The 57671-nt window shown below is 36.4% G+C and carries 55 protein-coding genes, 3 pseudogenes and 1 riboswitch (1 of these 59 cut by a window edge); of the genes and pseudogenes, 50 read left to right on the top strand and 8 right to left on the bottom strand.

Going from position 1 to position 57671, the window contains the following annotated elements; all coding sequences use genetic code 11:
• The 15 genes from PQ479_RS08545 to PQ479_RS08475 form a co-directional block, all read left to right on the top strand.
• A protein-coding gene (locus tag PQ479_RS08545) for a YycH family regulatory protein (RefSeq protein WP_047986649.1) crosses the window boundary here: on the top strand, window positions 1-509 show its end. Its footprint begins 862 nt before the window's first position; only the last 509 of its 1371 coding nucleotides appear in the window; its start codon lies beyond the left edge, outside the window; the stop codon is at window positions 507-509.
• Window positions 496-1296 (top strand): two-component system regulatory protein YycI, encoded by an 801-nt coding sequence (locus tag PQ479_RS08540; RefSeq protein ID WP_047986650.1) that lies wholly within the window; start codon window positions 496-498, stop codon window positions 1294-1296. Before PQ479_RS08545 ends, PQ479_RS08540 begins: the two co-directional genes overlap by 14 nt.
• Before the next feature lie 31 nt (window positions 1297-1327).
• Window positions 1328-2122, top strand: coding sequence for an MBL fold metallo-hydrolase (locus PQ479_RS08535; protein WP_047986651.1), 795 nt, complete (start codon window positions 1328-1330; stop codon window positions 2120-2122).
• A 217-nt stretch (window positions 2123-2339) separates the two neighbouring features.
• Complete coding sequence (locus PQ479_RS08530; RefSeq protein WP_047986652.1) at window positions 2340-3551, top strand: S1C family serine protease; 1212 nt, start codon at window positions 2340-2342, stop codon at window positions 3549-3551.
• A 539-nt stretch (window positions 3552-4090) separates the two neighbouring features.
• Complete coding sequence (locus PQ479_RS08525) at window positions 4091-4255, top strand: CxxH/CxxC protein (protein ID WP_069187696.1); 165 nt, start codon at window positions 4091-4093, stop codon at window positions 4253-4255.
• A gap of 65 nt (window positions 4256-4320) precedes the next feature.
• Window positions 4321-4800 (top strand): 23S rRNA (pseudouridine(1915)-N(3))-methyltransferase RlmH, encoded by a 480-nt coding sequence (rlmH, locus tag PQ479_RS08520; protein ID WP_047986653.1) that lies wholly within the window; start codon window positions 4321-4323, stop codon window positions 4798-4800.
• Between the two features lie 42 nt (window positions 4801-4842).
• Entirely contained in the window at window positions 4843-5982 is a 1140-nt protein-coding gene (locus tag PQ479_RS08515) for a hypothetical protein (RefSeq protein ID WP_273716929.1), read from the top strand.
• A gap of 131 nt (window positions 5983-6113) precedes the next feature.
• Entirely contained in the window at window positions 6114-7226 is a 1113-nt protein-coding gene (locus PQ479_RS08510) for an SIR2 family protein (RefSeq protein WP_047986655.1), read from the top strand.
• 115 nt (window positions 7227-7341) lie between these two features.
• Window positions 7342-9468 carry a type I restriction-modification system subunit M gene (locus tag PQ479_RS08505; protein WP_047986656.1) on the top strand — a complete coding sequence of 709 codons (2127 nt, stop codon included), beginning with the start codon at window positions 7342-7344 and terminating at the stop codon, window positions 9466-9468.
• A 5-nt stretch (window positions 9469-9473) separates the two neighbouring features.
• Window positions 9474-10883, top strand: coding sequence for a restriction endonuclease subunit S (locus PQ479_RS08500; RefSeq protein ID WP_047986657.1), 1410 nt, complete (start codon window positions 9474-9476; stop codon window positions 10881-10883).
• The gene (locus PQ479_RS08495; RefSeq protein ID WP_047986658.1) at window positions 10883-13852 is read left to right on the top strand and encodes a type I restriction endonuclease subunit R; all 2970 of its coding nucleotides are present in this window, start codon (window positions 10883-10885) and stop codon (window positions 13850-13852) included. Before PQ479_RS08500 ends, PQ479_RS08495 begins: the two co-directional genes overlap by 1 nt.
• A 118-nt stretch (window positions 13853-13970) precedes the next feature.
• A complete protein-coding gene (gene radC, locus PQ479_RS08490) occupies window positions 13971-14423 on the top strand; it encodes a RadC family protein (RefSeq protein ID WP_047986659.1) in 453 nt (150 codons plus the stop codon).
• A gap of 16 nt (window positions 14424-14439) precedes the next feature.
• Window positions 14440-14955: a DUF1643 domain-containing protein gene (locus PQ479_RS08485; protein WP_053070244.1), complete on the top strand. Its 516-nt coding sequence runs from the start codon at window positions 14440-14442 to the stop codon at window positions 14953-14955.
• Window positions 14956-14982: 27 nt separating this feature from the next.
• Window positions 14983-15297 carry a hypothetical protein gene (locus PQ479_RS08480; protein WP_047986660.1) on the top strand — a complete coding sequence of 105 codons (315 nt, stop codon included), beginning with the start codon at window positions 14983-14985 and terminating at the stop codon, window positions 15295-15297.
• A complete protein-coding gene (locus PQ479_RS08475) occupies window positions 15294-15530 on the top strand; it encodes a hypothetical protein (RefSeq protein WP_047986661.1) in 237 nt (78 codons plus the stop codon). The genes PQ479_RS08480 and PQ479_RS08475 overlap by 4 nt, the downstream gene beginning before the upstream one ends.
• A 55-nt stretch (window positions 15531-15585) precedes the next feature.
• Here PQ479_RS08475 and PQ479_RS08470 read toward each other — a convergent pair whose 3' ends face one another.
• Entirely contained in the window at window positions 15586-16038 is a 453-nt protein-coding gene (locus PQ479_RS08470) for a hypothetical protein (RefSeq protein ID WP_047986662.1), read from the bottom strand.
• 202 nt (window positions 16039-16240) lie between these two features.
• Between PQ479_RS08470 and PQ479_RS08465 the strand changes: the two genes are divergently transcribed.
• The 15 genes from PQ479_RS08465 to PQ479_RS08395 all read left to right on the top strand — a co-directional run bounded on the left by PQ479_RS08465 (window position 16241) and on the right by PQ479_RS08395 (window position 28886).
• Window positions 16241-16768, top strand: coding sequence for a hypothetical protein (locus PQ479_RS08465; RefSeq protein ID WP_047986663.1), 528 nt, complete (start codon window positions 16241-16243; stop codon window positions 16766-16768).
• Window positions 16768-17175, top strand: a complete 408-nt coding sequence (locus PQ479_RS08460; protein WP_047986664.1) for a hypothetical protein — start codon at window positions 16768-16770, stop codon at window positions 17173-17175. Before PQ479_RS08465 ends, PQ479_RS08460 begins: the two co-directional genes overlap by 1 nt.
• Before the next feature lie 79 nt (window positions 17176-17254).
• Window positions 17255-19057, top strand: coding sequence for a DUF927 domain-containing protein (locus PQ479_RS08455; RefSeq protein ID WP_047986665.1), 1803 nt, complete (start codon window positions 17255-17257; stop codon window positions 19055-19057).
• Window positions 19058-19244: 187 nt separating this feature from the next.
• The gene (locus PQ479_RS08450) at window positions 19245-19370 is read left to right on the top strand and encodes a hypothetical protein (protein ID WP_273716928.1); all 126 of its coding nucleotides are present in this window, start codon (window positions 19245-19247) and stop codon (window positions 19368-19370) included.
• Complete coding sequence (locus PQ479_RS08445; RefSeq protein WP_273716927.1) at window positions 19354-19509, top strand: hypothetical protein; 156 nt, start codon at window positions 19354-19356, stop codon at window positions 19507-19509. Before PQ479_RS08450 ends, PQ479_RS08445 begins: the two co-directional genes overlap by 17 nt.
• Window positions 19493-21181, top strand: coding sequence for a recombinase family protein (locus PQ479_RS08440; protein WP_047986666.1), 1689 nt, complete (start codon window positions 19493-19495; stop codon window positions 21179-21181). The genes PQ479_RS08445 and PQ479_RS08440 overlap by 17 nt, the downstream gene beginning before the upstream one ends.
• A gap of 17 nt (window positions 21182-21198) precedes the next feature.
• Window positions 21199-21489: a hypothetical protein gene (locus PQ479_RS08435; RefSeq protein WP_047986667.1), complete on the top strand. Its 291-nt coding sequence runs from the start codon at window positions 21199-21201 to the stop codon at window positions 21487-21489.
• Window positions 21490-21801: 312 nt separating this feature from the next.
• On the top strand, window positions 21802-22128 hold the full coding sequence (locus PQ479_RS08430; protein ID WP_047986668.1) for a hypothetical protein: 327 nt from the start codon (window positions 21802-21804) through the stop codon (window positions 22126-22128).
• A 158-nt stretch (window positions 22129-22286) separates the two neighbouring features.
• Window positions 22287-22694, top strand: coding sequence for a hypothetical protein (locus PQ479_RS08425; RefSeq protein ID WP_047986669.1), 408 nt, complete (start codon window positions 22287-22289; stop codon window positions 22692-22694).
• Between the two features lie 4 nt (window positions 22695-22698).
• The gene (locus PQ479_RS08420; protein ID WP_273716926.1) at window positions 22699-23448 is read left to right on the top strand and encodes an ImmA/IrrE family metallo-endopeptidase; all 750 of its coding nucleotides are present in this window, start codon (window positions 22699-22701) and stop codon (window positions 23446-23448) included.
• Window positions 23445-24035: a hypothetical protein gene (locus PQ479_RS08415; protein ID WP_047986671.1), complete on the top strand. Its 591-nt coding sequence runs from the start codon at window positions 23445-23447 to the stop codon at window positions 24033-24035. The genes PQ479_RS08420 and PQ479_RS08415 overlap by 4 nt, the downstream gene beginning before the upstream one ends.
• Before the next feature lie 387 nt (window positions 24036-24422).
• Entirely contained in the window at window positions 24423-25778 is a 1356-nt protein-coding gene (locus PQ479_RS08410; RefSeq protein WP_273716925.1) for a reverse transcriptase domain-containing protein, read from the top strand.
• Window positions 25779-25877: 99 nt separating this feature from the next.
• Window positions 25878-26738 carry an AbaSI family restriction endonuclease gene (locus PQ479_RS08405; RefSeq protein ID WP_047986672.1) on the top strand — a complete coding sequence of 287 codons (861 nt, stop codon included), beginning with the start codon at window positions 25878-25880 and terminating at the stop codon, window positions 26736-26738.
• A gap of 29 nt (window positions 26739-26767) precedes the next feature.
• Complete coding sequence (locus PQ479_RS08400) at window positions 26768-27979, top strand: HEPN-associated N-terminal domain-containing protein (RefSeq protein WP_053070245.1); 1212 nt, start codon at window positions 26768-26770, stop codon at window positions 27977-27979.
• A 202-nt stretch (window positions 27980-28181) separates the two neighbouring features.
• A complete protein-coding gene (locus tag PQ479_RS08395) occupies window positions 28182-28886 on the top strand; it encodes a formylglycine-generating enzyme family protein (RefSeq protein ID WP_273716924.1) in 705 nt (234 codons plus the stop codon).
• Window positions 28887-29413: 527 nt separating this feature from the next.
• Here PQ479_RS08395 and PQ479_RS08390 read toward each other — a convergent pair.
• Window positions 29414-30340, bottom strand: coding sequence for a DUF5655 domain-containing protein (locus PQ479_RS08390; protein WP_047986674.1), 927 nt, complete (start codon window positions 30338-30340; stop codon window positions 29414-29416).
• Between the two features lie 233 nt (window positions 30341-30573).
• On the opposite strand from PQ479_RS08390, the pseudogene PQ479_RS21895 reads away from it, so the two are divergent.
• The 11 genes and pseudogenes from PQ479_RS21895 to PQ479_RS08340 all read left to right on the top strand — a co-directional run.
• Window positions 30574-30727 (top strand): annotated as a pseudogene (locus PQ479_RS21895) (IS3 family transposase); the annotation flags it as partial.
• A gap of 827 nt (window positions 30728-31554) precedes the next feature.
• On the top strand, window positions 31555-32712 hold the full coding sequence (gene cobA / locus PQ479_RS08385; RefSeq protein ID WP_047986675.1) for a uroporphyrinogen-III C-methyltransferase: 1158 nt from the start codon (window positions 31555-31557) through the stop codon (window positions 32710-32712).
• 55 nt (window positions 32713-32767) lie between these two features.
• Window positions 32768-35206: a nitrite reductase large subunit NirB gene (nirB, locus tag PQ479_RS08380; protein WP_083991110.1), complete on the top strand. Its 2439-nt coding sequence runs from the start codon at window positions 32768-32770 to the stop codon at window positions 35204-35206.
• 13 nt (window positions 35207-35219) lie between these two features.
• Window positions 35220-35552 (top strand): nitrite reductase small subunit NirD, encoded by a 333-nt coding sequence (nirD, locus tag PQ479_RS08375; RefSeq protein ID WP_083991111.1) that lies wholly within the window; start codon window positions 35220-35222, stop codon window positions 35550-35552.
• Window positions 35553-35579: 27 nt separating this feature from the next.
• On the top strand, window positions 35580-37913 hold the full coding sequence (nirB, locus tag PQ479_RS08370; protein WP_053070246.1) for a nitrite reductase large subunit NirB: 2334 nt from the start codon (window positions 35580-35582) through the stop codon (window positions 37911-37913).
• Entirely contained in the window at window positions 37914-40043 is a 2130-nt protein-coding gene (gene nasC, locus PQ479_RS08365; RefSeq protein WP_047986677.1) for an assimilatory nitrate reductase catalytic subunit NasC, read from the top strand. It begins immediately after the preceding gene.
• A 24-nt stretch (window positions 40044-40067) separates the two neighbouring features.
• Entirely contained in the window at window positions 40068-41267 is a 1200-nt protein-coding gene (locus PQ479_RS08360) for an MFS transporter (protein WP_047986678.1), read from the top strand.
• A gap of 916 nt (window positions 41268-42183) precedes the next feature.
• On the top strand, window positions 42184-42324 hold the full coding sequence (locus PQ479_RS08355) for a hypothetical protein (protein ID WP_273716923.1): 141 nt from the start codon (window positions 42184-42186) through the stop codon (window positions 42322-42324).
• A 390-nt stretch (window positions 42325-42714) separates the two neighbouring features.
• A complete protein-coding gene (locus PQ479_RS08350) occupies window positions 42715-43377 on the top strand; it encodes a LytTR family DNA-binding domain-containing protein (protein WP_053070247.1) in 663 nt (220 codons plus the stop codon).
• Window positions 43378-43468: 91 nt separating this feature from the next.
• A complete protein-coding gene (locus PQ479_RS08345; protein WP_047986679.1) occupies window positions 43469-44293 on the top strand; it encodes a retropepsin-like aspartic protease in 825 nt (274 codons plus the stop codon).
• 561 nt (window positions 44294-44854) lie between these two features.
• Window positions 44855-44995 (top strand): hypothetical protein, encoded by a 141-nt coding sequence (locus PQ479_RS08340; protein WP_273716923.1) that lies wholly within the window; start codon window positions 44855-44857, stop codon window positions 44993-44995.
• Between the two features lie 129 nt (window positions 44996-45124).
• Here the strand turns inward: PQ479_RS08340 and PQ479_RS08335 are convergent, their stop codons facing one another.
• Complete coding sequence (locus PQ479_RS08335) at window positions 45125-46024, bottom strand: aminoglycoside phosphotransferase family protein (protein ID WP_047986680.1); 900 nt, start codon at window positions 46022-46024, stop codon at window positions 45125-45127.
• A 427-nt stretch (window positions 46025-46451) separates the two neighbouring features.
• On the opposite strand from PQ479_RS08335, the gene PQ479_RS08330 reads away from it, so the two are divergent.
• On the top strand, window positions 46452-47120 hold the full coding sequence (locus tag PQ479_RS08330) for a DNA alkylation repair protein (protein ID WP_047986681.1): 669 nt from the start codon (window positions 46452-46454) through the stop codon (window positions 47118-47120).
• Window positions 47121-47166: 46 nt separating this feature from the next.
• On the opposite strand, the gene PQ479_RS08325 is transcribed toward PQ479_RS08330, so the two are convergent.
• Window positions 47167-47667, bottom strand: coding sequence for a GrpB family protein (locus tag PQ479_RS08325; protein ID WP_047986682.1), 501 nt, complete (start codon window positions 47665-47667; stop codon window positions 47167-47169).
• 288 nt (window positions 47668-47955) lie between these two features.
• Window positions 47956-49125 carry an MFS transporter gene (locus PQ479_RS08320; protein ID WP_047986683.1) on the bottom strand — a complete coding sequence of 390 codons (1170 nt, stop codon included), beginning with the start codon at window positions 49123-49125 and terminating at the stop codon, window positions 47956-47958.
• A gap of 50 nt (window positions 49126-49175) precedes the next feature.
• Window positions 49176-49274: riboswitch (purine riboswitch) on the bottom strand.
• 180 nt (window positions 49275-49454) lie between these two features.
• On the opposite strand from PQ479_RS08320, the gene PQ479_RS08315 reads away from it, so the two are divergent.
• From PQ479_RS08315 to PQ479_RS08300, 4 genes are all read left to right on the top strand, one after another.
• Window positions 49455-49643, top strand: coding sequence for a hypothetical protein (locus tag PQ479_RS08315; RefSeq protein ID WP_047986684.1), 189 nt, complete (start codon window positions 49455-49457; stop codon window positions 49641-49643).
• A gap of 203 nt (window positions 49644-49846) precedes the next feature.
• Window positions 49847-50845, top strand: coding sequence for a LytTR family transcriptional regulator DNA-binding domain-containing protein (locus tag PQ479_RS08310; protein WP_047986685.1), 999 nt, complete (start codon window positions 49847-49849; stop codon window positions 50843-50845).
• Between the two features lie 206 nt (window positions 50846-51051).
• Window positions 51052-51906: an ABC transporter ATP-binding protein gene (locus PQ479_RS08305; protein WP_047986686.1), complete on the top strand. Its 855-nt coding sequence runs from the start codon at window positions 51052-51054 to the stop codon at window positions 51904-51906.
• The gene (locus tag PQ479_RS08300; protein ID WP_047986687.1) at window positions 51903-52649 is read left to right on the top strand and encodes an ABC transporter permease; all 747 of its coding nucleotides are present in this window, start codon (window positions 51903-51905) and stop codon (window positions 52647-52649) included. Before PQ479_RS08305 ends, PQ479_RS08300 begins: the two co-directional genes overlap by 4 nt.
• On the opposite strand, the gene PQ479_RS08295 is transcribed toward PQ479_RS08300, so the two are convergent.
• Entirely contained in the window at window positions 52599-53540 is a 942-nt protein-coding gene (locus tag PQ479_RS08295) for a TetR/AcrR family transcriptional regulator (RefSeq protein ID WP_273716922.1), read from the bottom strand. The genes PQ479_RS08300 and PQ479_RS08295 overlap by 51 nt on opposite strands.
• Before the next feature lie 175 nt (window positions 53541-53715).
• Here PQ479_RS08295 and PQ479_RS08290 point away from each other — a divergent pair.
• Window positions 53716-54486 (top strand): annotated as a pseudogene (locus PQ479_RS08290) (SDR family NAD(P)-dependent oxidoreductase).
• 78 nt (window positions 54487-54564) lie between these two features.
• Here PQ479_RS08290 and PQ479_RS21890 read toward each other — a convergent pair.
• Window positions 54565-54642, bottom strand: a pseudogene (locus PQ479_RS21890) (hypothetical protein); the annotation flags it as partial.
• A gap of 24 nt (window positions 54643-54666) precedes the next feature.
• Between PQ479_RS21890 and PQ479_RS08285 the strand changes: the two are divergent.
• Both PQ479_RS08285 and PQ479_RS08280 read left to right on the top strand, forming a co-directional pair.
• A complete protein-coding gene (locus PQ479_RS08285) occupies window positions 54667-54783 on the top strand; it encodes a beta-xylosidase family glycoside hydrolase (protein ID WP_273716921.1) in 117 nt (38 codons plus the stop codon).
• 219 nt (window positions 54784-55002) lie between these two features.
• Window positions 55003-55482: an SRPBCC domain-containing protein gene (locus PQ479_RS08280; RefSeq protein ID WP_047986689.1), complete on the top strand. Its 480-nt coding sequence runs from the start codon at window positions 55003-55005 to the stop codon at window positions 55480-55482.
• An 88-nt stretch (window positions 55483-55570) separates the two neighbouring features.
• Here PQ479_RS08280 and PQ479_RS08275 read toward each other — a convergent pair whose 3' ends face one another.
• Entirely contained in the window at window positions 55571-56305 is a 735-nt protein-coding gene (locus PQ479_RS08275; protein ID WP_047986690.1) for a YqcI/YcgG family protein, read from the bottom strand.
• A 369-nt stretch (window positions 56306-56674) separates the two neighbouring features.
• On the opposite strand from PQ479_RS08275, the gene PQ479_RS08270 reads away from it, so the two are divergent.
• Complete coding sequence (locus PQ479_RS08270; RefSeq protein ID WP_047986691.1) at window positions 56675-57178, top strand: SEC-C metal-binding domain-containing protein; 504 nt, start codon at window positions 56675-56677, stop codon at window positions 57176-57178.
• Window positions 57179-57671 lie beyond the last annotated feature (493 nt).

Here is a 57671-nt window from a genome sequence, read left to right as displayed (position 1 = left end):
AAGAACTGATGTCTCGGAATATTGTTGATTCAAGCTATGATTTTATTAACGGACATAATGGTTGGACAAACCCGTATTATTTAGCCGATTGGGACTCTTTAACGGAGGCTGAGGCGGAAGTAGATTTTCAACTGAGGTTAGGAAATTTGCCGGTTATTATGTTTGATGGCCAAGAAGGATTAATGGATATTAAGGTCAATCGTGTTGGTGGGCAAACTTCGCATTATTCCAGGCCGCTTTTTAAAGTCGAGAGCTCGCCAATTGATTCGAAGCAGATCGAGCTGCCGGCAGGGCCTGAGGTTCTTGAATTTTTACAGCAAAATGAGTTTTTTGACGTAGATAAGATTGAAAAAATGTTAATTGGTTATGAAATGAGAAGCCGTTCACCATCCTATATAACGGCAGAACCGAATTGGTTTATTTTATATGATGGGCGTTGGGAGAAGGTTGATATCAATGATCAAACGGGCTCAGATGTAACGGAGGAAATACGAGATGAATTGGAATAGAACGAAAACGATTTTTATTATCACGTTTCTATTATTAAATGTTTTCCTAACGTTTCAGTTAATCCAGAAAAACGATCATTATCAGATGAGCTCGATTCCAGAAATGACGTTACAAGAACGACTTAATACGAATAATATTACGATTGATACTGAATTGCCTGAAGTTGATAGCGACGATCACCATATTATTGGACGTAATCAGCCATTCACGGATCAACATCTTGATTATTTAGGTGATAATCAAGTGACGCAAGTAAGTGAGGATGGCAAAATTTTAACATCGCTTTTACAGGAACCGTTCCCATTAACGGAAGGACAATTTAGTCAGGATTTAACGAACTTCTTAATCAATCATGTGAATGGTGGAGCTGATTATCGCTTCGGTCATTACGACCAAAGCTACGAGCGCATTTATTTGTATCAAGCCTTTAATGGGCATACCGCTTATTCAGATGAGTACGCACCGTTAATTATTCACCTCAATGAGGAACGTGAGATTGTTAAATATGAACAGCGTTATATTGAATTTGAGGAACATGGAAGTGAAAGTGAAATTCTTTCTAGTTTGAAGGCGATTGAAGTCTTACTTAATCTAAGCTTTATCGGGATTGGTGATACGATTACGTCGATTGAGTACGGCTATCATAATCGTTACACCTTTGAAAATGAAGACTTAATGTATGCACCGATGTGGTTAGTCACATTGAGTAATGATGAATCGTATTTAATTCATGCGATCGAGGGTGACGTTCAGAATTTAACGGTTGAGGAAGAAGAAGAAACGTAATGAGCAAGTTGAACATACTGGAGTGAGGGAAATGACGCTACGATTTAGCGTGCTTGCAAGTGGTAGTACGGGGAATGCTATGTTTGTGGAAACGGAAAAGCAACGCCTTTTAGTGGACGCTGGCTTAAGTGGCAAAAAAATGGACGAGCTTTTTCAAAAAATTAATCGAGATCCTAAGGAACTTGACGGAATTCTAGTGACACATGAGCATAGTGATCATATTAAGGGAGTCGGCATTTTTGCGAGAAAGCATAAGCTCCCGATTTATGCCAATGCAAAAACATGGCAGGCGATGGAAGCATCACTTGGCACAATTATGACCGATCAGAAATTTCATTTTGAAATCGGTGAAGTGAAGGATTTTGAGGATATGCAGGTCGAATCCTTCGGTGTGTCTCACGATGCCGCGGAACCGATGTTTTATGTATTCCATCATGAGGGGAGAAAGCTGACACTCGCGACCGATATGGGGTATGTCAGTGACCGGATTAAAGGCACGATTAAAGGCTCCAACATGTTTGTCTTTGAATCAAATCATGATATTAATATGTTACAAATGGGTAGATACCCATGGAGCACGAAGCGACGAATTTTAAGTGATGTCGGTCACGTCTCCAATGAAGATGCAGCCTTTGCCTTAGCCGATGTGATTACCGATGAAACATCACGTATATACTTGGCCCATTTAAGTCTAGATAATAATATGAAGGATTTAGCTAGACTAACGGTAGAACAAGTATTAAAAGAGCAAGAGCTAGGAATCAATGAAACGTTTGATTTATATGATACCGATCCCATTAAACCAACAGCCTTAACGATCGTATAAATGGTTTGAAAAAAATTCGTAGCGGTAATACTAGAAGAGTGTAATGAACCAACACCAGGCGGCTCATGAAAAAATAATTTTCAAAGATGTTGGCTAGGAAGGCGTACATGATTTTGATTACAAGTGGCCATAAATCAAGACAAAAGAGTCGATTTTTCACTTTAAATATAGTATATAAATAAGTAAAAGATGCTGATCATGTAGGAGGCTGTAATAGATGGGATACTATGATGACCATATACGTGAAGAGCGTTCCACGCGCAGAAATAAAAAAGGTTCCATACTCCCTGCTTTTTTCGGTGGGGTAATTGGTGCCATAGTGATGTTAATAGCAATGCCACTGATGTCTAATTTCGGATGGATTTCATTCGGATTAAATGACGGGGAGCCACCAGAAGAGATCGGTGCATCACCTAGTCAACCGAGCGATTTACAGTCGGTTTCTTATTCGATAGAAACCGATATTACGAATATTGTCGATGAAGTATCCGATGCCGTTGTTGGTGTGGTCAATATTCAGCAAGCTGGCTTTCTCGGGATGCCAGGTGAAGGAACGGGCTCTGGTGTTGTTTATAAAATAGCCGATGACCATGCTTTTATCGTGACGAATCAACATGTTATTAATGGTGCAAGTGCGATTGAGGTCAGTCTTGCTGATGGCTCAAGAATTGAAGCGGAGCTAGTCGGCGAAGACGTTCTAACCGATTTAGCCGTGCTGCGTATCGATAGTGATGAGGTGCAAACGGTCGCCGAGTTTGGCGATTCCAATACATTACGTGTGGGCGAACCAGCGATTGCGATTGGAAATCCATTAGGACTAGAATTTGCGAGCTCGGTTACATCAGGTATCATTAGCGGGACAGAAAGAAGTATTCCGATTGATACAAATGGTGACGGTGAAATCGATTGGCATGCCGAGGTGCTGCAAACCGATGCTGCCATAAACCCAGGAAATAGTGGTGGTGCCTTACTCAATATGGAAGGCCAAGTGATTGGGATTAACTCGATGAAAATCGCCCAAAGCTCTGTCGAGGGAATTGGCTTTGCGATTCCAACAGCGATAGCCTTACCAATTATTGATGATCTTGAGCGTTTTTCAGAAGTAAGACGTCCACAGCTCGGTGTCGGAATCATTTCGTTAAATCAAATCCAAAGCTATCATTGGCAAGAGACATTAAACCTCCCTAATGATGTTCGAGGTGGTGTCGTCGTAACAAGTGTCGCCTCGATGTCTGCAGCAGAACAAGCAAACATGCAGGAGTATGACGTCATTGTCGATATAAATGGAACGGAAATGAACGACTCCCATGATTTAAGGAAATTCCTCTATACAGAAGCAGACATCGGCGATGAGGTTGAAGTCACCTTCTACCGTGATGGCAATCGTGAAACCGTGACAATCACTTTGCAGGAGCAGCAGAGTTATTAAGGTGTCGTGTTTCGTGAAGTGAAAGTGTGAGTGGGAGCGGGGAAAAGAAGACAGGATGAACAGCGAGGGATCTTTCGGGATTTCTCGCTGTTTTTTTGAGGTTGGGGGAAGTTTGGTAGGGGAGGAGGCTGAGGTAGTCGCATCGGAGGCAGAGCTGATATATCGAGGGTGTAGATGGATGTTGTGAGAAGAGTCGCCATTTCGGGGTGGAGAATTAGATGGAAGTGGCCATAAAAGAAAAGAAGCGGCCACATCAGGCTTGAAAATGAAGGCGAAGTGGCTGTAAAAAGTAGAAAGGAGCGACAGCCAAAGCTAATCTGAATATGTCAGTCTTGGATACTAATCGCGTGAGTGTACTCGTTTTACTTTTAAACCATTTTGTTGGAGTTGTTCGGTTATTTTTTGCGTCTACTGTAAAATAACTTAGTGAACTTTTTGTCGATTCAATGCCATGAATACGTCGATTTTCATAAGGTATCCACAAGCAAGTAAAGGGTATGCTATAATGGGAAAGCAGAAAGAAGGGACGGATTAAATACATGGATTTAACAGTATGTCAAGAGCATGTAGAGCTTGCTATGGATATGATTATCGATGAAAAGGAAGTCGCACCCAAGATTGAATTACTCACAGATGAAGCTCAGTTATCCACATCATGCGAGTTTTGTCAAAACAAAGCGAAATATAGTATTTCGGAAGAGTGAAAAACGGAGTTGTTGATATGTGGATAACTTCTGTGGATAACTTTTGAAAAGGAGCTATACACACTGTGAATATAACCATTATCACTGTCGGAAAATTAAAAGAAAAATACTTAAAACAAGGTATTGATGAATATAAAAAGCGTCTGGGTGCTTATGCCCAAATTAATCTTATAGAAGTGCCAGATGAAAAAGCACCAGAAAACCTAAGTCTTGCTGAAGAAGAGCAAGTAAAACAAAAAGAAGGTGAGCGTATCCTTGCCAAAATTCCTCAAGATAGTCACGTCATCGCCCTCGCCATTGAAGGTAAACAGCAAACCTCTGAACAGCTTGCCAAAAACCTCGATCAGCTAGCCACGTACGGTAAAAGCAAAGTCACATTTATTATCGGAGGTTCACTTGGATTATCAAATGATGTCCAAAAAAGAGCAAACGAAAAGTTATCCTTTTCAAAAATGACATTCCCGCATCAGTTGATGAAGTTGATTTTACTAGAGCAGGTGTATCGGGCGTTTCGGATTATTAAGGGGGAACCGTACCATAAGTAAATGAGGTTTTTTTATAAGAATTTTCGAAAGCGGGGTATTTATATGTCAAGTTATGAACTAGTAAAACTTTTGAAAGATAAAAAAATATTGGATAGTCTTCAGTTCTTAACGTCATGTCAATACAAGTTAGCATCAGCTGAAATAAGTTTTAAAGCTTTAGGAAATATATGCTTGGAGCAATTTAATAATTTTGATGAGGAAAGAGATAGAATCTTTAAAAGTGTTGTAGAAAAAGGGTCTGTGACATTGCACGCTCCTTCTGAAGATAATTTGGATTATTTCGGTGAACCTGTAGCAAGAAATGTCGTCATAGATAAACTGACCATTGAAATTTTCAGCACTTTACATAGTTTTTTTGATACATTTGGTCAATGGCTTAATTCGGCGCTATTTGCTAACCAAGCATTACCAATAAAACAAGTAACTTTCAATAAGGTAGTCGATAAGTTAGCCGAATTTCCAGAGTATACTGGAAGTTTTATCACTAGCTTAAATCATGTGACGGGGAGTTCGGAGTATAAATTTATTTCAGATTTAAATAATGTTGTTAAGCATAGGTTTCAAATATACACCCAAGCAAGATTCAATTTATTTAATGGCGAAAAAAATTTGACCACTCCAAAATTCAGAAAGGAAAGTAATATTTACTCGGAAAAAGAATTGTTAGATATAACTAAAGGTTGTTTGGATTATTGTTATGTACTATACCAAGAATCAATTAACTTTATTGAGAGTTATTATAAATCAAATGACAATAATTATGTATCTAATAGAATCTATAATCCTAACACTCATTTGGTGTTTGACAACTATGAAGATGTAAAACAATTGAAAAATATAATAAACTCCATCCATTTTGTTGAACTCGATAAAAGTAATTTAGAAAATGAGTATCAGATATTATTGGTTAGTGATGATAAAGAATCTAAAACTATAGAATTCTTTAATTCAGTATATAGTTTTATTGCAGTAAAAGATATCAACACAAAGGAGTATATAGGGCTTCTTAAACCTGATGACAGTGAAGAGTACCTAATGGATGACGGGAGAAATATAGAATATAGAAGATATGTATTAGAGAGTACAGGTTATGAACAAGAATTACATATGAATATAGTAGATAATAACATTAAAGTGTTTCCACGTTTAAGCAACCTGAATATCATGGTCATTAATCCCTAAAGGTATATGTAAGTTGCAGATTTATGCTTTTAAGAAAAGTTCATTATATCCCATTACCTATCTGGTAATCTCTATAGCCTACTTAATATGATAGAATATTAGGACAAGTTTACTATTTGGGAGGCGCAAAAATGAAAAGAGTTGTACTAACGGGTAATGGACTCTCGGTTGCTTTAAATAAAGAGTTTAGTTTGGAAGGAATCACTAAGCGATTTTTTGACAGGCTTACCGAAGAACATAGAACATTCATTGAACATCACATGCAAAACAAGTATAATCAACGAGATTTTGAAGAAGCAATAGCTAGTATTGAACTTGCTTATGAGATGTTGAAACATTATAGCGACTTTCTAAGTCTCGAAAAAGGAAAACGGTTCATGAGTTCTTATAATTTACAGAGCGGAAATTTTGAGGAGCATATTGATGCTATCCAAAATATAATTTATGAATATACTGCAGCTATACTTGATTTGATTGATGGTAATGTAAAGAAAGAAGCAATCGATGAAAAACTAGATGGGTTTGTACAGTGGTTATTAGAAACCATTGATAATTCATCAGAAATCGACCTGTTCACTTTGAATTTCGATTTATTACTAGAAACAATTTTATTAACTTACTATAGTAAGAGAGACTTCGCTGACTTTCACTTTCGCGGAGGTAAATGGCAGCCTATAGATAATGAATATCGATTTTATTTTGGTCCGGATAGAAGTAGACAGATACATCCAGAAAATTATGCCAAAGGGGTGCGTTTACATCATCTCCATGGTTCATTATCTTCTTTTAAAGACTTGTCAGATGGTAGATTATTTAAGATTACAACAGAGAGCTTAAGAAATAGTGATGTATATAAAAAGATATTTGACCTTAAAGTAATTCCTTCCATAGTCACAGGTGGTGGTAAGAGTTTAAAGGTGCAACAAGAACCGTTCAGTTACTACTACAACGAGTTTAAAAAGAAAATGGTTATTGAAAAAAATTTATGTGATGAACTTTATATTGTCGGTTATAGCTTCAGAGATAATCATATAAATAATGCGATAAAAGAAAGATTAAAAATTTCTAGAAGAAGAGAAAATCCGATTCCATTAAAACTAGTTATTGTTGACTACGCTTTAAGCGAAGAAGATAAGCAAAAATTCATTGATATTGTTAATAAAGAATTGGGTATTCCAAAGAAAGAATCTCTTACTATCAATGACGATGTATTTTATTTTGAAGGTGCTAATAGTATTAAATAATATTTTTAAAAGGGAAATTCAAGTCATTTTCTTGAATTTCCCTTTTTTATTCTGCAGATATAGGATACTAGTATGATAAAATTGTACTAATTACTATTTTTTTGGAGGAAACAACGTGAATAATCAAACTTATAATCAAATTGTTAGTTTTATATGGGGCATTGCTGATGATTGCCTTCGTGATGTATATGTACGTGGAAAATATCGAGATGTTATCTTACCAATGACCGTTATTCGTCGTTTGGATGCTGTTTTAGAACCAACAAAAGATGCGGTTTTACAGATGAAAAAAAGTTTGGATGAAGCTGGTGTAATTAATCAAACAGATGCATTATGTAGCATAGCTGGACAAGCATTTTGTAATACATCACCTTTCACTCTTAAAGATTTAAAATCACGTGCTAAGCAGCAACAATTGAAGGCTGACTTTATCGCCTATTTAGATGGCTTTTCGCCAAACGTTCAGGAAATCCTTGAAAAGTTTAAGTTTCGTAATCAGATAGATACGATGATTGAAGCAGATATCTTGGGAGCTGTTATTGAGAAATTTGTCAGTCCGACTATTAATCTAAGTCCGAAACCAGTGTTAGATGATAATGGTGATGTTAAAATTCCAGGACTTGATAACCATACAATGGGTGTCATCTTTGAGGAACTTATTCGCCGCTTTAATGAAGAGAATAACGAGGAAGCTGGGGAACACTTTACGCCTCGTGACGTAGTGGAACTGATGGCCGACATCACGTTCTTACCGATTGCAGATAAAATTAAAAATGCACCATATCTTGTATACGACGGAGCCTGTGGAACGGGTGGAATGTTGACGATTGCAGACGAACGTTTACACCAATTGGCAAAAGAACATGATAAAGAAATCAACACGTATCTTTATGGGCAGGAAATCAATCCAGAAACGTATGCCATCACTAAAGCAGACTTACTGATTAAAGGGGAATCACTACAAGATGACAACGTGGCGTTCGGTTCTACTTTGTCGAATGATGGTTATCCAACGCTCAACTTTGACTTTATGCTATCTAATCCCCCTTACGGAAAAAGTTGGAAAACGGATATGGAGCGATTAGGTGGAAAATCGGACATAACAGACCCACGCTTTATTGTGACACATAATGGAGAGACGGATTTTAAAATGATTCCTCGTTCAAGTGATGGTCAAATGCTATTCCTTGCAAATAAGCTAAGCAAAATGAAGCACGACACAGAACTAGGTAGTCGTATTGTAGAAGTTCACAATGGTTCTTCTCTCTTTACAGGAGATGCGGGTCAAGGGGAAAGCAATCTAAGAAGATATATTATTGAAAACGATTGGTTAGAGGCTATAATTGCTCTACCAGAAAATATGTTTTATAACACAGGAATCGCGACGTTCATTTGGGTCGTTACAAACAGAAAAGCAGCAGACCGTCGTGGAAAATTACAACTCATTGATGCAACGAGTCTAAAAAGCCCACTTCGTAAAAATCTTGGTAACAAAAATTGTGAGTTGACACCTGAATTAAGAAAACAAATTTCAGATATGCTTATCAACTTTGAAGAGACAGAACACTCGAAGATTTTTGATAACCAAGAATTTGGCTATCACAAGATAACAGTAGAACGCCCATTAAGATTAAGTGTGGACTTATCAAACGAGCAATTGGAGAAATTTACAGAAGTTTGTGAGCAACAAAAAGACGAAGCGCTTCCAATAATTATAGGAAAAGTAGCTGAAAAATACAATTATTCAATTGTACGAGACTTTAACGACTTCATCACTAAATTGGGTGAAATTGCAAAAGAACTAGGTGAAAAACTCCCAGCTAAACGAGTGAATTTGATTAAAAATCATCTTGCACGGGTCGATGAAAAAGCAGAGAGAGTCATAAAAAAGGTTCACAAATCTGGAAAAGCTGAAGCAAGTCCTCTAGCAGGGTTATTCAGCGCCATGATTGACGGAAAAGATTGCGTTGTAGAATTTGAGCCGGATAGTAATTTAAGAGACACTGAACAAATTCCATTGTTACATGAAGGTGGAATTGAGCAGTTCTTTAAGGATGAAGTACTAACTTTTGCAACAGATGCATGGATTGATGAGAGTAAAACGCAAATTGGCTATGAAATTAGTTTTACAAAGTATTTTTATAAACCTATGCAATTACGCACTCTTGAAGAAATTTTAGCAGATATCAGAGTACTCGAACAACAGACTGAAGGTTTGCTTCAAGAAATTATAAGGGGGTAAGGAAAATGAATAGCAATCTTAAACCCTATGCAGAATACAAAGAAGCAAAACAATCATGGATAAAAAAGGTACCAATTCATTGGAAAGAAGCTAAATCAAAACGATTGTTTCTTGAGACTTCTATTAAGAATCATCCAACTGAAGAACTATTATCAGCAACTCAAAGTAATGGGGTTATACCCAGGTCTATGTTAAAAACAAGAGTTGTTATGCCGTCTGGAAATCTTGAGACATTCAAACTTGTTAAGGAGGGCAATTTTGTAATTAGTTTGCGTTCTTTCCAAGGGGGATTAGAATATTCAAGGTACAGAGGTATAGTTAGTCCAGCATACAACATTTTAGAAGAACGAACAAATCAGAATAAAGAATATTACAGGTACCTATTTAAAAGTCATGACTTTATAGGGGAACTTCAAAGAAACGTTACTGGTATCAGACAAGGGAAAAATATTGATGTTAACGACTTTAAGGAAATTATTCTTCCTATACCATCTTTAACAGAACAAGATAACATCGTTAAATACCTAGACCATCAGCTTGCTAAAATAAAAAAGTTTATTAAAGCAAAGAAAAAGTTAATAACAGTTTTAAAAGAGCAAAAGCAGTTAGTGATTAATGATGCAGTAACAAAAGGGTTAAATCAAAATGTAAAAATGCAACCTACTAACATCAATTTTATAGAAAGCGTACCAGCACATTGGAGAAAATATAGATTAAAAAACTTAGTAAGTATAAATGGAAGAATAGGTTTTAGGGGCTATACTCAATCGGATATCGTAAATGAAGGAGAGGGAGCAATTACACTTAGCCCAGGTAATATTAAAAATCAGAAATTAAAACTAGATAGTTTAGCTTATATCTCTTGGGATAAATACTATGAATCTCCCGAAATAATGGTAGAAGATAATGATATTCTTTTAGTTAAAACCGGTTCTTCTTTTGGAAAAGCAATATTAATTAAAAACATAACATATCCTATGACAATAAATCCTCAGCTTGTTTTACTAAAAAAATGTAAAGCCCATCCTGAGTATTTTGAAAAGATATTGTTTTCTAGCATGTTTATGAGTCAAATTTCCAGAAGAGTTATTGGTGGTGCAACACCTACTATTGGACAAGGAGTATTAGGGGATATTGTCTTCTATGTTCCAGATTTAAATGAGCAAAAACACATAATTGAGTATATCAATCATGAAACAGATAAAATTGATAAAAGTATAGCAACTATAGAAAAAGAAATTGAGTTAATTACAGAATTTCGCACAAGCCTGATTTCTAATGTAGTTACAGGTAAATTAGATGTCCGGGACATTCTCCTAGAAGAAAATGGAGAAGTGAATGCTTACTATGAAATTTTAGAAGATGAAACGATGGAACTAGAGGAAGTCTTAGAGGGCGAGGAGTGTGAGGTTTAATGACAACCAACACCAAAGAATCAGGACTAGAAGCATTAATTGTTAACTACCTTCTGCAACAAAATGGTTATGAGCAAGGAAAGAATAGTGACTACAATAAGGATTATGCAATAGATGAGAAACGGTTCTTTCAATTTTTAGAGGATACTCAAAAAGAAAAGTTGGAGACGTTAGGTGTCTATAAAAGTGATAGTAACAAAGTAAAGTTGTTGAATCGCTTGCAGGGGGAAATTACAAAAAATGGTGTAATTGAAGTCTTAAGAAACGGCCTGAAAATTTATCCAGTAACACTCGATTTGTTTTACCTTACGCCTTCTGAAGCCAATGATGCAGCAAAAGCACTGTACAATAAAAATATATTTAGCGTAACGAGACAGTTGATGTATTCGAGAGACAACATGAAACTTGCTCTTGATTTCGTCATCTTTCTTAACGGTCTACCTATCATTACATGTGAACTTAAGAATCAATTGACGAAGCAGAATGTTGAGGATGCGGTCTATCAGTATAAGATAGACCGTGACCCTCGTGAATTACTCTTTCAATTTGGACGATGTATGGTTCATTTTGCAGTTGATGACAATGAAGTCCGCATGTGTACGAAACTTGACGGTAAGAAATCCTGGTTCCTACCTTTTAACAAAGGATATAAAAATGGAGCTGGGAATCCTCCTAATCCTGATGGAATCAAGACGGACTATCTTTGGAAACAAATTTTTGTGAAAAGTGAACTTGCAAATATCATTGAGAACTATGCACAAATTGTTGAGGAGAAAGACCAAGAAACTAAAAAGGTAAAGCGTACCCAAATCTTCCCTCGATATCACCAGTTGGCTGGTGTGAAATCTATCCTAGCTGATGTCAGTGAGAAGGGTGTCGGTCAAAAATATCTTATCCAACATAGTGCAGGAAGTGGAAAATCGAATTCGATTGCTTGGCTGGCTCATCAATTAGTTTCTTTGTCAAAAGACGGTAAGAATTTTTTTGATTCAGTTATTGTTGTCACTGACCGAATTAACCTCGATAAGCAGATTAAGAATACCATTAAAGGGTTTATGCAGGTATCGAATACGGTGGGGCATGCAGAAAGCTCAGGAGACTTAAGGAAACTACTTCAAGATGGTAAGAAAATCATCATTACTATTGTTCATAAATTCCCGTACATTCTTGATGACATTGGAAATGAACACCGAAAAAACAAGTTTGCTATCATCATTGACGAAGCTCATTCTAGTCAGAGTGGAAACATGTCGGCCAAAATGAATATGGCACTTTCTGACCAATATGAAGATGCGGAAAATGAAACGACAGAAGATAAGATTTTAAAGATGCTAGAGGGGAGAAAAATGCTTAACAATGCGAGTTACTTTGCATTCACAGCAACCCCGAAGAATAAAACTCTTGAAATGTTTGGTGTTCCTTATCCAAAGGACGGAAAGATTAAACATCGACCGTTCCATGTCTATACGATGAAACAAGCCATTCAGGAAGGCTTCATTTTGGACGTATTGAAAGACTACACGCCAATTAAGAGTTACTACAAGATTGCCAAGATAGTAGAAGATGACCCGAAATTTGACAAAAAGAAGGCACAAAAAAAGCTGAGAAAGTATGTTGAGTCCAATGAAAAGGCAATCGAACTAAAGTCTGAAATTATGGTAGACCATTTTCATGACCAAGTGATTGCAAAAGGAAAAATTGGCGGTCATGCTCGTGCTATGGTTGTAACTAGCAGCATTGAACGAGCAATCCAGTACTACTATTCAATATCTGCATATTTGGAAAAACGTAAAAGTCAGTTTAAACCGATTGTTGCCTTTTCAGGTGAGCACGAGTACGGTGGGAAAAAGGTAACAGAGAGCTCAGTTAATGGGTTCCCGAGTAATGAGATTGAGAAAAAACTCAAAAAGGACCCATACCGTCTCCTTGTTGTGGCAAATAAATTCCAAACAGGTTACGATGAGCCGCTTCTTCATACGATGTATGTTGATAAGGTGTTGACAGACATTAAAGCAGTTCAAACTCTTTCTCGTTTGAATCGAGCTCACCCACAGAAACATGATACGTTCGTACTTGACTTTGCAAATGAAACAATTACGATTCAAGATGCTTTTTCTAAGTATTATAAAACTACGGTTCTTTCAGAAGAGACTGACCCGGATAAGTTGAATGACTTAGAAAGTGACATCAGACGATATCATGTTTTCACAGATACACATATTGAAAACCTAGTTGAACTGTACCTTAATGGAGCGGAACGAGATAAATTAGACCCAATTCTTGATGTCTGTGCAAAGCATTATGAAGATGATTTGGATGAAGATGGTCAAATTGACTTCAAGAGCAAGGCGAAGGCATTTGTTCGCACGTACGGATTTTTGGCATCCATTTTACCTTATGGGAACCCCGAGTGGGAAAGACTTTCAATCTTTCTAAACTTCTTGATACCAAAGCTACCTGCACCAAAAGAAGAAGACCTATCAATTGGTATCCTCGAAGCGATTGACTTAGATAGTTACAGGGCGGAAGCACAAGCTAAAATGTCCATTGTACTAGAGGATAAGGAAGAGTATGAAATTGCACCAGTACCTACATCGGCAATGGGTGGGAAATCAGAAGTAGAGTTAGATTTACTGAGCAATATTCTTGAAAATTTCCATGACCTCTTTGGAAATATTCCTTGGAGAGACGAAGACCAGGTTAAGAAACATATTGCTGCTATTCCTGAGATTGTCGCGAAAGATAAAGATTATCAGAATGCGATGAAAAACTCTGATAAGCAAAATGCAAAAATCGAGAGTCAAAAAGCCTTAAATCGAGCTGTCATTAACCTTATGTCTGACAACATGGAAGTATTTAAACAGTACAATGATAACGACTCTTTTAAGAAATGGTTATCAGATATGGTGTTTACACTAACATACAATACAGATGGCGATGTGTACTCCGGAAGTCCGAAAATTAGCTGATAAGCGTAATAAGAGCTAATTTAAATATATATTATAGTTATGAGTTTAATAGAGGATGTTCTCACGTCAATTAGACGTGAGGCATCCTCTTTTTATTTTGCCTAAGGAGAGATAATAAATGAAAAAATCATCTGCAAAGAGAGTGAGTATTGTATCGGTTAAGTTGGTTAGAGAGTCTAGTATTCTTTATGAAAGAAGAAGTATCCGTTCACCACAGGATGCGTACGATTTGTTTAAGAGTTTCTTGGAAGATAAAGACCGTGAGCACTTTATAGTCGTGTCTTTGGACACTAAGAACCAGCCTGTTTCCATCAACATTTGTCACATTGGTAGTTTGAATGCAAGTATCGTTAGTCCTCGTGAGGTCATGAAATCAGCCATATTGTCCTCAGCAGCAAGTATCATGGTAGCCCATAACCATCCATCTGGTGAAACAACTGAATCAAGGGAAGACGTGGAAGTTACAAAACGACTTGCTGAAGCTGGAAAGTTGATGGGAATTGAGCTATTGGACCATATAATTATTGGTGATGGTAAGTATAATTCTTTAAAAGAGAAAGGCGTTATTTGAAAGGAGTAAAAAGAAAGTGAAAACAATAAAAAACATGCTAAAAACAGAAGTCACTTATGATGATGAAATGAAAAACAAATATCTTATCAGGAAAGAGTGGGACAAGAGCAAGAAAAAAGCACTTGTCATCATGAAAAGCGCTGGTCAAGCAGATGAAATTGTGCAAGACCAAACAACAATGTACGTCATTAATAATCTTTCGAAATTGGAATACGGTGTTGCAGAAATTGTGAATTTATTCCCATCGATGGATGGTGATGAAACGAAAGAGTCCAGTGTTGAAAATCTGAAATGTATTCAAAAAGCTATCGCCAGAGTAGATGATGTCATAATTGCGGTTGGAAAGGGAGTAGAGACGAACAAGAAAGCTGTTGAACGGTTAAAAATGATTTTAGCTCTATTGCTAGACAAGAAAGCAAACATCCTGCAACTAGAAGCAAAATTTGGCCGGAAAGGTTTCCATCCCCTCTATCCTGCATTGAAACACCAGTGGAAATTAGTAGGGTATGAGGATAGCGAGAAGGTATGCTAAAAATATATTGTATGAGAGGTACAAGCCATGTTTAGTATTGAACAGCTGAAGGTTTTCATGGGAGAGAAGTTTGGTGTGGCAGTTGAATCAGATGCAGTAGGAGAGGAAGCGGTACTTCTATATCATGAGGAACTGGACGAGGAACTTATTTCAAATGATGTGAAGCGGATTTTACCAAATCCAGTTTCATTTCTAACGTATATATACAATGAAGAATCAGAGTGGATTATTGGCGTTGCTACAGAAGCAGAAACCAATAGTTCACTTTTTCTAGTTTGTCTAAAAGACGGAGAGAGGATTTATGAAGAGGTCTTACTCCGAAAAAAGGATAATGAGAAATGATATATACAGCATATGTTAATGAATTAGAGGAACGTTCCTATCAGCACGTGACCTTCGATATGGAAGAGTGGTCTTTTGTCTATTTTACAGCGAAGGATAAGGGCGAAGAAATCGAAATAAAGATTTGTCTTGAAAGTGAAAATATCTATCAACGAAAAATGGGATTTGAAGACTGGTGGTATGTGGATTACTTAGAAGGGGATATTGTCTCAAGTAAAGTTGATAAAATGTAAAGAAAAAAATCGGAAACGAGATTCCGACTTTTTGTATCTACCTTAATAAAAGTTTTCAGATGCCGTCTTCGTGGATTTTATCCTTAATCTTCCTCACAAGTTTATAAAAGTAGTCGATAGAGAAGTCTGTGATAAGATTTGGCTTCTCTATTTTTTGCTTCTGAAAATCCTCAAATAATTTTTTTGTATTTTTTGCTTCTTCTGAACCCATCCTAGCAAGTTTTTCATTATTTAATACCATTACTTCTATTAAGGATATTGTTTCTGGAGTTAACTTATAGGGTGTACGCTTTCTTTGTATTGAAGAGGCAACTACAATTTCATCCATATGGCTAAATAAGTCGGCATCAAATGTTAGATTAAGCTCTCCAATCCTTTCTTGACACTCCTTAATAATCTTATCAACTGTTCCCCTGCTCATATTTATTTTTCTGCTTATTTCTCTCTTAGTATGTCGTTTTATAAACCAAAGAATAAAAACATCTCTTTTTTTGTCTAAAGGAATCATATTGTTTTCTCCAAGTTACTTTTCATTTAGTATAACGTGTCCATTTTTAAATTACAATTTGGTATTCGCATAACTATAATGATTTACTCCGAACAATCTATTAGATAGCCATATAGTATAAGCAAGCTTGGAAGATAGAGATACTACATTAATATCCTCCTATGATTGCTTAAATTGGCTACAAAAAAGGAGGAAAAGTAAAATGAAAAATTTCTTTAGTATTGGTGAATCAATGGTCGATTTGCGAAGTAGAACAAGGTGGGATTTGAACTTTATTGAAGAGTATCAGTCCTTTAATAAAAGAAACCATGAGTTTGAAAATATTTATGCTAAATTTTCTTATAAGTCCCATTGGGATGAAATAGAAGTGAATATGGAGGACTGGGATACCTTTAAGAATTTTATAGCGAATGATTTTAATAACTTAAAATATCCCCCATGTCATTTATATATTAACAGAAGTGAGGTTACTGCTTTTTGGTTCATTCCCGATATACTACTACTTCGTGAACTAGGGAGTAAAGAAGAACAGATAATAATGGAGAACCTGAAGAAGCAATTAATAGAATTAAAGCACTGTATATTGGAAAAAATTTCGGCTTGTGGCGGAGATAGAGAAATAGATGAGGACTTATATTTAGAGTACTTTCGAAAGAAAAGATTTTTGGAAGCTCTACTATGTAACAATATTGAGAAGTCTGACATAAGCTCTACAAAGGGGGAAGCATAATGTCTATAACTAAAGGAGAGCTTCAACCTTTAATCCCTGTGAAAAAACTTAATTTACACAGCTATCTCCCTCGTAATGTTCATGTTCCCGCATTGCCGGAAGGAGTATCCATATTAACAATAGTTAATTGTCTAATTAAGCCAAATTCTCAGGGATACAATTTGATGAAAGAGCGAATTGAGGTAGACTTTATTGATGAAGAAAATCGACCTCTTAAGCAAGTTTTCTACCTTGATACGGGAATGGTAAACTTCGCAAAATTTGTAGACAATATTTTAGGGGAAGTACCCATTGAAGAGTTTGACCCACATATCCTTGTTGGAATTAAAATCAAAGCATTCATTTTTCATAATTATCTAAGCAACGGAAAAGGCTATGCAAACATAGCAGCTTGCGAACTTTATTAACAAAACCAATCAGAGAGTGAGACTAGGTGAGCCAACCTAGTCTTTTTATAATTCAAATTTATTTAAAGGAGTAATATCAATGGGATTAAAAAAAGTCAGACGTCCAGTTATACAGAAATCAGATAGCTCTGAAGGGAATAATCTCCCTGCAGTAAGAAAAGCAAAACTATTGCAAAGACATACAGTTAACCATGACATCGAAGTTTCTCCTTATCGAATAAAAGGAAATGATTTAATGGTTTGGAGTGAAAAGAAAGAGCGATATGTATATGTTTCTAAGGCAGTGAAAATAAAGGCAATAAAAAGAAATGTTGAGACAAAGGAAATTCACATAGAACTTGTATTTTGGGCTTATGACAAATGGGAAACTATAGCTATTGGTAGAGGGGAATTGACTAAAAGAGAGCTGAAAAAGCTGGCATCTATAGGGTTAGACGTTTTAGAGGATTTTCAGGCGGCAGAGGTTTCTTCCTTTCTTAGTAAACAGGAAAAGTTACTAAAGCCGACTAATGTTCATAGTGGTATAGGCTGGGACATAGTTAATGGTCAGCTTGTATATAAACACTACAATATTATAACTGAACCTTCTGCTTCACCAATTGATTCAACGTATTCAGGAGAGTACATGCTGAAGCCTGCTGGAAATAAAAATGATTTCTTTAATTTGTATATAAAAGAAGTGAAAGGTCATACTCCACTTGAATTAATGATTTGTATAGCGATTTCAGCACTTATTATTGGTATGTTAAATCGCTCCAAGATTGGCGGCTTTGATAGTTTGCTAGTTCATCTTGTTGGGTCGTCGACGACAGGAAAAACTACTGCAGGTATGTTAGGTGTTTCTTTAGCTGGGAGTCCAAGTCCAAATGAAGGGTTATTACAAACCTACAATGGAACAAAAAATGCTATGGCTCGCAAGCTTGCTAGTAATCATGGTGTTCTTACTGTTTTAGATGAATCTACAATGAACCTGATGGATTCACAAAATCTCAGTTCGTTTATTTATGAATTGGCACAAAACAGTGAAAAGTCGAGGCTAAATAAAGACTCTGAATTAAGGGAAACACAAACGTGGAATACAACTATAGTATCTACTGGAGAAAGCTCCATACTCAGTAAAGCAAACAATAATGAAGGTTTACGTGTGAGATTATTTGAGTTCTCCATTGATAAGTGGACAAAGAATGCAGAGAATGCAGAAAACCTAAAAAAGGGATTGCTCAAAAATTATGGTCACATAGCTCCTGAAATAGCAAAAAAAATGTTGGAACTTGGTCCAGAAGAGGTTGCCAGGATGGTGGAGGACAATAAAGAGTATATCCAAAAAAAAATGCCTATTAGCAAGTTTCGTGACCGTATAGCAACTAAATTTTCATTAATACTAACGGCTGCGGAACTTTTTGAATTGACATATAACCTTGAACTTTCTGGTGAAGAGATTGTAGATATGTTGATTGTGCAGGAGCAAAAGTCAATGACTGAAAGAGAAATGGCACCTAAGTTTTATAGTCAATTAAAGCAATATATTATTCGATATAGAAGGAATTTTAAAAGTGATACTCATGAAGTTAGTCATCCTCAGGAGATATGGGGGAAAATTGAAGTCAGTTCAACCGAAACACGTTGCTTTATACTGCCAATCATATTTGACATAGTCGTAAAGGAACTAGGGTATTCCGATACAAAAATTTTAATAAATGAATTGAAAAATATGGGGGTACTTATTCACGACAAAAACAAAAATCAAAAAAGGAAATTCATTTTCTCTAAGAATGAAACAAAACAAAGGCAGGAAGTGCTTGGTCAACCTGGATATGTAGAGAAAGGTGATTACACTTACTGTATTACTTTTGAAGGCAACATTTTTGAAGATGCTTTTTAATCAATAAAACATTGTACTCCCTTTCCCCCTTCTCTCCCTCTATTTTATATAAATTATTCATTTGTGTATTCCGTAGTTATCTGAAAAATTTGTATACAAACTATTGGGAGAATAGGGAGAACAGAGAGAATTAAAAGATTTATAAAAATATATTATATATTCGTTTAATCACTAGGGGGATTCTACGTTGGCAGATAAGAGTAATGAGGACATCTACGACTATGAAATTATGATTGATATTTTAGCAGAAATGGTCACATCCTATCTTACTAAACAACCGAAAGGAGAAGAGTCTAATGAAAAAACAAAATGAAACTGTACAGCAAAACCTATACAAATTAGTAATTTACACATCAACTAAGAGAAAAACCTCTTTGTCAGCACTAGAGAAATTAATTATTACCAGTGGGGCAAGTATGAAAGGGGGTGAAAATTATGCAGCACAATACTAAACAACTGCACGACCAAATTGACCATTTCAACCGGACAGGAACACAGAAAAAAGCTGCTATCTATGCCAGGGTCTCAACATTGGAACAGGCAGAAGAAGGATACAGCATAGACGAGCAAGTGCGAGTATTGAGAGATTTGTGTGAACGTGAGGGATATGTCGTTCATAAAGAATACGTGGACCGAGGTAAAAGCGGAAAGAATATCAAGGGAAGACCTGCTTTACAGCAACTACTACATGATGCCAAAAGTAAAGACTTTGATTTGGTGCTTGTCTGGAAGGTGAACCGCTTTTCTCGAAAGACAAAGGATTTACTTAATATTGTCGAAGAACTTGAAAAGAGAAACATTGATTTCCGCTCTTATACGGAACGCTACGAAACAGAAACTCCAGCTGGAAAAATGCAATTTCGTATGTTGGCGGTCATTGCTGAATTTGAACGAGATAATATTGCTCAGAATGTGAAAATGGGAATGTTGGCAAGAGCAAAGGAAGGCTCTTGGAATGGTGGTCAGGTTCTTGGTTATGATGTAGTAAGTGTTCCAGGGGAGAATCGCAAAAGAAAGCTTTCTAAGCTTGTTGTTAATCCAACAGAGGCCCAAACGGTTCGAAAGATATTTAACCTTTATGTTGAAGGAAATGGTTACAAGTTCATTGCAAACAAACTCAACAAAGAAGGACATCGAACAAAAAAGAACAAAGACTTCTCCATCAACGGTGTGAAAACGATTCTATGCAATCCCATCTATGCAGGATTCATACGGTACAACGTTCGTAGAGATTGGAATGAAAAGAGAAGAAACAATATCAATCCTCACCCTGTTATTGAAAAGGGACAGCATGAAGCAATTATTACAGATGAAGTATGGGAAAAAGCGAAAAGCATCATGGCGAACAGAAGTGGTAAGCCTAATCGAATACATGACGGTGAGTTCCCGCTCACAGGCATTATGAAGTGTCCTGCCTGTGGGGCCGGAATGGTGATTGGGCGGACAACGAATACGCTCAAAGACGGAACAAAAAGGGTTTTGGAGTATTATGTTTGTGGAGCTTGGAAGAACAAAGGTTCAGCAGTTTGTCGTTCTAATGGAGTAAGAACTGACTATGCTGACAAACATGTACTCCAAAAACTATCAACCATCGCTACAAATGAAGTTCTTATAGAGCAGATTGTTAAAAGGATTAACAACAAGAAGGAGATAAATTCCTCACCAATTCAACATGAATACGAGACGTTGAAAAAGGCACTAGAAGCCAATCAACAAAAAAAAGAAAAAGTCCTTGGTTTGTACGAAGATGATTTGATTCAAAAAGAAGACCTTGTACAACGCTTATCTACTCTGAATGAAGAAAAAGAACATCTTGAAGAGAGACTTTCTCCTATTGAACTTCAAATGGGGCAAGGTGGTACGCAACACATAAACTTTTCCATGGTCAAACAGGTCATGCAAAACTTCAAAGCTGCCTATAAAGAATCATTGACCAGGGAGCAAAGGAAAAGACTGATGCATCTGCTCGTGCGTCAAATTAACATCAATGAGGAACGACAAATTGAGTCTATCCAAGTACAACTAAATAAAGATGTTGCGAAACACCTCACCTTTAAAGGGGGAGAGGATTCATCTGTTACGGATGAGTTTTCTCCCCCTTTTTCTATTTTAATTAACCTATGAAAAGGAGCAAATCATTTATGAGCATTATTAATGTATTCAGAAATTACCTGAGTGAATATCACCCACATTTAGCATTGAAGGATTGGAAAGCAGATGTTAAAACCCTTTCAATAGATGATATAAGCAACGAAGAGATTAAGGCTATTATTCCAGAAGAACACAAACAAGAACTGACTTGCTGGGTATTCTACTATGATGGCGGTGCATCAAACGTTGTGTACTTGTTACAAGATAAGCAAGGTTTGAAGGATATCGGAATTGGTCTTTTGAAAGATGGTGAACTTGTTAAGCCTATTAGCTTTGTGTGAAGTAGTAACTGGTAGTTACAAAGCACAATTTAATTTGATAACGAGTAAGAGAGGATAATTATAAAAGAGACATCGTCTCTTTTGTCACATGTAATTTTACGTTAAAGGAGGTGAACGTATGTCACCAATTGACCTATTTAAAGCAGGTGTGGTGTTTGGAGTATCCATCTACGTATTTATCAAGAAGAACACTAATCTAGAAAAGTAAAAGGAGGTGATAGTAGTGCAATACTTTTTATTGGGAACAGTAGTTGGAATTGTGGCTTGTTTTGCGTCAGAACTTACACAAAAAACATATAGTAGGCAACAAGGATGATTAAAATATCGAGTATTAAGGACTTTATTAAGCTAGAAGCTAACCTTCCCTTAGGGTTTGTACAATATTTAAAGAAAGAGTTTTATAGTCTATTTGAATATTTGAGTAATGGTGAGGGTATGGAGAATTTTCTTCTTCCTTTTCATCTTAATATGATAGTTCTAGAGGATAAAGATGAGTTATATAGTATTTTAAATAACAGAATGGAACTGGAGTTTATTGACGAGGAATATATTATGACCTATACAATTCTCCGATTAGGGGTAAACAGAGAAGAGGATATACAGCTATATTATTGGATTAAACTGTCTGAAACAGAATAATGGGGTTAAAAAATTTATTTTACATGTATATATTGTAGGTTTTTGGACATTTCTAGAATGTATAAAATTTAATTATCAATGTGACAGTAGCAGGCATACTCAATTAATCATATTTATATAATAGAAAATAATTACATTTTTCTTGAGGAGGTGTTATAATGGACAAAAAAGTAATATTTCTCAGGGATAAAAGGGCAAAAAATGGGGGAAAACATATGACTATTGGTAATATATTAAAGGAAAGAATGGACTGCTTTAATATTTCCGAAGAAGCATTATGTGAGGAAGCCCTAATTGAATCTGAAGAGCTACAAGCAATTCTTAGTAATGAAGTTAGCTACAGTGAAATCGATGAAGTTACTTTAAGCTTTATTTCACAGGTATTATATTGTAGTCCAGAGTATTTTGCTGATAAGCAACTTAGAGACAAAGATTTAGTTAGATGTTCCTTAAATAGAGGTGCTTCAACTCCCAAGTCTAATGAAGTTAAAGGTATATTGCAGATGTTTAGTGAGGATTTTTCATTTCTCATAGAACTGAAGGAAGACCTAAAGGGAGGAATTTAAATTGGTGTGGGAAAAGAAAATAGAAGAAGCCCGAAGGTTTTTTGGAATAGCTGACTATCCAGGAAACCTTTTTGACTTTTTAGGAAACAAAAAAGTAATTGATGAACATAAACTATTGTTATTTAAACAAGACCTAGATAAGTTATCGGGCTTTATAGGATATAGTTATGGATTTACAATTATTTGTGTTAACTATAAAAGGAACATTGGCCACCAAAATTTTACTTTAGCACATGAAATTGGTCATATGTTTTTACATAATGGTATTAGTAAATCTGATATAAATCCAGAAAGAGCAGGTCAGGATAAAGAAGAATTAGAGGCTAACTTATTTGCATCTGAATTGATTTATCCTGAAAAGTTTGTAACTGAAGATTATAAATTTGCATTAGAAAATAATTTATTTAAAAAAGAGAATTGGGACGATTTGGCTGTTTTTATAAACTCACTTTGCGAAAAATATTATACTAGTTTTATATTTGCTTTTAATAAGATGAGCAATGGTTATTTCCGTAACTACAAGAGTAGAGCTGCCTTTTATAGCAGATTTAAGAAACATATTGGTAATTTAAGTGATACCTTTCCTAAACACATGCATGTTGTTGACTATAACCATGAGTTTTATCAAGTTAATATAGAACCATACAATTACATGAAAGAGTTAGTAAAAGAGTTGGTAGATAAGCAGGAACTAGGATTAGAAACAGGAGAATCAATAATAGAGAGATATGAAAAATTGGGGGGCAACCATTGATATACTTAAAGGATACTTGTGTTTTTATAAATAGATTTAATTCTCTAGGTATTATTCAACTATTACAAAACTATAAAAATAGTACTAACTCTTTTGGGGTTACCGATATTGTAATAAACGAATTAAATCCTGGAAGAGCTGTTGAAGCTGCTGATGCGGAAAAGTCTAAGAGTATGCTAGGTGTGGTTAACTTACTTGAAAAATCTAGGGATTTAGTGAAGTATGATGTGGAAACTGAAGAAAAATACCAAAAAAACTTCCAAAAAATTCGCAAACAATTTTATGGACATTTAAATGACTTGAATTTTGTAAAAAAAGCATTAGCTAAAAAAGAGATTACAAATGAATCTTTTAAAAACAGGACATATAAATTTAAAGATTATGGTGAATGTTCATGTATTGCGGTTGCAATGTTAGAACCAGAAGAAGTTAGTATAGTTTCTGATGATAAAGGAAGGGTTTTCTTAAAACCAAATATAAATTTATTTGATAAATATAAAGAATCTCATGGAATTAAAGTATTGGAATATGAGGAATGGCTTAGTGAGTGTGAGCTTAATGATTACAGTACTAGTAAAAGTAGCTAATAAACAAAAGGACTTCTATACTCGTTAAAGAGTAAGGGGACCTTTTGTTTTTTTTTGAATATATTATTGATAAACAAGACTACTAAAATTTTAGTCAGATATTTTTGACTACTCTGATGGTAAAATGGTAAAATTAGTATAGTTAACGCCTCATAAAAGTAGTTATGAGGGAAATTGGTGAATTTCTGTCAAGCTTTATCTCAATTGTAATCACAAGGCTGACCCAGCTAATTACAATCGATAATGCTTCTGAATAACTTGGCATTTGGATACCTCCAATCGTCATAATCAACCAATTCAATATACTAATTATAGTATAAGCTATTAGTGCATTTAGTAGCCTCTTTATAGGCTAGCGATGGTCTATAATTTGAAAGGAGAGTATGCTTGCAAGGGTTCTTTGATAGAGTAATAGGCTACGATTACATACCCTTGCTAGCTCTGCCAAATATGAATAAAAAAAAGTATCGTGTAAAAGGTTATAAGCACCTTGATAATAAAAAATCAATTGATAAAGTTAAGAGTAAAATCCAGAACCCTCGATGGGTTGCTAAGCATGGATTTTACCCTTTTATGCATTTTGAAATTAAATTTCAAAAATATAGCAGGAAAGAAAAACAACCAAAAGAAAAAGTACGTAAAATTTTTTATGCCTCTCACATTGATAGCTTTATCTATAAGTACTATGGAGACAAGCTAAATGACCACTATAATTCTGTTGTAAATGAACTAGGTATTAATGAAGTTGCAACTGCATATAGAAATAACTTATCTGGGAAAAGCAATATTAACTTCGCTAAAGAAGTTATTGATTTTATTAAAGTGCAAAAAAGTGCATATATTTTTGTTGCTGATTTTACTAATTTCTTTGATACATTGGACCATAGGTATCTTAAAGAGAAAATCCGCTATGTTCTTAAAAAGGATACACTACCTGACGATTATTATAATGTTTTTAAGAATATAACAAGATTTAGTTACTTCATTAAAGATACGATAGAAGCAGAATTGAAGACTAAGTATACTGAAAGTGAAATAAAAAATAGTTATAAATATTTCACAGAAGAGGAATTCAGAGCCTTTAAGCATAAAAATATATACAGAAATTCTAAGAGCTATGGAATTCCCCAAGGTGCAGGTATTAGCTCAGTTTGCTCCAATATTTATTTACTAGATTTTGATAAAAAAATAGAAAAATATGTAAAGGAACAAAAAGGACTATATAGAAGATATTGTGATGATTTAATTATAGTAATTCCTATTGAAGGAGAAGTCCAGGACTATAACTATCAAATTCATCAAAAATTTGTGGTTGATATAAAAGAACAGATTCCAAATTTAGAAATTCAACCTGAAAAGACAGGGAATTATTTTTATTATGATAATCAGATTACCGATTTAGAATTTAATGAGACAAAATTAGACTATTTAGGGTTCGGTTTTAATGGTAAAGAAGTTCGAATTAGAGAAAAAAGTCTATTTAAATATTATACGAGAACATATCGTAAAGTAAGGATATGCAATCGTAAATCAAAAGAATTCGGTCGTAAATCATATAGGAGAGAATTATATAAGAACTACTCGCACTTGGGAAAAAGTAAGAAAGGGCATGGGAATTTTATTAGTTATGCTGAAAGAGCGCAGAAGATATTTGATGAAGATTCAAATACTATAAATCTTATGGAAACACAAGTGAAGAAACACTGGAAAAACATTCAATCACGATTAGATAAACCAGAATAATAAAGACAAGCCCATTTTTCTTTAATTAAAATTTGGCTTGTCTTTTTATATGGTTATCACAATCTTAATCAGAAACAAATGGAGCTGGAGTGATAAAGATTGAAAAAGTACAATTTTATTAAAGCTCAATTAGCAAAGACAAATAAAAAGAATGATGAAAATTATGTAGTAACTAGAATTTTCCATAAATTAGACAATCTTGATGTAAAGTTTGTTACACAACAATACATTGTAAGGGACGACGGAAGATATGCTTTGACTGATATGTATTTTCCACAATTAGGAGTCCATATAGAGGTTGATGAACCTCACCATATTCATCAAATCATACAGGATGAAATAAGAGAAAAAGATATTGTGTCTATTACAAATCATGAGATTCTTAGAGTAGATGTGAGTGAAGATTTGGATGCTATAAATAATCAAATCGAATTTATTATACAATATTTAAATAAAAAAATTAGTGAAATGGGAAGGGAATTTGAACCTTGGGATATTGAGAGAGAAAATGACCCAAAGACATATATCAATAAAGGCTATATAGAATTAAAAGAAAATGTAGCATTTGAAAAATGTGTCGATGTTTGCAATTGTTTTGGCCATAATTATAAAAGTTGGTTTAAAGGAGGAGCAAAACACCCTTATCTAGATGATACCAGACTTTGGTTTCCCAAATTGTATCCTAATGATGAATGGGACAATTCTATTACTTCCGATGAGCTAATTATTAGAGAAAAAAGTACGGATAAAAGTAAAGTAAAAGCTCATATGGAGGAGCATATTGAAAGCAACATACATAATAGAATTGTCTTTGCCAAAGTAAAAGGTCCTCTTGGGGATGTAATGTATAGATTTAAAGGTGAGTATAAGTTAAATATAGAGCAATCTTATAGTGAAAATTGTTTGGTTTGGGAGAGAAGTGCAACTAGAGTAAAAACCTATAAGCCGAAAATAAGATAAGTATGGATGGAAGGAGAAATTTGTGAAGTATGGGGATACATGACCGACTATTAGATAGGCAAAGTGTATATGGGTTTACTACTTTTGGTGATAAATATGTTTGTGGAGATTGTATTAATGAGAGCTTTCTACAAAAATTTATAGAAGAAAATGCAGATTCAAATTACTGTAGCTACTGTGGTGCTACAAATGAGGAAGGATTTTCAATAGCAGCTGATATAGATGATGTAATGGAGTATATAATTGACCATCTAAAGTATGAATGGGGAAACCCTGATGATGAAGGAGTAGGTTATGATTCAAGAGAGGGTGGCTATTTAGGTGTATCCATCTATGATGGATGGGATTTTGTGGAGGAAATTTTATGTCCCGAAGCAGAGATTGAAAATGAATATTTAATGAAAGATATAAAAAATCAGCTGATAGACACTATGTGGTGTGAAATTGACCCTTATGGAACCTCAGAGGAAGAAGAACTATATTTCTCTTGGAGAACCTTTTCAAATTTAGTTAAACATGAGACAAGGTATGTTTTTTATAAAACAGCAGCTTCTGTTAATATTGATGGCTCCCTTAATCCTTATGAAATTATTGATTTTATAGGTTCTATGGTAGAAGAGATGGGATTAATAAAAGTGTTACCTCCACAAAAGTTTTATCGAGTACGTGTTTCAAATAAGGGAGAATATTTTACTTCTTCTAAAGAACTAGGAACGCCTCCTAGAGAATATGCACTTAATTCTAATAGAATGAGTCCAGCAGGTATCCCTATGTTTTATGGTGCTTGCGATATGGATACTGCAATATTAGAGGTTGATTATAAGCAAGGTAAAAATGTTGTCGCTAGTGTAGGTGAGTTTGGAAATACTAAAGAGTTAACTGTCCTGGATTTAACAGAGCTTCCTAAAATTCCAAGTATATTTAATGAAGAAGAAAGAGAAAAAAGGCAGGTAATAATCTTTTTCTATAAATTCCTTGAGGATTTTTCCAAACCTATTAGTAAAGATGGTAAAGAGCATATAGATTATGTGCCAACACAAATTGTTACGGAATACTTTAGGCATATTTTTAAAACTATTGATGGAAAAACTTTAGATGGAATTGCTTATAGAAGTTCTAGGAATGGAAAAAAATCCTATGTCCTTTTCTTAGAAAACAAAGCATTCGGTGAATCTGGAGCTGAAGGGTCTTCATATGAGATGATTCTGACTAAAGTTTCTCATATTTCTAATGAAGCCTAAGAAAAAACCTCACTTAGATACACCACGGAGAACCGTATCACAAGTAACGCAAGTTTTTGAGAACAAATTTCAAGCTTGTAAAACAGGATAATACATTTCGAGGATAGAATAATATGAAGATAAATGCAGATGGGACGGCAATAAGATTATTGAAAAATACGGAAGTGATAAAGAACGTTTTCAAATAGATTTAATGAATTTGATGGAGCCAGTAAAGGGGGGAGCTGTTGAATTACGCGACTATATTAATACGAATAAATGGTTTAGCTCTGACTACACGTTATCAAACCCTGGAGGTAATAAAAAAGCTATTACATGGACGGAAACGATTGAGCCTTTCTATGTAATGAAGTATCCGGTAACCCAGCAGTTATATCATTTTGTTATGTATGAAGAAGAACTAGAATCGAATTTGAACAATCTACCAATTACAGAAGTTTCGTGGATGGATTCGCTTGTTTTTTGTAACAAATTGTCTAGAATGCTTGGCAGGACGGAATGCTACACATTCACAAATGATAGTGAGAACACAATATATAACAAGGAAGCAAATGGCTTTCGTTTACTTTCAGACGCTGAATGGCAATATGCGTGCAAAGCGGGAACTAGTGGATATCGATATGCAAGTATTAATCAAATTGCATGGTATCAAGAAAACGCCAAGGGATCTGTTCATCAAGTAGGACAACTGCTTCCTAATCCATGGGGACTTTATGATATGATTGGGAACGTCTGGGAATGGTGCTGGGATCTATATGATTCTAAACGATATGGGAACTATAGGGTCTTCCGGGGAGGCAGTTGGGCTGAAGTTGAGAACAACTGTGGTTCTACGACTAGAAGGAAAAGCATGCCTAATTTAAAGCTAGATGATCTTGGTTTTAGAATAGCACTTACAAAACCTTGAGAACGTAACATCAAGCAGCTCGAAATTGATTGAAATTCGCCGTGAGGGCCATTCAGAAAAGGATAATCCTCAACTTAAACTTGCCGTTAGAAACAGCGAGGTGGATTGAATCAAAGTAAAGGCAAATAATGATTAGGAGCTTTTTCTTTTGAATTATTAAATGAAGATTGTATGAGTTTGTTCTCTTCTAAGGTAAAAATGAAATAAGATAAATGAGTTAGAATGCTTATTCAGTAAAGTCGAATTCTTTTTCAATAGAGCTAATAGTAATTTTATTAAATAATAGTTGAAATTAAGATTCTCATTGAGTTTAAAATTTTTTTTAATATGTTTCATATCGTTTTTGTGAATATAAGTGAGCTTTCACATTAAAGCCTACAACTTTTGAAACAACTCATATACCTGTAGATATTGGTTATCTAATATTTTTTCCTTAACCTCTTAGAATCTTTTTTAGATTATAATAAGTGGAGAATAATATGACTTTTCTAATTTATTCCCCACAAAATTAAATAAGTCCTTTATGGTTAACTTACATCGTAAGCCATATTTATTAAGAGTTTAGCCTTCTCCATATCTTCATCATTAAAAATAACTACTTCTAATTCTCCCGTTCCATAATGCCCTATATTAGTTACATCACGAGTATAGCCTTGTTCTAAAGTAATTGTATCGGGCTTAACCTTTAAATAAAGTAATATCTTAGAATTTTGTGGATGTATTTCTACACAAGCAAAATTCTTAATGCGCTTAAATGCAATATAATGTTTAAGAATTTTCATTTGTACGTCATCACCAATAGCCATCATATAAGCTTTTAACGTTTCAAACCTATCAGCTAATTCTGTATTAGCTTGTTCTAAATAGTCAGATACAGTTTTCACTCTAGTATTTCGGCTAGTTGCTGTTGATGAGGTATCAACTTCTTCGCTAATATGCACTGTTTGTGCAGTTGTAGCATTAACTAAGTCGAGTAAAACAAAGCCAGCGTTATAATGTTTATATTGGTAAAGTTCAATATTTCTGTTTATCTGTTGTACTGCGTGTTGGTCGTATTTAGTAAAACCTCCTGCAATACATAATAAACGAGGGCTACTCCAATCAATAGAATCTGCAACCGTTTCTCCATACTTACGTAAAGTCATCAGTTCAAACTCTGCCTTATGGTCAAGAAGCCAATCTAAATAGAATAATCCTTGATTAATTACGTTCTCATTAACTGAACGCTTATATTCAATAATTACGGGTGAATGATTTTCATCTAAACCTAAAGTATCAATACGTCCTTGGTGGCGTTTACCCGTACTATATTCTGAAGCTAAAAAGCGTACTCCTAAAAAATTTTCTAAATGCCTTTCGAATAAATGTTGTAACGATTTTTCAACTGCAACAGACTTTCCTTCTAACTCATTTACGGTATCCCCATTTAACCTAAACAATTTAATATCTCCCAAAATACAACCCTCCTTCGAGAACAATTATATCATATTACTTAGTAAATTCTTCCTATAAAGTAATAGTTTTTTAGAAAGAGGGATTGTTCTAAATTATTTTATTTCCTATAATAACTATACCACCCTAGCCCTTTTCCCTTTTTATTTTGCATGAAAGAAAGAGATATGTTATAAGTAGAGTGATCGATCTATCAACGAGGAGTTTTTTTTATTAGTGGGTTTGAAGTCAAGGCATTATCAAACGTGAATTAATTTTCCATGAGAAATATCAAACACGAGAACAGGCGAAACATAGCATTTTTGAATATGTAGTGAGCGTTTAATTATAAAAGAATACATTCAAGTAATCAGTACATGTCTCCAATGACATATGAAAAAGTACTATGATCAAACCCTAGACCCATCCACCTAAGCGAATCTAATAGCTAAGGATGACGCCCCTTATCTTGACTACGAGGTCAGCAAACGAAGTGCGGTAGGGTTATAGAAAATCCCCCAATTCGATGTGTCCTTTTTCTTGACATAGTATCCCGCTCCACTAGTACCAACTTTATACACATATATACATGTATATTATATAAGGAAGTAGAGAATGCTCGACTTCCTTTTTTACTTTAACAATTAATAACTCAATTTTTGCAGACCAAATTAGGCAGGTAAGCCCTGATTGTAGAATTATACAACTCAAGATTAAAATGTGAAGGTAGGCAAGACGTGGTGCAGATATTTATAATATTAGGTTGCACAATTTGTTTAACGCAAAATCTTTAAAGAGATATGCCGCTAAAGTCGGTTACCCATTTATAACGATGAGGCAAGCAAGGAAAAAGGAATGGAAGCGACGGTTCGTGAAGCAAAGCAATTGTTAAGTGAAACATTGATAAATCTATGTAACTGTTGATATGGAAAATACATGGAATAACCAATAAATAGAGATTCGTAAATAAGCGCAGTGGTGCAAAAAAACCACTGCTTTTTCTTGATGATAAGATTTAATGCATTATTACATACCTGTATTAAAACGTTACCATAATGAAACTATAATGTTGTGAGGAAACGTTAATATACAGCCATTTTCAACGTTTTTTACAGCGGCATAAAAACGGCTTTTTGGAAATTAATGTGTAAAGTAATTTGACATTGGACTCGCGTTTTCATAATTTTCTGTTATTCTGTACTCAAAGAAAAGGGATAAACAAAAAAGGAGAGAAGCAATGGGGAAACTAGGAAAAGTAACCTTGGTCGGGGCAGGCCCAGGAGATGTGGAATTACTAACGCTAAAAGGGCTACGAGCCTTACAGCAAGCAGATGTGGTGATCTTTGATCGGCTAGTGAACCCGTATATATTAATGGAGGCAAATCAAGACGCTAAAGTGATCTACTGTGGTAAGCAGCCTTGTAAACATACATTACGGCAAGAGGATATTCAAACCGAAATGCTTATACATGCAAAAAAAGGGAAAAACGTCGTCCGTTTAAAAGGTGGAGACCCTGCTGTTTTTGGAAGGGTAGGGGAAGAAGCCGCTTTTTTAAAAAATAATGGTATTGTCTTTGAAATTGTACCAGGCGTCACGGCAGGAATTGCCGCATCGATGTATGCCGGTGTTCCTGTTACACATCGAGACTTCTCAGCTTCCTTTGCCGTGGTGACAGGACATCGAAAAGATAAACAAGATCACTTAACGATAAATTGGGGAGCATTGGCACATTCTGTTGATACACTACTTTTTTATATGGGAATAAGTGAGCTCGAGACGATCGTCTCAAAGCTTATTCAATATGGGAAACATAAACAAACACCAGTGCTTGTCATACAATGGGGAACCTATAGTCGACAAAAAACGGTTGAAGGTACATTGGCGACGATTGGGCATCTTATTTTGGAGGAAAAGGTAACAAATCCAGCGATCATTGTAATCGGTGAGATAGTCAAGGAGAGGGAACAGTTTTCATGGTTTGAAAATCAACGATACTCAGGTATAGGTGTACTCACTCCAACGAAAAGGGAAACCGCTTTTCAATTAGATTTACGTCAGAATGGAGCAGATATCTATGCATTTCCTTTTATCCAAGATGATAGGTATGCATTTGATAGACAGCCTAGTCTTTCGTTAACACCTCTACAAAAGATGTCACTAGTTCGACTTCTTGAAGATGGGCACGTTCATCTACTTGTTTGTGAAAGTGAAGTTGAATTAGCAACAATGGACCGATGTTTTGAGCAGATTTCACGGCAGCCATTCCATGATCGGCACATTACATTAGTTGCTTCAAACATTAGCACGTCAAATATTCAGAATTTTTCGGATAAATGGGGTTTAGAGTTGTATAACATGAATGAACGAGATAAGAAATCGATGATCCTGATGTAAAAACAAAATCGGCAATCAAGAAGATAGCAATTGAACAAAAAAGGAGAGGGTAAGATTGAAGGAGAAGCTCATTTTAATTGGAAATGGAATGGCAGGAATCCGAACGATAGAGGAAATTTTAAAAATAGATCCGAATCGATTTGAGATAACTGTATTTGGTGAGGAACCACACCCTAACTATAATCGAATCCTGCTTTCCTCTGTTTTACAAGGTGATGCAAATGTAAATGATATCGTTCTGAATGATTATCATTGGTATGAAGAAAATCACATTCAACTTTTTACAGGAGATCCGGTCGTTTCCGTCGATACGAATCAACAAATCGTGACAAGTGCATCAGGATTGAATAAGGCATACGATCATTTAATTTTTGCAACGGGTTCTAATCCTTTTATGTTGCCTCTACCTGGTGCAAATAAAGAAGGTGTGATTGCATTTAGAAATATTAAAGATTGCGAAACAATGGTGGAGTCTTCCAAAACATACAAAAAAGCGGCTGTTATAGGTGGCGGGTTACTTGGATTAGAGGCAGCACGTGGCTTACTCCATTTAGGTATGGAAGTTCATGTGATTCATATCCAAGATTATTTGATGGAGCGTCAATTAGACGCAGCAGCAGCCAAGATGCTTCAAATTGAGTTAGAAGCTCAAGGAATGACATTTCATTTAAATAAACACACGGAAAGATTAACAGGTACTCAACGTGTTAATGGTTTGTTGTTTAAGGATGGGACGAAGCTTGAGGCGGATCTAGTGGTTATGGCAGTCGGCATTAAGCCAAATATTCAGTTGGCTAAAGAGAGCGGTTTAGATATTGGTCGTGCGATATTAGTCAATGACCAAATGAAATCGAGTGATCCTCATATTTATGCAGTTGGTGAGTGTGCGGAGCATCGAGGTATCGTGTATGGGCTTGTTGCTCCTTTATACGAACAAGGCAAGGTGCTTGCCGCCCATATTTGTGCAAATTCGGCTCAAAGTGCAAATCAAGTACCAGGGTATGAAGGTTCAATTGTGTATACACAGCTTAAGGTATCTGGAGTTGATGTATTTTCGGCAGGAGATTTTGTCGATACAGCGAAAACGAAATCGATTCGAGTCCATGATGAATTTGACAGAGTGTATAAAAAAGTCGTTATAGAAGATAAACGAATTATCGGCTGTGTTTTATTTGGAGATACATCAGATTCGCCGCGGATTTTGTCGATGCTTCGTTCTAAAGAGGATGTCTCACAATTAAATAAAGTTGCGATTTTACCATCAGAGCAAACCGGGGCTAATAAGACTTCTGCGGTAGCAAGTATGCTAGATTCAGAGACAATCTGTGGATGTAATGGTGTTAGTAAAGGTGAAATTGTGGATGCGATCCAAGAATTAGGACTAAAGTCGGTTCAGGAAATTACCCAATGTACAAATGCGTCTCGTTCGTGTGGTGGTTGTAAACCGCAAGTACAAGAGCTTTTAAAGTTAACAACGGGTGAGGCGGCTCAAAACGTCAAAGAACCAATGTGTACATGTACAGAGTATTCTCATGAAGAGGTCGTCGCACAAATTCGTGAGCTAGGGTTAACTTTTATTCATGAAGTAATGAATGTTCTAAGCTGGAAAAGCTCGGAAGGCTGTTCAAAATGTCGTCCAGCCCTTAACTATTATTTAGGATTAATCGATCCGTTAAATTATGAGGATGATCGAAATTCCCGTTTTGTAAACGAAAGATTACATGCCAACATTCAAAATGATGGAACATTTTCTGTTGTCCCTCGAATGTATGGTGGGGTCACGAATGCAGAACAGCTTCGTAAAATTGCCGATGTCGCAGATCGTTATCAAGTCCCACTTCTTAAAGTGACAGGAGGACAGCGTATCGATTTGCTCGGAATTAATAAAGACGATTTACCGAATGTATGGCGAGATCTTGACATGCGCTCAGGTTACGCATATGGAAAAACACTTCGAACGGTTAAAACATGTGTAGGTGAAAATTTTTGTCGCTTCGGTACTCAAGATTCAATTGGTCTTGGGATTGAGATTGAGAAAAAATTTGAAGGGTTAAATACACCCCATAAAGTGAAGATGGCTGTCTCTGCTTGTCCAAGAAATTGTGCTGAATCGGGCATTAAAGATGTGGGTATTGTTGGGGTAGAAGGGGCATGGGAAGTATATGTTGCTGGTAATGGCGGCGTCGATTTAAGGAAAGGTGATCTATTGTGTAAGGTCACAACTTCAGATGAGGTGATCGAAACAATTAGTGCCTTTTTACAATACTACCGTGAACAAGCAAGATATTTAGAACGGACATCACATTGGGTGGAGCGAACCGGGTTAGAGGCGATAAAAGAAGTAATCATGGGAGATCAAGAGGAAAGAGCTGCGCTTGTGAAGAGAATGGATCTGGCCTTGTCGACACATCAGGATCCATGGGCACGTATCGTCCAAAATGTGGAGGAAAAAGAACAGCTATTTGAGAAAAAATTTGTGAGTTCAAATGGATGAGGGGGCAAAAGTAATGAAACAGCTTGAAAAAACACGTGTGTTAGTAGCGAATAAAGACGTGCTTGTACATGGACTAGGTAAGCAGGTGATCGTCAATGGTCACGATTTAGCTCTGTTTCTACTAGAGGATGGCCGCGTCCATGCGATTGAAAATCGATGTCCACATAAAGGTGGACCACTTGCGGATGGAATCGTCAGTGGCGAGCATGTTTTTTGTCCGTTACATGATTGGAAAATCAGTACCGCAACAGGTGAGGCCGAAGGGGCAGACGAAGGATGTGTACGAGTATTTGAGGTTGAACTAGAAGAAAAGGATATATACATTTTGCTTAATAAAGAATGTTAAGGGCTTCTCGTTAGAAGGAGGTGTGGAGTGGCTAAACAAAAAGAAAAACTCGTTATTATTGGTAATGGGATGGCTGGTTCAAGGGTCGTACAAGAGGTCATCGAACAATCACCTGACTTATATGAGATTACGATCATTGGTCATGAATCTGTGCCGAGCTATAATCGAATTCTTCTCTCTTCTGTCTTACAGGGGACTAAGAAGCTTCAAGACATCGAACTTCATCCAAAGCAATGGTATGAAAATAATCATATCAAAGTTCGCTTAGGAGAACGTGTAACAAAGCTTGATGTAGAACAACAACGAGTAGTGACGGATAAAGGCTTTTCTCTTGATTATGACCAGTTAGTATTGGCAACAGGTTCGAGTGCCATCCAGCTTCCAATACTAGGGTCTAACCTAGATAATGTGCTCACATTCAGGACCATGGCTGACTGTTATCAATTAATGTCGCTTTCTAAACAGTTAAAAAAGGCGGTCGTTATCGGTGGAGGTTTATTAGGACTAGAAGCAGCAAAGGGATTAATGCACTTAGGTGTTGAAGTTACGGTCATCCATTTGGGTGAGCGGATTATGGATCGACAACTTGACGAGGTTGCTTCCACAATGCTAATGAATGATTTACAAAAACAAGGCATGCGATTTATGCTACAAAAGGCAACTAGTGAAATATTAGGGGAAGATCGGGTGAGGGGCCTTAGATTTACCGATGGTTCAACGATTGAAACGGATATCGTCGTTATGTGTGCAGGCGTCCGCCCTAATGTGGACATAGCCAAAGAAAGTGGTCTTAAAACAAACAGAGCCATTATTGTAGACGATCACTTATTAACAAGTGCACAAGCTATATATGCTCTTGGAGAGTGTGCAGAACATCGTGGAATCGTGTATGGTCTCGTTCAACCACTTAATGAACAGGCGAAGGTTTTGGCGAAAGTTCTTACAGGGAATAAGCAATATCTTTATCGTGGAACGACGATTTCAACTAAACTAAAAATCTCTGGTATTGATGTTTTTTCAGCGGGAATGATTGAAGCTAGCGATCCACTCACTTCATTAACATTAACAAATGAAATAACCAATACGTATAAACGTTTGATTTTTAATGGAAATCAGCTCGTTGGAGCCATCTTGTATGGGGATACAAATCATAGTGCTCCATTACTAGACAAGATTGTAAATAAGGAAACGTTATCAGATTCAAGCAAACAGGATTTATTGAGTAGGTGGGAATCTGGTGATGATGTGATGAATCGTATGAAAAATACCGATTTGGTGTGTCAATGTAATGCTGTATCAAAAGGAGCGATTATCGAGGCTAAGCTTATACATGGGGCCAAAACGTTAGAACAAATAAAAACTAAAACAAAAGCTTCTAGTTCTTGTGGGAGTTGTTCAGTAGTTGTCCAAAAAATCCTTCAAACAGACCAAATAAATGAAGATTTCGTCAATCGTGTGAATCAACCATTGTGTGGCTGCACAGTTTTAACGGAAGAGGAAATCGTAGCAGGAATAATGAAACAAAAGCTAAAGACATGGCAACAAGTCCGGCAAGCTAAGCATTGGTTGAAAAAAGAAGGGTGCCCTCATTGTAAGGAGGTCATTACGTACTATTTAGCATTGTTTAATAAAGCGAAGGTCGAGGAAGTTTCTAGTGAATTAACGGTGGCTAAAAAGCAGAACGGCACATATATAGTCACCCCTAACTATTATGGTGGAGTTGTTACGGCTAATCAACTCTCGAAATTAGCTGAATGGCTGAATCAGTATCATATTCCATATGTGAGCATTCAAAATGATCGACGCCTAGTTTTACCAGAGATTTCAGAGGAATTATCCAAAAGGTTTCAAGCTGATTTCCCCCTTTCGGAAGACTCTGGACGATACAAACGCGTATATGCTCTATTATATTCCCAACAATTAGGAGGGGATACGGAAAAATCATTACAATTAGCCGTGGAGTTAGACCGAAATTGTGCGGATGTATTGGTGCCAAATTCTGTTCGAATCGGTATATTTCCGATAGAAGACCGATTTTTACAAGGTGATTGTGACCTGAGAATTGAACAAACAACACTTGGCTGGGAAATCTCGATTCAAGGTAATCGTGGCGACTTTTTATTATTCTATCACATGCCGACATCAGCCAATGTTCTAGAGTTGGTGCTTGCTCTGGTTCACTATTATCGGATGTCAGCTCGTTACGGGGAAACACTATTTAATTGGTGTGAAAGATTAGGAATGATTCATATTAGAGAGTACGTGCTTGAAGATGACAACCGAAATGAACTGTTATCATCCTTTCATTTACTAAATGAAGATATCCTAGCAAAACTGCAAAAGAAGGGAGCGTACACGTAAATGGAATCAATGCTCGCCTATTTTAGAGAAAAGCAGCAATCAAATGATATCGAAATGTCTTATGATACGCAATGTCCATTTTGTAGTGTTCAATGTAAAATGCAATTGCTCGAAGCAAGAAATGGAAATCGCAAACGTTACAAAACGATTGGCCAGGCAAACCCAACTTCAAAAGGGAGATTATGTATAAAGGGAATGAACGCCCACCAACATGCCTTGCATCAAGACAGAATTACACAACCACTTTTAAAAATCAACGGGGCATTCAAACCAATTACATGGACCGAGGCATTAAAATTAATAAAGGAACGAGTAAAAGATATTCAGAACAATAATGGCCCACATGCGATATCGGTGTATGGGAGTGCTTCAATAACAAATGAGGAAGCCTATCTTATGGGGAAATTTGCTCGAGTCGCTTTGAAAACAAAATTTATAGATTACAACGGAAGGCTCTGTATGTCTGCAGCTGCCTCGGCAGCAACACTAACCTTTGGGATGGACAGAGGCTTAACGAATACACTGTCTGAGATTCCTGAAGCTGAAGTGATTATGTTGGCTGGAACCAATGTTGCTGAATGCCAGCCGACGATTATGCCTTATTTTGAGCAAGCAAAAGCAAATGGTGCCTTTGTGATCGCAATTGACCCGAGGGAGACGGCGACAACAAAACTTGCCACTTTACATCTAAAGCTGAAGCCAGGCACGGATGCAGCACTATACAATGGGATTTTACATGTCATCATTCAAGAAAACTTGATTGATCAAGAATTTATTACGAATCGTGCAAATGGTTATGCTGAAGTGGAAAGACTTGTTATGTCATATAAATTAACTGAAATATCAGAAATTACAGGTGTATCCGTAGACGATATTCGTTTGGCGGCTCTTGCTTTTGCCAAGCCAAAAACAGGCATGATTTTTAGTGCTCGTGGTGTTGAACAACAAACAGACGGTTCTGTTGCAGTTCGAAATTTATTAAATATTTTAATTGCAACAGGCAAAGTGGGTAAGCATGCATGTGGTTATGGGGCGATTACAGGACAAAGCAATGGGCAGGGGGCGAGAGAGCATGGTCAAAAGGCTGACCAGCTTCCAGGCTACCGCTCTATCGAAAATAACGAACATCGTAAACATATAGCACAAGTATGGGGAATTCGTGAAGAAGAACTTCCACGAAAAGGAGTGTCTGCCTTTGAAATGATTGAAAAGATTGATGAAGGAGAAATCAAAGCTATGTTTTTGCTCTGTTCGAATCCGGTCGTATCAAATCCACATGCCCATTTCGTCAAACGGGCATTATCAAAGCTTTCTTTTTTTGTTGCCGTAGATTTGTTTCTATCTGAGACGGCCCTATTAGCAGATTTGGTATTACCTTCAACTTCCTACTTAGAGAATGAAGGAACCATGACTAATTTAGAAGGTAGGGTCACTTTAAGAGAGGCATCGATGAAGGTGGTGGGAGAGGCAAAGCATGATTGGGAAATTCTCTGTTTAATCGCAAGGGAGCTTGGAGCCGGAAAGTATTTTTCCTATAGCAGTGCCGAAGAAATCTTTCAAGAATTAAGGCTGGCGAGTCAAGGAGGTGTCGCTGACTATTATGGAATTACCTACGAACGTATAAGGGAAAAGAATGGGATTATCTGGCCATGCCCTGATAAAAGTCATTCTGGAACAGGACGCTTATTTGAAGAGAGTTTTGCCCATGAAGATGGTCGGGCACAGATGCTCGCGGTTCCGAATGTAGCGGTTGTAGCCAAGGAAGTAATATGTGAGGAGTATCCACTTTATTTGACGACAGGTCGAGTGATTTCCCACTATTTGACCGGGGTTCAAACACGTAAAAGTTCATCCTTAATCGCCAGAAATTTTGAATCCTATTTGGAACTCCACCCAGCGACCGCCAAAAAATATCGTATTCAAGATCAACGGCTTGTCAAAGTTGAATCAAGAAGGGGGTCGGTCATTGTTAGAAGTAAAGTTTCTGAGTCGATTCGAGAGGATACGGTTTTTATCCCGTTTCATTGGGATGAAGAACAAAATGTCAACCGACTTATATCAAATCAACTAGACCCGATTTGTCATATGCCTGGATTTAAAGTAAGTGCTATCAAATTGTCACCCATCTAAACAGAGATAAGGAGTGGATAAGAGATGAAATTATCAGATCTCAGAAAAAGTGGCCATGCCCCATCTTTACTTTCAGCGTTTTTGTATTTTGACATTAGTTTTATGATATGGGTGCTTCTAGGTGCCTTAGGAGCTTATATTACAACGGATTTTGGCTTGACAGCCTCACAATTAGGATTAATTGTGGCGATTCCGATTTTAGGTGGATCGGTTTTTCGAATCATTGTTGGTATATTGACCGATCGGTTTGGTCCAAAAAGAACAGCCATTGGCGGTATGCTTGTGACTATGGTTCCACTAGTATGGGGGTGGTTATTTACTCAAACGCTAAGTGAGCTAGTAGCAATCGGTATTTTATTAGGTGTCGCAGGTGCTAGCTTTTCGGCCTCATTACCATTAGCAAGTCGTTGGTATCCACCTAAAATGCAAGGAATTGCGATGGGTATTGCTGGAGCAGGAAATAGTGGGACTTTGCTTGCCACCTTATTTGGTCCGAGACTTGCCGAAATATATGGCTGGAGTGGTGTCATGGGCCTGGCCATCATCCCGTTAGGTCTTGTTCTAATCTCCTTTATTTTAATGGCAAAAGAACCGCCAAATCAGCCAGAACCACAGCCACTCAAAAACTATTTCCTAGTATTTAAGGAACGTGATACATGGTATTTTTGTTTGTTATATAGTGTGACATTTGGTGGGTTTGTCGGGCTTTCAAGCTTCCTTAGTTATTTCTTTGTGACGCAATATGGTCTATCAGGAGTTCGGGCAGGGGAATTTGTCACAATCGTAGTGGCAGCTGGTAGTTTCTTACGACCTGTTGGTGGGTATATTTCTGATAAAATCGGTGGGACCACTTTACTGAGAATGCTTTTTATTGGTGTAGCCATTAGTATGTTTGTAGTGAGTCTCTTACCACCGCTTATCCTTGTCACAATTGCATTATTCCTCGGTATGGGCTTTCTAGGAATGGGAAATGGTGCGGTTTTTCAATTGGTTCCACAACGCTTTCAAAAAGAAATTGGTATGGTTACAGGGATCGTAGGGGCAGCAGGAGGTATTGGGGGATTTTTCCTTCCTAATATCCTCGGTATTTTACGTGATTGGACGGGTACCTATTCAGGTGGTTTTATCGTATTGGCTTGTATTGCCCTCTTAGCACTAGGACTGCTATTATTAGTACAGCTTACCTGGAAAAAAGAATGGCAGGCAGTTAGTAAATCAGCTTAATTCAATTGCAGGTTAATACAGATGTTACTATAGTTGAAATGAACATGGAGTCTACCTATTTAACTATGCTTATTGGTTTTCTTAGGTAGAAGGTTTGGATGTTTCCTAGCTGTTTCGATCTGTTCCTTGCCTGCTTGTCTGCCATTTAACTAGCCTCTGCTTGATTAAAATAATCGGCAATCCAACCTGTCTCTCGGTCAATTTTTTTTCAAATATTTCCGCAAAAAAATTGCATACCTCAATCGACCGAATATAAAGGTTGGATTTCAGTTACCGAACGAGTAAGATTGAAGAAAATTGTCCGTGTACATACCTTGCTTAATAACCTCGCTTCTTTGACTGACTCGTCATGTTCTAACTTGGTTAATCTCCCTAGGCTTACTCCCGTTTCTTGAGCTATGAATGATCTTGATAATCCTAACCTCTCTCGCCGCTCTAATAGCTGCTCACCTTCCTCAACCCACTTTTACCTCGTTCTTTGAAACTGTCCCATTTTCTCCTTACATTCATCAGCCATTTCCACCAGATTATTGTTCATGCTTCCAAGTTATAGGCAAGAAGAAATAAAAAATTCCATAGGACGGTAAAATACGTCCTCAATGGAAGAGTAAACCACCTGTGGAAACGGGTGGTTTTTATTATAATGTAATCGTGATGTTCCTCCCCATCAGATAAATTTATATTAGTGGTGTGGTAAGCTTTCAATAGGGGGAGGTACATCCCTCCTTTTTTACTAAAAGTACTAATGAGCCATTCCCATAACATTCATGTATTTGGATTAGGAAATTGTATTTGTGTAATGATTAAAAGGTGACCCGATGTCAGCCGTACATAATCATCTTTACTTAATAAAGTGAGGTGTATTATATTTCTTTTATAGATGCTCTTTAAGAGGCTAGAAAAGTAGGTGAATAAAGTGGGAAAGTATCAATTCGATACCAAAGGTAAGCAAGCTGTGACTAAGTTTCATGAAAAGCAGAAGTCTGCTAAACCTAATAAAAAACAACAAATTGAAAAAATACGTGAGGCGTATTTGAAAAAAGCGAAGAAAAAATAACAGATATTTAATATGAATGAAAACATAGAGAGTTGAAGCCGCTTATGAATGGGCATCGAGTATTGGAGTATCAACATCTTCCGTAGAAGGAGAAAAAGGATTTAGATATCCAAGAGTTTATATTTTACCTGGATACGGAAATTCAACATATAACAGTGAAGAGCTTTTTCAATGGGGTTATTAGTAGATTGGCTAAAGGAAGTTATTAATAATAGACTTTCATACTGCCGTTCATTCAGTTAAAGGAAATATTGGACTTACTTTTACAAAGAAGTATTCATTAAAGTTATTAATCTTATTAGATTGAGGATACATTCGTGCAAAAATCATACCAAAAAATACGCTAGAATTGGAATTATGGATGTATAAACCGATTTGGAGTGGTGATTAATGGAGGTTAAGATAGCATTATTAGGTACTGAAAAGTCTTTAATAACTAATGCGGGATATAATATTGAATCAATTTTAAAAAGTCAATTCGACAATATTTATATTAGTCTCTTTGTGGATAGTAATCTTCTTATAAATGATATATTAAGCTTTGATATTATAGCAATAAGTGATGAAATATTTAGTGTGGAATTACCCAGATTACAAGAAATTATACTCAAGTACCCACAAAGTATAGAAAAAGGTAGCAGGATAGTGCTAACAAATTTGAAGCATCCGTTAAAGAAAAGTACAGTGGAAAAATGGGCCCAGCAATTAGAAATAAATGGAGAAATAATTTCTATCCCAATAAAGAAGGGATTAAAAGATGAAAGGGCAAGAGACATAGTTTACTTTGAATACTTAAATCGTAAGGTTTATGTAAGAACGTCTCGTAATTACTATGAAACGAGTTTAAAATCAATAAAAGAAGCTAAAGAGAAGGTTGGAAATCTCAATTACTTTGAAATTCCGTATGTGAGTTATGTTGTAAATTTGCTTTGGGTAGAAAGTATACAGAGTAGAGATATTTTAATGAAAGACGGTAATTTTATTCCCCTATCCCAGAAGAAAGCCCATTTATTTCGGAGAACGTTTAAAGGTTTTCTGTCCTCTTTGCACTAATTCTTGTCTATTTAACATCACTCCTTCCTTATAAATAAATGTTTAAGTATTATGTAACTTACATACAAATTTATATATAGGGGGAGTTAATTTGAGTTGTCTTTCTTTACATGAATTCAAGTTAATTGATAACTTGATTTTTCTAAATTGCACTATTAACGACGAAAGTCGTACATTTATTTTAGACTCAGGTTCACCTAGTATTGTATTAAACAATAAATATCTGGATACTTATGAACAATCTCATGATCATACTTTAAAGGGGGCAACTGGTCCTATCTCCGATGTTGGAAAGATAAGACTACAATCATTAAAATGTGGAACAATTGAAAAATATGATATTGAAACGCTTGTTATGAATCTGTCTCAATTAGAAATAGAGGATGAACGAAAAGTATACGGTTTAATAGGGTATGACTTCTTTAATAAGAATAATGTATACCTAGATTATCAAAACCAAAAATTTGGTTTTTGGGACGACAATGAATTAGAGAAATATCTTGAGGCAAAAAACTTTAGTTACTATCAATTTGAAATGAACGGACACTTACCAATTATTACATGTGGAATAGGCGGATATTCATATCGAATAGCATTAGATACCGGTGCAAACACTAATTTGTTTGATCATAAATTGCTAAATATACTAGGGAGAAATATGAAGTTTGAAGGGGAAAAAAATATTTTGGGTGCCAATGAAGGGATAGCAGAGTCAAACTACAAGTTTGGTAAGATGATGAATTTTGATATTAAGGGATTAGGTAGCTTCACAGATATGGATACCGTTTTTGCGGATGTTTCACATTTAAACCAAAATAAGGATTTAAAAATACATGGAATAGTAGGTTATCAACTTTTTAAAGATAGCCAGGTCATCATTAGCTTTACAAAGCGTAAATTATATATATTGGGGTAGTAAGACGACATCTATCCTAACAGAGGGGGCATATACAAATACTTATATATAATGCTTTGTTCCGGTTGCCACAGTGCAGAAAGTATAACAAGTTACAGATTTAGCACCCTCAACGATTCGTAAAGGGCTTAATCACCTTGTCGAGTTACGCATGGTCTACCAGACGTAATCGCCGTTATTTTCACTATGATTGATATGAGCGATGAATGGATAGTAAGAACACAACCTTTACTGTTAGATAGGTGGTGTTCTTTATTTTTGTTTGTATATCAAGGGTTTGAAAGGCGTCCGAAAGGAGAACGCTTGGTGTTCTCATGCGTTTAGGCAGTCCATAAAAAGGGATTGGTAAATGCAAAAAGTGAGCTATTGTGTCTATTCGTTTGGTTCTAAAAAGAGATTTTAGGTGCTTGTGAATGTCTCTGATTCATGTGAGAATAATAGATAAGTAAAAATAGATGGCTCTTGAGGTTAGTGGCAATCCCTTCAGGAAGGAATAAAGTAAGGTGTATTATATTTCTTTTATAGATGCTCTTTAAGAGGCTAGAAAAGTAGGTGAATAAAGTGGGAAAGTATCAATTCGATACCAAAGGTAAGCAAGCTGTGACTAAGTTTCATGAAAAGCAGAAGTCTGCTAAACCTAATAAAAAACAACAAATTGAAAAAATACGTGAGGCGTATTTGAAAAAAGCGAAGAAAAAATAACAGATATTTAATATGAATGAAAACATAGAGAGTTGAAGCCTCTCTATGTTTTGATTAGTGGTTTTAAAGACCCTTGAAAGTACTGGCGAAGGAATTTAAAAGAGTTTCAAGCAAGGTATTAAAATATGTTTATTCATACCATGTAGGTTTGAAGGTGTCGAAATAGTTATGGTCGTCCAAAAATTGATAAACCTTATCTAACATTTCATTTAGATTGTGGGGAATGGTATTTATCGTCCATACGACAGTAGAGAACACACACATGGCCATATATAGTGAATATAGTCTCCAGAAATCTTCACTCGGTTCTTGGTTATTAAAATAACCCTTAATTTGTCCTTTAGAAAAAGGAATACTTATCTCTCGAGTGAAAATACCTATTTTCAAAAATTCATGTATAGGGTCTCCCCAATCATATCTATTAAAGTCTATGATACCTGCAAGTTTCCCATCCTTGACAATCATGTTGCCAGGGTGGAAATCATCATGTTGAAATACGTTGGGTCGTTGTTTCATTAACTCTATATGATCGTCAATAAAGTTCAATATCTTATGGTCATGAATAATCTTTATCCCACAGCGTAAATAAGCCTCCATATATTTTTGGTGCTTTTCGACTTTCCGCGAATACCATGATGAAATATGACTGGGAGCACTTATTTTATGCATTTTATTTAATTCTTTGCCCGCTTGATAGCCAAGATCAAATTGTTCTTGTTCTGAGTAATTACGAATTTCATCTTCAGCATCCTTACCCTCTATGTACGATGTAATCATATAACCATGACCTTCTACTTCACCTATTTCAATTGGGCGCGAACAATTAACGTTTGTTTCTTTCATTTTTTCTAAGATATAGAATTCATTTTGCTTTATTTTCAACTCCTCTAAGTCAAACATTCGAAGTAAAACTTTGCTATCGTCTTTCATATGGATTATATATTTTTTATCTGATGAGAATCCTTTATTAATCTCGTTAATGCCCGTACAATTACTTATAAAAGGAATTTGTTTAATAAATTCGTACATGTCGTTCTCCTCCATTCTAAAAGTTTAATCTTATAGTATTCTATACCATAAATGGGGGAACGTATCTACAATGGATATGAAAGATTGGAAAAATAAACGGAATGCCTTTCTTTAATTCAATGGGCATGAAATTCTTGAAGTGCAGGGGAAGGTTCAAAGGAAATAGCAGAAAAATAATTAGCTGTAGAAGCGTTTGAGAAATTCAATCAAAGTCGGATATATAGACGAAAAGTGAATGAGTCTGATAAATTTATTAACGAAAACGAGCCTAAATAGTCAAGGAGAATGTCCCCAATCAAATTAATCCATTCACAACGTTATGGTATAATGATAAGCAATAAGACTTATAACGAAGTTTATTTATTGAAATATCCCGTCAAGGCCATATATGTATATGAAACAGTACTTCAATAAGGAGCTGTGTCAGATGAATAAGAATAAAAGCGCAGAATTAAAATGTTCATCCCAAGCGGAAGAGATTTTAGCTCAGATTACTAGTAAAACGAAGCTAGGTGATTTACGGAAAATCGCCAAGGAGATTAAAAAGGATCATGAACTAGCGATGGAACTTTGGTCAAGCGGTGAGTTCTTACCTAGATTGTTGGCAATCTTGATTATGGACAAAAAACTTCTTTCACAAGATACACTGAATATGCTTGTTCAGGATATGCAGACTCACAGCTTGGATGAGCGGAATAACTTAATGGATTGGTTAATGGCTAATCAACTCACTAAAGACAAGAAGAATATTGCAAGGATGGAGTTGTGGGAAAATAGTTCTTCTGCTCTGCAGAGGCGAGCTTTTTGGTATTTTCAAGCACGATTGAGGTGGACAGGACAAACTCCTCCTGATAACACAGCAGAGTTGCTATCAGCCATTGAAGCTAAGATTTCGCAGGAAGAACCGGAAGTTCAGTGGGCTATGAATTTTACTGCAGGCTGGATTGGCGTATATGATGAAAAATATCGCGAGCGCTGTATGAAGATTGGTGAAAAGACAGGTCTTTACAAAGGTGAAATGGTCTCAAAAGGATGTACGCCCGATTATTTGCCAGAGTTCATTACGATTGAAGTGAACAAACGAATGAATAAGTAATTTTACTGTCCATCTTTTTTAAACTCCTTGTGCTCAATAACCTTTATTATGATAATTCTCTAAATTCAGCTGTCTCCATTAGCATACCGAAAAACTCACTTTTAGCTTCCCTATACGTATCCATATCCTTGCCCTCATACTTTTTCTTTATCTGGTCATATTCTTTTCGATATTGGTCATTAGTTAATAAAATTTCACGGAATTTCCAGAAAAAATCAACATCAGAATTAATCACAGTTAATTGCACGCCAAGTGGAGGAGTGGCTGAATCGTCCTTAAATGCCCTAAAATCATTTGTTTTTGAGCTGCCTTCGTTACGTTCATATAACGTCTCAAGGGCTCGAACTGCTATTGGAAATTGTTCCGGTGTAACACGGACCTGTATATCAAGATCGCCCTTTGTAAGGCTGTTGGGTATCGCTGAACTTCCAACGTGTTGAACATCAGCAAATGGAAGACGTTCACTTATTATCTTTTTGTGTAGAAAAAAAGCTTCCTCTGTTTTTTTATAATATAGGTTGTTCTCAAAAAAAGTAACTTGCTCCATCCTAATCGTCCTCCATAGAAATTGATTCTTATATCAAATATAATACGGTAAAATTTACATGTACATAATTATTTCTTGGTGAGATGCGGAATCAATGATATGTCAGTCAAAGAGATAGAGTTAAGAGACTGTTAGTGTAATGAAATTTTCACACAAATGTAGGGTTTTAAAGTGTATAGCAACGGATGTAGTACGAACATTCCCACCTAAAAAAACGAGCAGCCTATCCTTCAAAGGATGAGTTGCTCGTTAATGCTATTTAGAAACTTTCCTTTCGGGTAATACAATTTAAGCAGCCTCTGCCTTTTCACTTTCCTTCGATCTCCTTGTTAAAGAGAAAATCGCACATAGTAAGGCAATCAGAACAAGTGCAGCCCCGTACCAGGCTGTGTGGGTAACAGTGCCTGTTTGACTTAAGACGATGCCGCCGAATCCAGAGCCTAATGCAATCCCGATTTGTAAGGCGGAGTTATTAAAGCTTTGTTGAATATCGGATGTAACGGGATCGGTTTCAATCAAGTAGCTTTGCTGTGGTGGAGCTAGACTCCAACTTAATGCCCCCCATATCATCATCATCGGTATGAAAACAACCAATGAAAATGTAGTGAATGGTAGCAAGAATAGCACAACAGCAAAGGAAACGATGACGGCCATGATGCTTTTTTGTGAACCGATAGAATCAGAAAGAATACCACCGAAGGCACCACCACTAACCGCAGCAATCCCAAATAATAAATAAAAGAGACTAATCCAATTAGCAGTTAAATGCAATTCGGCCTCTAAAAATGGAGTGAAATAGGCATAAAGTGTATAATGTCCCGCTAGCATAAACATCGTAGCAAGATGGGCACTCCCTAATTTTATGCTGCCAACGGCCTTTAATTGCTTTGAAAGTGGAACGGTCTTTTCTCCAGGTATTCTCTGCAAAAAGATAGAAATGAGGATGAAGGAACCGATCGATAATAGGGCGATGCCAAGAAAAATAACACGCCAGCCAAATAGATCGGAAATTAAAATTCCCACTGGTACACCCATCACAAGCGATGAGCTAATCCCCATATAAATAAGACCGAGAGCCTTAGCTCGGTGATTAGGTGTCACAATTTTAGCAGCAATCGTTAATGACAAAACAACAATCAGTGCTGTACTCATGGCACTTAATACACGTGCGGCCATCATAAAAGAGAAGCTCGGACTATAATAAGTTAGGATATTACTAATAAAAAATATAAACAAGGAAATAAGATATAACTTTTTCCGTTCGACTTTGCTCGTTAATACGAGTAAGACCGGTCCAGAAATTGCATAAATTAAGGCAAAAATCGTAATCAACTGCCCCGCTGAGCTTAAGGAGACATTTAAATCATTGGCAATCGTTGGCAAGATGCCACCAATGATTAATTCAACAAGACCAACGGCAACCGTTGAAAGGGCAAGAATAAAAACTCTAACATTCATTTTTTACGCAACGTCCTTTCTCATAAAATAAAAAAATCCTGATTACAAAAAATGAACCGTTCATTTTCTGTAATCAGGATTTTAAGGTTCCTGGTAGAGACCCTCATGCCATATTCAGAGGTTATACAGGTTATATTCATTTGAGGTAAGCAAGATACTTTGAACAGTTTACAAGTTATGTGATTATTTTTCAAGTGTAAATTTTTAGGGGTTACTCTTGATTAAGGATCATCCTTCAAGGTAAAAGTTGTTTTGCTAATTTTTATAATCTAAAAAATATCAAGTATAATAGAAATAGATAACTAATCTATAAGTAAAGGGTGATAATGATGTCGAAAATATCTTATAGTGGTTTGAAATATGGAGAACAGAATGTGGAAATAAAGTTATTAGTAGATATACAAAATGATTGGATCGAAATAACCCATACGAAGAAAGTTTCACAAGTGATGAATAAGTCAACAGCTGAATATATCGTAGTACATCGAGGCACCTTGATATGTGAATTTGTTTCATAATAAGAAACGGAAGGATATGCTTTAAATAAATTCCCCAAAAGATGCAACCAAATTATCTTAGATACGAATTATTAGTAAATGAGAACAAATTCGTTTACGAAGATAACTCGTAGAAATGTTATTTTTGAATCATACTAAACGGGCAGAAATTTTAGTGTAATTATTATAAAAAGTTTTTAAATAATGAGGAAAGTGTGTAGAAGATGACATTAATTAAATTGGTGAATGTCTTAAAACAAGAAGGGAATCGTACGACTATTAAGGATGTCAGCTTAGATGTGAAAGAGAGCTCTCGAATTGGTATTAAAATATCTGGCGAAGAAAGCGAAATTTTGTTTGATTTAATAGAGGGCAAAGAAATGCCTTCAAGTGGAGAAATTGAGCGTGAGATTCAATTGATTTTAAGTGAAAAAAGTGATGATGGCCTCTATGAAAGCATGACGGTTCACAGCTATTTGAAATTTTATAAAAAAATAGCGGCTTTCGAAAAGCCATTAGAAGAGTATATCGCGACTTTTTCGTTATCAGATGTTTGGCAAACAAAAATTAAAAAACTGACAAAGGAACAACGAAAAAGAGTAAGTTTATTTAGACTTTTTTTATTTTCACCGCAGCTTATTTTATTAGAAGACCCTCTTAACAATTTAACAGACGAAGGCATTGAGTTGTACTTAAAAGCCATAGAGCATCTACGTGCTAATCAAATAGCGACGTTGATTACGTCGAACTACGTCGAGGATTTATTGTTATTGAGTAGCGAAATTTATCGTTATAACCATTCAACGGGTTTAGAAAAAACAGATCTTGTCGAAGAATCGGATATTATTTCCCAGGAAAAGGTCGAACATGGAACGATTCAACCGAAAAATGTTTTTAAAGTGACATGTAAATTGGCTGAAAAAACGATCTTTTTTAGTCCCGATGAGATTGATTTTATTGAAAGCATAAATAGTGTTAGTAATATTCGTATTGGTGATGAATATTTCCCTACCGATTTAACGATGAATCAATTAGAGGAAAAATTAATTACCTTTGGCTTTTTCAGGTGTCACCGTTCCTATTTAGTGAACTTACAACGCGTTTCTGAGTTAATTAGTTATTCCAAAAATAGCTACACACTCATCTTGAAAGGGAATCCTCATGCCAAATTGCCCCTTTCCCGTAATCGGTTAGAGGAAATGAAAAGTTTAATTACATTTTAGCGTACGATTCAGGTTGAGATGCATGCATTTCAGCCTTTATTTATTACCATTGAGCTTATTACAGTACGATTCAACGGATATTTACGACTTTTCCCTCACACTTCACTAAACTTAAAGCAGATGGACATTCTAAGGTAAGCAAAGAGAAGTAACGCTTAGACAGTCCGATGAACCATCATCATGATGGCTGGAGGAGTGATGTACAGATGAAAAAGCAGAGCGTGATAGAAGTTGAGCATCTTTCAAAAAAGTTTAAAGAACAAATCGCATTAAAGAACCTTTCTTTTTCGGTTCATGCGGGTGAAATATTCGGGTTTCTAGGCCCGTCTGGCTCAGGGAAAACGACTACAATCAAAATATTGACGGGGCAATTAGCACAAAGCTCAGGAAAAGCGTTTGTACTAGGGCAAGCTGTGGAACAAATCAATGAAAGTATCTATGAACAGGTCGGAATTGTGACAGATAATAGTGGGCTGTATGAAAAAATGACCGTATATAACAATTTGAAGATTTTCGCAAAAATACTCAATGTCAAAAAGGAACGCATTGATGAACTTTTAGAAAGAGTCGGTTTAGCAGAGCATAAAAGTAAGCTCGCGAATCAATTATCAAAAGGAATGGGTCAACGTTTAGTATTAGCACGTGCCTTGTTACATCAACCGAAAGTACTTTTCCTAGATGAACCTACGAGTGGATTAGATCCAAGTACAGCTGAGGCTGTTCATGAGCTTCTATTTGAATTAAAGGAGAATGGAACGGCGATCTTTTTAACGACACATAATATGGATGAGGCCACCAAACTTTGTGACCATGTCGCACTTTTGAATGATGGACTTATCGTTGAGCAAGGAGCTCCAAAGGAAGTTTGTCTCAAATATAATACGAAAAAAAAGTATGAAATCCAACTTGCGGATGGTCAAGCACATGTATTACCACACTCAGATGAGACGACAGAAAAGATTCATCAGTGGATGGCCAAGGATGAACTTATCACGATTCACTCATGTGAACCAACGTTAGAGAAGGTCTTTCTAGAAGTAACAGGGAGGGAGTTACTATGAATAGTTCAATGAGAAAAATCAATGCGATCATTGGTATGAAATTCCAAACGATATTAAATAATACGAGTGTTATTATCGGCCCTGTGTTAGCTCTTGCTTTTGCTTTCGGTATGAGGCAGCTCATGCCAGAGGTTGATGTTAATGAAGCGGGGATGTTTTTTTCAACGGGGGCCTTTGTGTTAAGCTTTGGTATGGTTTTTAACATTGCTATTTCCGGGATTTCGATGAGCAGTAGTCCGTTAGCAGAAGAAAAAGAAAAGAATACGTTACGTGTCTTGATGACATCATCGGTGAACGGTGTTGAATACATGATTGGAACGCTGATTCCGCCACTTATTATCCTGACTGTTACAAATATACTTATGATCCCGGCAAGTGGTGTCGCATTTAATGAAGTGCCATTCGGAAGTTATCTCGTCATGACTACGGTTGCAAGCTTAATCAGTTTATTAATTGGTTATGTCGTTGGGATTTTATCGAAAAACCAATCACAGGCTGCCGTCATGGGCATGCCCGTTACACTCCTTTTCACTTCCGTACCGGTATTGAAGTTTTTGAAGGAAGATTTAGCTTATCTCGTCGACTACACGTACACAGGCGTCTTAACCAATTTCGCAAGCAGTCTATTTGCAGAGGGTCACTACCAATGGAATTTGTTCGACAGCACGGTTCTTTTTGGGTGGTTATTGCTGTCAGCGGTGATCTTTGTATTTGCCTATAAACGTAACGGTTTGGATAGTTAGTCGGTTCTGTTCTATGCGTAGAGTTGGATGTGAAACAAACGGCGAATCGCGGGGTTGCGGGCAGAAAAAGGAAGAGAAACCCCGTGCAAACGCGGAATCGCGGGGTTGCGAGTCGAAAAAGGAGGAGAAACCCCGAGCAAAAGGCGAATCGCGGGGTTGCGAGTGGAAAAAAGCGGAGAAACCCCGAGCAAAAGGCGAAATCGTGGGGTTGCGGGCAGAAAAAGGAAGAGTAACCCCGAGCAAAAGGCGAATCGCGGGATTGCAAGTAAAAAGGGCATCAGCATTTAGGTGTCCTTTTTTCCTATCCTTTTTTATGAAACTAGGTGTGGAGACAAGCATGAGTTCAATGACTTGTTCAGACATGAAATTAGTTGATGTTGGAAAGTTTTCCTCTATCCATCTAATGATTAATCCGGCAATGCCGTGGGCACGATAAATATAAAGCCAAGTTAAAGAAACATTATATTCTTCATCAATTCGATAGTCATATTCTTGAATAAATAAATCTTCAATGGCTTTGGCTAATCGGTATCTGAAGTTGATGGTGACATGATCACTTAGTAATAAAGTAAATAAGCTTTGATTCTCTTTAATGTAGGTAAACAAAGTGATATCAGTGGGATTAATGTCTCTTATATATACGTTTGTTTTTTCCTGATAAGGGTTTCTAATTTGGTTCATGAGTTCGTCGAGAACTTCATCAATTATTTCCTCTAACAATGCTTCTTTTGATTCAAAGTTTGCATAAAAAGTGCCACGGTTATATTGAGCGGAACGAACAATTTCAGAAATGGATATGTGGTCACAGCTTTTTTTATGCAGTAAATTGATAAATGTTTGTTTCAAATCGTCTTTGGAACGTCTAATTCTCTTATCTAATTGGTTATCCATGGCGTTCACCTCTTACATTAATTAGTCAAAACAATAGGGTAAGCACAATATTTATACTAGACAATATTGTATTTTGTATAGTAACAAACAGTTATGCGAATATTGATGATTGAAAACCATCTCAATCTCCATATAGGATGGAATTAAATACATATCTTGAAGGAGGAAAAGAAAAATGACATTTCCAATTTTAGAAGGTAAAGTAGCGATTATTACAGGAGCCGCAATGGGGATGGGTGAACAAACAGCTAAGCTATTCTCAGAGGCTAAGGCGAAGGTTGTCATTGCTGATTTTAACGAAGAAAAGGGACGAGCTGTAACAGAAGAAATCAATCAAAGTGGTGGTGAAGCAGCTTTTATTAAAGTAGATATTTCGAATGCCGAAGATGTACGTAAAATGGTTGAGTTTACTGTAGAGACTTATGGAAAGTTAGATGTTGCGGTAAATAATGCTGCCTTAACGCCTGATGATAAACCAACAGTTGAGTTTGACGAACAATACTGGGACCGCTTAATTGCTGTTGACTTAAAAGGAACGGCATTATGTATGAAATATCAATTACAGCAACTACAAAAGCAAGGAAAAGGTGGTTCAATTATTAATATTTCTTCAATAAGTGGATTTAGACCATAGCCAAATAATATTGCTTACGTGGCAGCTAAGCATGGGGTCGTAGGTATGACAAAAGTAGCTGCTCTAGAAAATGGAGCTCATAACATTCGCGTCAATACGGTAGCACCTGGTGCTATAGATACACCAATGTTAAGAGGTGCTTTAGAGCAATTTGGCTTTACAGAAGAAGAGTATGCACCACAATTAAGTCTATTAAATCGTTTTGGACAGCCGAGAGAAATAGCTCAAGCTAGTCTATGGTTAGCTTCAGACGCAGCATCGTATGTTACAGGTACGACGATTCATGCTGATGCCGGCTATACTTCAAGATAAGTAGGGCCAAGGGCCAATACAATATCGATGTCTTTAATGTAGATACATGAGGAGGAGAGGATATAGCTCTCTTCCTTTTTATTTTTTCGATGAGCCTTTTCTATATTGTAGTGGAGTTTGACCGGTAATGGCTTTAAATGAAGTGATGAAGCTACTAGGGTGAGTAGGATTTTACCCTGGGTGCTATTAAGACCCACTGATATTGGACTTTACGCCACAAGTAATGGTCAAGAATCAACTAACTATGCTGATTTTGCTTATTTTAGCTATGAGGAATTAGAGGCACCATCCACATAGAAAAATTTCGCTGTAGAATTCCTTAAAAATACGCACGACCTAAAAAATGATGTATAACGATAATCCGACTACTTTGTAAATTTTTATACAAACAACAAAGAATAGGTGGCAGGTCAATAATGAGTTGAAATAGGATTCTGTCCCTGTATAATGGGAGCATACAAGTTGCTTTTTGGATAACGATGCTTTTTTATTACATGAATGATATGAGGTGGAATGATGAGCTCATTTGGAACTTTACACAAGCAGCAGGAACGATATGTATTACGGTTTGAACGACATTTTTCTAAAAAGCCTGAGCATGTTTTCTCTATGATCACAAATCCAGATTGCTTTATACAATGGTATCCTTTTGCAACAGGGGAGCTTGAGTTACGCGTAGGAGGAAAAATAGGCTTTGATGATGGTGAAGGCGCAACATACGAAGGAGTCATAACGAAGTTAACAAGCCCCTACGCTTTTGAATTTCAGGAAGTAAATGATTGGATAAACATTTCATTAGCACAAGAGGATAGCGGGTGTATGATGGTGTTTACACATTTATTTGAGGATGTACAAATGGCCAAATATACAGCTGCTGGGTGGCATCGATGTTTAGATGTATTCGAGCAAATCGTATATGAACAGCAAGTAGAATGGAAGGATCATGCTGAACAGTTGAGGAAGTATTACGAGAAGGCCTTTCATTGGGCACTGTAAGAGCTCGCATAGGTAAGAATGATTGACTCAAGAAAGAGCACACATACCGATATGTGTGCTCTTTGACTTACATCTACCTATTTCCTAGTCATTTTTTTGATTTATGAGTAAATGGGCATTTACCTTGAATGGGCTGAACATCATCGCCAATGAAAAACTGCTTCCATTCATGATGAGTCGGGTCACCATAATGGCCGATATCTGGGTGTTTTGGTAGTTGGTCCCACAACTCGACTCGTTTACGAACCTTTTCTCGAGACATAATCCCGCCTTTTTCGGTACCTTCTAACCCTTTGAAGATTTTGCGAGGCTGAAAACCGAGGACGAGTGAATTTCCTAAATCCCGTGTTTTTCTTTTCTTATAAGCGGGGGCATTCCCGAACACAAAGATGGGCTCACCATGAAAGTGAAAATCCCATAAAAAGTCGTCAGGATCTCGGGGACTATTTTGGGGCCATTCAACCTTGTCAGCTGCGTGTAAGTATGCGAGAATCGCCCAAAATTGCTTCCGATAGTCTTCGATCGTGCCCTCCTTGGCAAAAGGTTCCACAAATACGAACAAGCCATGCCTTTTATAATTTGGTGATTGAAATAAATCCAAAAAACCTTGAACGGTTTGAGGTAGGTTACTCCAATCACTTTGAGTGATATACCCATAACGAAGCTCACCTTTTAGTTCGGCACTCATACCAAAAAAACAAGGAAATGTCTTGTCTGTAACGATGTTATGAAAGGTTTGATATTCTTTGTAGAGCCATGCTGGTAAATCTGTACGAGTTTGAAAGTCTTCCTTTGATAACAACGCTTCTTTTTTTGAAATCATCGCATGTCCTCCGTACCGCTTTTTATCTTCTTCTACATACGGTCTTTCATTCCCTTTTGTGCCTTCACTAAAACTAAATTTAGAATGAACACTACTGACTAAAAGTATGAAACAGTATATGATTTTGAGTACAGGATTATACTTGACAATCGAAGTTATCAAAAAATGAGTGAATGATAAAAGTAAGCTCAACAAATTGATTATCGAATCAATAAGTAACAGTTGCAGGCGAGGCGTCAGTGGTTTGCAAAGGACGTATAGAGGGCTAAAGATTAAGAAAAAATAGATAAGTAGATCAAGCAACCGAACTGAAATAAGCTTACAATGCTATAATAAAAGGATGAACTTGAGTTAGAAGGATGGGACAACATGAAAATCATGAAAAAGAGTGACATTTTAGGCGGAGATACAATCAGTTATATCGTTGTATTTGGAAAGGCGCAAGGACTAGCGATTGCTAAGGGTGGTCAGGATGTTTTCACCATTATGGATCAGTATTGCATGAATCCAATCTGTGACTGTGATGAGGCTGTCTTGATTTTTAATGAAATAGCAACAGATGTAGAGTTTGCCATTCGCTTATCGCTAACAAAAAAAAGATATGAAACTCTTGATGTATTTGGAGTTAGTGAACAACAAGTAGATCAAATCGTTAAAGAAGAATTAAAAGATAACGAAGTCATGAATCTATTAAGACAACGTTATCAAGACATGAAATTGGCTGGACAGGAAAGCCTGAAAAAGGCGACGGAAAAAGCCAAGCAAGCCAAACAACTGCTTGAACAAAAGCCAAAGCGTAACGAGCCATGCACATGTGGAAGTGGTAAAAAGTATAAAAAATGCTGCGGGATGAATGAAGGAACAACAAGGTAAAAACATATAGAGGCTCATCCTAAAAAGATTCATATAACCTTTGAGGATGAGCCTTTTTAGATTAGAGCAAACTAAAACATGCACACAGCTTGAGGAGCAACTGCACAAAGAAGCGGTTAATGTACAGTTACTGATATGAAACCAAGGAGCACTGCACAAAGTGGTTGTTCAAGTGACGAATTCTTAGCCTGTCGGTGTGTTTACAACTTCGCCACCAACAAAGATGAAAGTCATCTATTGCCACCTTAAGGGATAAAAGGGTTTGTGCAGATACTGAGACCAAACCAAGTAGTATCTGCACAAAGAGAGAGATAATGTGCAGATAGGGAAGCCAAACCAAGTAGTATCTACACAAAGAGAGGGTTAATGTGCAGATAGGGAAGCCAAACCAAGTAGTATCTGCACAAAGAGAGAGATAATGTGCAGATAGGGAAGCCAAACCAAGTAGTATCTGCACAAAGAGAGAGATAATGTGCAGATAGGGAAGCCAAAC

It is taken from the genome of Alkalihalobacillus pseudalcaliphilus, assembly GCF_028610675.1.
Taxonomy (GTDB): Bacteria; Bacillota; Bacilli; order Bacillales; family Bacillaceae_D; genus Alkalihalobacillus; species Alkalihalobacillus pseudalcaliphilus.
Note: the sequence above shows the minus strand (reverse complement) of the source record. Positions and strands in the feature narration are given on the sequence as shown.

Coding starts and splice junctions, on each gene's coding strand:
- PQ479_RS08540 (WP_047986650.1), top strand. CDS start 496: ATGAATTGGAATAGAACGAAAACGATTTTTATTATCACGTTTCTATTA.
- PQ479_RS08535 (WP_047986651.1), top strand. CDS start 1,328: ATGACGCTACGATTTAGCGTGCTTGCAAGTGGTAGTACGGGGAATGCT.
- PQ479_RS08530 (WP_047986652.1), top strand. CDS start 2,340: ATGGGATACTATGATGACCATATACGTGAAGAGCGTTCCACGCGCAGA.
- PQ479_RS08525 (WP_069187696.1), top strand. CDS start 4,091: ATGGATTTAACAGTATGTCAAGAGCATGTAGAGCTTGCTATGGATATG.
- PQ479_RS08515 (WP_273716929.1), top strand. CDS start 4,843: ATGTCAAGTTATGAACTAGTAAAACTTTTGAAAGATAAAAAAATATTG.
- PQ479_RS08510 (WP_047986655.1), top strand. CDS start 6,114: ATGAAAAGAGTTGTACTAACGGGTAATGGACTCTCGGTTGCTTTAAAT.
- PQ479_RS08500 (WP_047986657.1), top strand. CDS start 9,474: ATGAATAGCAATCTTAAACCCTATGCAGAATACAAAGAAGCAAAACAA.
- PQ479_RS08495 (WP_047986658.1), top strand. CDS start 10,883: ATGACAACCAACACCAAAGAATCAGGACTAGAAGCATTAATTGTTAAC.
- radC (WP_047986659.1), top strand. CDS start 13,971: ATGAAAAAATCATCTGCAAAGAGAGTGAGTATTGTATCGGTTAAGTTG.
- PQ479_RS08480 (WP_047986660.1), top strand. CDS start 14,983: ATGTTTAGTATTGAACAGCTGAAGGTTTTCATGGGAGAGAAGTTTGGT.
- PQ479_RS08475 (WP_047986661.1), top strand. CDS start 15,294: ATGATATATACAGCATATGTTAATGAATTAGAGGAACGTTCCTATCAG.
- PQ479_RS08470 (WP_047986662.1), bottom strand. CDS start 16,038: ATGATTCCTTTAGACAAAAAAAGAGATGTTTTTATTCTTTGGTTTATA.
- PQ479_RS08465 (WP_047986663.1), top strand. CDS start 16,241: ATGAAAAATTTCTTTAGTATTGGTGAATCAATGGTCGATTTGCGAAGT.
- PQ479_RS08460 (WP_047986664.1), top strand. CDS start 16,768: ATGTCTATAACTAAAGGAGAGCTTCAACCTTTAATCCCTGTGAAAAAA.
- PQ479_RS08455 (WP_047986665.1), top strand. CDS start 17,255: ATGGGATTAAAAAAAGTCAGACGTCCAGTTATACAGAAATCAGATAGC.
- PQ479_RS08445 (WP_273716927.1), top strand. CDS start 19,354: ATGAAAAAACAAAATGAAACTGTACAGCAAAACCTATACAAATTAGTA.
- PQ479_RS08440 (WP_047986666.1), top strand. CDS start 19,493: ATGCAGCACAATACTAAACAACTGCACGACCAAATTGACCATTTCAAC.
- PQ479_RS08435 (WP_047986667.1), top strand. CDS start 21,199: ATGAGCATTATTAATGTATTCAGAAATTACCTGAGTGAATATCACCCA.
- PQ479_RS08430 (WP_047986668.1), top strand. CDS start 21,802: ATGATTAAAATATCGAGTATTAAGGACTTTATTAAGCTAGAAGCTAAC.
- PQ479_RS08425 (WP_047986669.1), top strand. CDS start 22,287: ATGGACAAAAAAGTAATATTTCTCAGGGATAAAAGGGCAAAAAATGGG.
- PQ479_RS08400 (WP_053070245.1), top strand. CDS start 26,768: ATGGGGATACATGACCGACTATTAGATAGGCAAAGTGTATATGGGTTT.
- PQ479_RS08395 (WP_273716924.1), top strand. CDS start 28,182: ATGGAGCCAGTAAAGGGGGGAGCTGTTGAATTACGCGACTATATTAAT.
- cobA (WP_047986675.1), top strand. CDS start 31,555: ATGGGGAAACTAGGAAAAGTAACCTTGGTCGGGGCAGGCCCAGGAGAT.
- nirD (WP_083991111.1), top strand. CDS start 35,220: ATGAAACAGCTTGAAAAAACACGTGTGTTAGTAGCGAATAAAGACGTG.
- nasC (WP_047986677.1), top strand. CDS start 37,914: ATGGAATCAATGCTCGCCTATTTTAGAGAAAAGCAGCAATCAAATGAT.
- PQ479_RS08360 (WP_047986678.1), top strand. CDS start 40,068: ATGAAATTATCAGATCTCAGAAAAAGTGGCCATGCCCCATCTTTACTT.
- PQ479_RS08350 (WP_053070247.1), top strand. CDS start 42,715: ATGGAGGTTAAGATAGCATTATTAGGTACTGAAAAGTCTTTAATAACT.
- PQ479_RS08335 (WP_047986680.1), bottom strand. CDS start 46,024: ATGTACGAATTTATTAAACAAATTCCTTTTATAAGTAATTGTACGGGC.
- PQ479_RS08330 (WP_047986681.1), top strand. CDS start 46,452: ATGAATAAGAATAAAAGCGCAGAATTAAAATGTTCATCCCAAGCGGAA.
- PQ479_RS08325 (WP_047986682.1), bottom strand. CDS start 47,667: ATGGAGCAAGTTACTTTTTTTGAGAACAACCTATATTATAAAAAAACA.
- PQ479_RS08320 (WP_047986683.1), bottom strand. CDS start 49,125: ATGAATGTTAGAGTTTTTATTCTTGCCCTTTCAACGGTTGCCGTTGGT.
- PQ479_RS08315 (WP_047986684.1), top strand. CDS start 49,455: ATGTCGAAAATATCTTATAGTGGTTTGAAATATGGAGAACAGAATGTG.
- PQ479_RS08310 (WP_047986685.1), top strand. CDS start 49,847: ATGACATTAATTAAATTGGTGAATGTCTTAAAACAAGAAGGGAATCGT.
- PQ479_RS08305 (WP_047986686.1), top strand. CDS start 51,052: ATGAAAAAGCAGAGCGTGATAGAAGTTGAGCATCTTTCAAAAAAGTTT.
- PQ479_RS08300 (WP_047986687.1), top strand. CDS start 51,903: ATGAATAGTTCAATGAGAAAAATCAATGCGATCATTGGTATGAAATTC.
- PQ479_RS08295 (WP_273716922.1), bottom strand. CDS start 53,540: ATGGATAACCAATTAGATAAGAGAATTAGACGTTCCAAAGACGATTTG.
- PQ479_RS08280 (WP_047986689.1), top strand. CDS start 55,003: ATGAGCTCATTTGGAACTTTACACAAGCAGCAGGAACGATATGTATTA.
- PQ479_RS08275 (WP_047986690.1), bottom strand. CDS start 56,305: ATGATTTCAAAAAAAGAAGCGTTGTTATCAAAGGAAGACTTTCAAACT.
- PQ479_RS08270 (WP_047986691.1), top strand. CDS start 56,675: ATGAAAATCATGAAAAAGAGTGACATTTTAGGCGGAGATACAATCAGT.